Below are 57,671 nucleotides of genomic sequence, written 5' to 3' on the forward strand. Positions count from 1 at the left end.
AGCCATGATCCGCTGGGCCGCCATCGGCCTCATGACCCGCCGCCTGGCACGGGGTGGGCAGCCCGCCGTCCGCCAAGCCCCACGCCCTCTCGAATACCTATAACGAGACCCTTCTCAAACACGCACTAAGAGCGTGTCTCACGTGGGTTTCGGTAAGTGGTGCGGCATGATCGGGGATCGTGTCGTCGGATCTTGCGCTTCGGTTGGTGCCGGATGAGTTGTGGGCGATCGTCGAGCCGTTGGTCCCGGAGTTCAGGCCGCGTCGGCAGGGTGGCGGGACGGCGCCGGTGGACGATCGGGCGGTGTTCACCGCGATCGTGTACGTGCTGACGAGCGGGTGCGCGTGGCGGCATCTGCCAGGCGAGTTCGGGGTGAAGGTGCCGACGGCGCATCGGCGGTTCACCGCTTGGACGGCCGCGGGGTTGTGGCCGCGGCTGCACCATGCCGTGCTGGACGAACTCGGCGCGCGTGGGCAGGTGGACTGGGCGTCGGCGATCGTGGACGCCGCTGCCGTCCGGGCCAAAAGGGGGGCACGCTGACGGGCCCCAATCCGGTCGATCGGGGTAAGAAGGGCAGCAAACTCCATGTCCTGTCCGATGCCGCCGGGCTGCCGCTGGTGGTGGCGGTATCGGCCGCCAACGTCCACGACAGCCAGGCGCTCAAACCCTTGCTGATGGCGTTACCGCCCATCCGATCGCGGCGCGGACCACGCCGTCGGCGGCCGGCCAAGCTCCGCGCCGACAAGGCGTACAACTCCGCCGAGCATCTGGCCTGGCTGCGCAGACGCGGGGTCGTGCCGCGCATCGCCCGTGCCGGCATCGAGTCCAGCGAGCGACTGGGCCGCCACCGCTGGAAAATCGAACGCACGCTGGCCTGGCTGTTCGGCTATCGGCGCCTGACCGTCCGCTACGAACGCCACGACCACCTGTTCAACGCCTTCCTCGTCCTCGCAGCCGCCATCACCTGCTACAAGAAACTCGCCAAACCTTCCACATGAGACACGCTCTTAGACGTCATCTCATTTGGGTTGGCGCCGGTAGTCTGCGGCCGTGGAGATGGTCGAGCGCCTGGTGCCAGAGGAGTTGTGGGAGCTGTTCCAGCGGGTGGTACCGCCCGCTCCGACGAGGCCGCAGGGCGGTGGTCGGCGCCGGTACGGGGATCGCGAGGTGCTGGCGGCGATCATCTTCGTGGCCACCACTGGTGTACGTGGCAGCAGTTGCCGCCGGTGTTCGGGCCATCGGGCCCGACCGTACACCGGCGCTTCACCGAGTGGACGGCCGCGCGGGTGTGGGCCAAGCGCCGGCGGCGCCCGGCCAAGCTGCACGGCGACAAAGGCTACGACTACGCCGACCTGCGGCGCTGGCTACGCGGGCGGGGCATCACCCCGCGCATCGCACGCCGCGGCATCGAGTCCTCCGACCGGTTGGGGCGGCATCGCTGGGTGGTGGAACGGACAGTGTCCTGGCTGAGCGGCTGCCGCCGGCCTGCACCGCCGCTACGAACACAGCCCCGAACACTTCCTGGCCTTCGTCGGCATCGCCGCCACCCTCATCTGTCACCGCCGACTCGCCAAATGAGATGACATCTAAGGATGGCTACGCCGCACGCGACGTCCTCGAGCATGGGCGCCGTCTGTCGCCGCGGCAGGAGCGCCAACTCCAGGCACTACTCGATTCGTCGGGCCTTGGCCAAGGTTCAATGCCGACGGGCCTTCAAGTGCGGCTGGATGCAGCCGTCGCCACCGTCGAATCGGCACTGACTACGGTTGCGTTCGAGCGGCAGCACTACGCAGACACCAGCCGCCCTGGTCGACGGTCGGCTCGTACCTGCTCCGCCGACCTACCTCACGGCCAGCAGCGGTGAGGCAGGCGTGCCCGGCTGGCGGCCCCTCGTTGTCGGTGGGCGGCTATAGCATCTGTGCTCCGGTGCCCGTCAGGGCGCGGCGGTGAGGCGTAGATCTCGATGGGCGGGTTGAAGGATGCTCGAGGGTCGGTGGACGACGGTCACGGAGTCCCAGTTCGAGCATGAGCGGCGGGGGCTGGACGCGATCCGCGAGCGGCTGCCGGACGGCGGTCCGTGGCATGCCTGGTCGAACTTCACGTTCACCGCCAACACCGGCCACATCCGTGAAGTGGACCTGCTGGTCATCGCCCCCGGCGGGGTCCACATGATCGAGCTGAAGGACTGGCACGGTCGCCTCGCCACTGAGAACGGCACGTGGGTGCAGACGACCCCGTCCGGACGCCGCGTGTCGCACGGCAATCCACTGCACCTGGTGAACCAGAAGGCCAAGGAGCTCGCCGGGCTGTTGACCCAGAACGGCGAGCGCGTCTGGGTGGGTGCGGGTATCTGCTTCACCGACGCAGCGTTGCGGGTCCGGCTGCCGGTGGGCGAGCAGCGCAGCGTCTACACCATCGACGAACTCGCGACGATGCTGCGCCGGCCGCCGAGCGACGAGCGGCGGCGAATCGACGGTCCGCGCGCACGGGCGATCAAGACCGCGTTGGAGCGGGTCGGTATCCGCCGCAGCGAGGCCGAGTTCAAGGTGGGGCCGTACCTGCTGGACCGCAGCGCGTTCGACACCGGTCCGACCTGGGCCGACTACTTCGCCCGGCACAACGACCTGCGGGAGCCGGCGCGGGTGCGGATCTACCTGAGCGAGCGCGGTGCCGACGCGTCCATCCGGCGTTCAGTGGAGAACGCGGCGCGCCGGGAGGCCGCGGTGCTGCAGCGGTTCCGGCATCCGGGGGTCGTCCAGCTCAAGCAGTACGACCCGTCCGGTCATTCCGCCGGCCCCGCGCTGATCTTCGATTACCATCCCGACACGCTCCGGCTGGACGAGTACCTCGTCCGCTACGGCGACAAGCTCGGCATTCTCGACCGCATGGCGCTGGTCCGGCAGCTCGCCGAGACAGTGCGGTCCGCGCATTCCAGCCGGATCCATCACCGCGCCCTGGCCGCGCGTTCTATCCATGTGATTCCTCGTCCGCGCCGCCGCGATGATCCGTCCGGGGACGGGGACGCCCGCTGGCTGTCCCCGATGCTGCAGATCTCCGACTGGCAGATCGCGACCCAGCGGACCGGGTCGGCGGGGGCGACGCGGTTCGCGCCGACGAGGCTGTCGGCGATCCACCTGTCGGACGGTTCCGACGCCTATCTGGCGCCCGAGCTGACGGCGGTCAATCCTGACGCGGTGGCACTCGACGTCTACGGACTCGGTGTCCTGACGTATCTGCTGGCGACCGGCAGGCCTCCGGGCGGCTCGCAGGCGGAGGTGCTGGGGCGGCTGGAAACCGGGGACGGGCTGCGTCCGAGCGGGGTCGTCGACGGCTTGTTGCAGGACATCGACGACCTGGTGCAGGCCGCCACCGCATTCCGGCCGGAGCGGCGGCTGGCGACGGTGGATGAGTTTCTGGAGATGCTGGAGTGCGTCGAGGACGCGCTCACCACCCCGACCGGCAGCACGGATCCCGGCCTCACGCCCGTGGAGCCATCACCGGAAAAGGACCCGCTGGAGGCGGTTCCCGGCGATGTGCTGGCAGGCCGCTGGGAAGTGCGGCGGCGACTTGGCACCGGTTCGACGAGCCGCGCCTTCCTCGTACGCGATCTGAGTGCCGGCGCGGACGGGAAGGTCGGCCGCGTGCCGGTGGTGCTCAAGGTGGCGCTGTCAGACGCACGGGCCGCGATCCTGGTCCGCGAGGCCGAGGTGATGCGGCGGCTGCGCGCCGATTCGCGGGTGATCCGCCTGGTGGAGCCGGAACCGCTGACCATCGGCGGACGTACGGTGCTGGCCTTGGAGTACGTGGGTGATGAGCGCTTCAGCGACGAGCCGCCCGGCACGGTGTCGTCCCGGCACCGCCAGGAGACGGTGGCCCGCGAGCTGCGGGAGCGCGGACGTCTCCAGATCGACCAGTTGGAGGCCTACGGCGACTACCTGTTCGGCGCGGTCGACTTCCTGGAGGGCGAGGGCGTCTGGCACCGCGACATCAAGCCCGACAACATCGCGATCCGGATCCGCCCGAACCGCACCCGCGAACTCGTCCTGATCGACTTCTCGCTGGCCGGGTATCCGGTGCAGGAGGTCGACGCGGGCACCGACGGCTACCTGGACCCGTTCATCGGGGGCCTGACCCGTTCGGTGTACGACGCGCACGCCGAGCGGTATGCGGTCGCGGTCACGCTGCACCAGATGGCGTCCGGAGAGCTGCCCAAGTGGGGTGATGGGAAGGTGGCGCCGCGGCAGCTCGATCCGCAGGAATGGCCGTACCCGAACATCGCCGCCGACGCCTTCGACCCGAACATCCGCGACAGCTTGGTCGCGTTCTTCCGCAAGGCCCTGCACCGGGACGCTGAGAAACGGTTCCCCGAGCTGAAGCCGATGCGGGACGCCTGGAAGAAGATCTTCCTCGACCTCGCCGATCGCACGCCATCCACAATTCCCGGAAGCCGGCACCCGGTCGCCGCGAACGGCAAGGCCGGTGAGGCCGGCATCGCCGACGCGGAGCCGGCGACGGCGGAGCAGGAGCGCGACCGGCTCGCCGCGCAGGCCACCCGCGATACACACCTGTCAGCGGCCGGCCTCACACCGACCGCCGAGTCCTTCCTGTTCGGCCTCGGCGTCACGACCGTCGGCGAGCTGCTGGAGTACAGCCGCCGCAACCTGGTCAACGGCCCCGGACTCGGACCGAAGACCCGGGCCGAGATCCAGAAGCGGCAGCGCGAATGGGCCGAGCGGCTCGGCCGCACCCCGCAGTCCCCGTTGACGCCCGAAGGGCGCAAGGTCGCGGCGGGTGAGCTGAAGGAACTGAAGGAGCGCAGCGTCGCCGAGGCCGCGGTGGCCGATAGGGCGGTGACGAGCGAGCAGGCCGGGGCTCTGGCGGCTGAGGTGCTGCGCGCCGCCAGCCTCGACGCGCTGGCGGCGCTGCTGGTGCCGAAGCTGAAGCCCAACGGGTCAAACCGCAACGAGGTGGAGAGCATGCGGCTGCTGCTGCGGCTCCCCGACGAGGGCGGCACACTGCCAGACGTCCCGCTGTGGCCGACGCAGACGAAAGTGGCCGACGCTGTGGGGATTACGCCTGGCCGGGTCCCGCAGATGCTCCGGGAGCAGCGCAGGCGCTGGCGCCGGGAACCGGTGATGCAGGAGCTGCGCGCGGAAATCCTGGAGCTGCTGGCCGGATTCGGCCGGATCGCCTCCGCGATGGAGCTCGCCGAGGTGCTGACCGTCCGCCGCGGCACCCGCTTCCAGCACCCGGCGCTGCGGCGCGCGATGGGCCTCGCGGCGGTGCGGGCGGTGGTGGAGGCCGAGCAGTTCGTCCCTGAGGAAAGCGCGTTCCGCCACTTCGCGAAGCGAGACGATGACGGGAACGCGACGAACGGCGGCCTGCTGGCGCTGGAGGTCGGCGAGGACGACGGCCCCGACACACCGTCGGCTCCAGGCCTGCAGGACTACGCGTTCCGGCTGGGCCGGGTCGCCGACCGCCTGGCCGGTCTGAGCACGCTACCGACGGCGGGGACGGTCCTCACAGAGCTCGGCGCGATCAGCCCGCCGCCCGGCACGATCGACTGGGACGAGCGCCGCACGGTCGAGGTCGCGGTCGCCGCATCCAAGAACGCCGCCGTCACACCCCGGCTGGAGATCTACCCGCGGGATCTGTCGCTCGTGCGGGCCCTGCGTCTCACCCAGGCGGGTCTGGTCCCGCTGATCGCGGGCGTCCCGGAGGAGTACCAGCCGGGGCTGCCCGCCGGGGAGATCCACGAACGGGTCCTAACCCGCTTCCCCCGCTTCAACGACTCCGGCGACCGGCTGCCCACCGGCGGCGCGCTGACCCGGGCGTTGCAGGAGGCGGGCTTCGACCTCACGCTGTCCGAACGCAAGGACACCCGCACCCACCGTTACCTGCCCACGAACCTGGACCTCGTCTCCAGCTACGTCAGCGGACCGGGCCGCCGCCGCCAGACCCGGAAGGGCGGTGTCACGCGGTATGCCACCGACCCGCAGATGGCGGCGGCCGCCGAGGCCGAGGAACGCCTGGAGGCCTCGGTCCACCGGGACGGCTTCCGGGTGCTGACCGTTCGCGCCGGCCTCACCGAACAGGCCGTAGCGGAACTGTCGGGTCCCCGGTTCGGCGCCGAGCCGCTGTCGGTGACGACCCTGTTCCTGCGGACCCTGCACGACCTCGTCCCACCCGGCACCAAACCGACGTGGGAGACGATTCTGCGCGCTGACGTCGCCGAGCCCGGCAGCAAGGCCGCCGGGAAGTTCAGTGAGTACGCGCGCACCGCGTGGGGCCGCGTGGAGCCGGCCATCCGAGAGCGGATGGCGGCGGGCTCCGGTCCGCTGCTGCTGACCGAGACCGCGGTGTTCGCCCGTTACCAGGCGATGGGTGTGCTGTCGTCGCTGGCGGCCGCGGCGCGCATGGGCGGACGCGGCCTGTGGCTGCTGTGCCCGCAGGGCGACCCGTTCCGCGAGCCGCGCCTGGGCACCACGGCCGTCCCGTACCAGGACGCGCTCGGCGAGTGGATCAAGCTACCGGACCCCTGGGTCACCAACCTGCACCGCGCAGCGTGACCCGGCCGTTCAGGGTTGACACGAACCACTGGCCTGATCAGGACTGACGACCTCGTTCGCACCAGCCGTTTCTGTCAGCGGTCGCCGATACCCTGTGCTCTAACACACCCCTGAGATTCACAGTGGATCGGACGGCCCCCGTGATCGACCGCAAGGCCCTGCTCGCCAACCTGAAGAAGCAGGTCCAGGCACTCGAGAAGGACCTGGCCCAGCAGGTCAAGGAACTCCCCGAGACCAAGGCCCGCTTCGACAGCGAGTACGACCAGGCCTTCAAACTCGGCCGGACCGCCGCCACACGAAGCTCCTGGCTGGACGAACGCATCACGCAGGTCGCGGTGGCGTGGGTGCTCGGCAGCGTCTTCGTCCGCTTCTGCGAAGACAACCGCCTCATCCCCGAGCCCTACCTCGCCGCCCCGGAACCCGACCGCCACGACCTCGCCCGCGTCCGCTACGAGGCATACGTCGAAGCCGACGACGACCCCACCTACCGCGGCTGGCTGGAACACGCCTTCGCCGAACTCGGCGAAGGACAGGCCGGCAGGCTGCTGTTCGACCCGGACCACAACCCGCTGTACCAGATCCCGATCAGCCACGACGCCGCAGGCGCCCTCATCGACTTCTGGAAGACGCGCGACGAGGACGGCACCCTCGTCCACGACTTCACCGACCCCCTGAACGACGATGGCACGCAGGGGTGGGACACCCGCTTCCTCGGCGACCTCTACCAGGACCTCTCGAAGGCAGCGCGAGAGACGTACGCGCTCCTGCAGACCCCCGAGTTCGTCGAGGAATTCATCCTCGACCGCACCATGAACCCCGCGATCCGCGAGTTCGGCTTCGAAGAACTCAAGATGATCGACCCGACCTGCGGCTCGGGCCACTTCGTCCTGGGTGCCTTCCGCCGACTGATCCGCCTCTGGGACGAAAAGAAAGACATTAGCCTCGACGAGCGCGTCCGTAAAGCTCTCGACTCCGTCCACGGCGTGGACATAAACCCGTTCGCCATCGCCATCGCCCGTTTCCGTCTCCTGGTTGCGGCGATGGCCGCCGCCGACATCCGCACTCTGGCCGAGGCCGGGAAGTACGAATGGCCCCTCCACCTCGCCATCGGTGACTCGCTGATCAAGGCACGTCAGCTCGAGCTCACCCTTACCGGCGAACAGACCGGTGACCCCCTGGCCGAGTTCGCCTACGCCACCGAGGACGTCCACGAACATCCGCAAATCCTCCAGCCAGGCCGCTACCACGTCGTTGCCGGAAATCCTCCTTACATCACCGTCGCCGACGATAAACTTAAGCGACTTTATCAAGAGCTATATCGCGAAACTTGCTTCGGATCCTATGCGCTTTCAGTGCCTTTTATACAGCGCTTCTTTGAGCTGGCGCGTCGAAGCAATGGCGAGTCTGGCCATGGACGCGTTGGCCAGATTACAGCCAACTCGTTCATTAAGCGCGAGTTTGGCGCCAGGCTCATTGAAAAGTATTTTGGGAGCAAAGTTGAACTGACTGAGGTGATTGATACTTCTGGCGCATACATTCCGGGTCATGGAACGCCGACGATTATTCTTATTGGAACAACACGCTCAAGCAAGAATCGCTCGCCCCTCGTTCGCACTGTCCGTAGCATCCAAGGCGAGCCCGCTGTACCAACTGACGGTGACGCAGGCCTGGTATGGAACGCCATCGTCGATCAAATCGACAAGGTAGACTCAATAAGCAACTGGGTCTCTTGCGGTGACCTTGACCGCGAACGCTACTTCTCTCGTCAGCCGTGGATCCTAATTGATGACGGCCTCGAAATGGTCGAGAAGATGCAAGAGGCAAGTACAGAGACCCTGGGCGACAAAACATACAGGATCGGATTCTATGGAGATAGTCACGCAGACGAGGCCTTCTTTATTCCAAAGGGCGGCCCGATTTCGCAATATTCACTGGACCTCAGACTAAAGCCGAGTCATCGCGGCGACCAGGTTCGCGACTGGGCTGCTACAGACTTCGATCTCGCGATTTTTCCTTATGACGCCACACATTCCCTTCTCGCAGAGGAGGACTTGTCGGATATATTCAAGCGGCATTTTTGGATCATTCGCACTGCCCTTTGGAAGAGGCGACTCGGTTCAGGTAAAACTTATTCGACCGCCAGAAAGCCATGGTGGGCATGGCATCAACTCCCCAAAGATGAAGTAGCTCATCGATGGACCATATCTTTTGGATTTGTAGTAACCCACAACCATTTCACGCTTGATCGAGATCGGAGAATTTTCAATCGATCTGCTCCGGTGATCAAACTATACGAGTGGGCCACTGAAGAGGACCATCTGCGCCTACTCGGGGCGCTGAACAGCTCCACCGCCTGCTTCTGGCTCAAGATGGTCAGCCAAGCCAAAGGTGGGAGCGGGCTTGGGCGAGGCGTCCAAAGCGAACCCTGGGAAGAGCGTTACGAGTTCACTGGAACAAATCTGGAGGATTTCCCGCTTCCCGAAGATTCTCCCATGGACCTGGCTACCGAATTGGACAGCCTTGCCCAGGAGTCCTCTGCGGCGACACCTCCTGCAATTTTCGCTTCCGCTACTCCCAATCTCCCAATCCTTCGGGAGAAGAAGTCTGTATGGGAGTCGATCCGGGCGCGGATGATTGCCTTGCAGGAGGAGTTGGACTGGCAGGTTTACTCGATCTACGGGCTTCACCCGGAGGATCTGCGCGCGCCCGAGAACGATGTGCCGAAGCTTGCTCTCGGTGAGCGGGCGTTCGAGATCGTGCTCGCACGTCGGGTCGCCAAGGGTGAGGCGTCCGATGAGTGGTTCAAGCGGCATGGGTCCACGCCGATCACGGAGATTCCGGCGCACTGGCCGGAGTCCTACAAGACGGTCGTGCAGAAGCGGATCGATGCGATCGAGACGTCGCGGGCGATCAGGATGATCGAGCTTCCCGAGTACAAGCGGCGGTGGGCGACCGAGGGGTGGGACGCGCTGCAGGAGAAGGCGCTGCGGTCCTGGCTTCTCGACCGGATCGAGAACCGCGAGTACTGGTTCGACGCGAACGGGGCCCCGGTGATCGTGTCGCTGTCGCGGCTGATCAGCATGCTTGCGCAGGACGAGGACTTCGTGTCGGTGGCGGGCATCTACCGGCCCCGGGAAGAGCTCGCGAAGGTCGTGGCCGGTCTCATGGGCGACGAGCATGTCCCGTTCCTGCCGCAATTGCGGTACAAGCAGTCCGGGCTCAAGAAGCGTGCCAGCTGGGAAGAAGTCTGGGACAAGCAGCGGCAGGAGGACGCCGCGTCGGACGAGATGGCCAAGCGGAAGATCCGGGACTCGATCCCCACGCCGCCGAAGTACACCTCGGCCGATTTCCTGAAGCCGTCGTACTGGCGGGCGCGCGGCAAGCTGGATGTGCCTAAGGAGCGGTTCATCTCGTATCCGACTGCGCTCGGGGTGCAGCCGGAGCTGTTCGGCTGGGCCGGGTGGGACCACCGGGAGCAGGCACTGGCGCTCGCGACGTACTTCACCGGCCAGTCGATGACGCGCGAGGAGATCACGCCGTTCCTGGCGGGTCTGCTGGAGCTCCAGCCGTGGCTGAACCAGTGGCACGATGACTTCGACCCGGCGTACAGCGGTTCCCCGGCCGCGTACTTCGACGGCTACCGGCAGCAGGTCAGGGACGAGCACGGCTTGACTGACGACGATCTGCGCGCCTGGCGGCCGGAGGCCCCGCGGCGGGGCCGCAGGGCCAAGCAGTAGTCGCCCGTCCAGGCGAACCACGTCCGGGCGACAGACGCAGGACCGGGCAGTACCGGCAACGGCGGAAAGGCAGGGAAGAACAGATGGCACAGCGGCCGCCGCTGCTCCGCGACCTCATCCCGATCAAGGAGTCGATCTCCACCTCGGACTATGTGCTGAGCCTCGCCGAGGCCACCACGCCCGAGGGGGCCGAGCGCGCCCTCGACAGTTATGTGCTGACCGAGCGGCTGCGGGACAACTTCATCGAGGCCCTTGGCCTGATCAAGGCTGCGGTGGACGGGCACACCTCCAAGGCCGCCTACCTGCACGGCTCGTTCGGTTCCGGTAAGTCGCACTTCATGGCGGTGCTGTATGCGCTGCTGTCGCGCAATCAGAAGGTGTGGGGCAACCGCGACTTCGACAACGTCCTGACGCGGCACGAGTGGATCCAGAACGACGGCAAGAAGTTCCTGCTGGTGCCGTACCACATGCTGGGGGCGCGGTCACTTGAGCAGCGCGTCCTGGGCCGGTACGTCGAGTACGTCAAGAAGCTGCATCCGGACGCGCCCGTGCCGCAGGTGTACAAGACCGACGCGCTGTTCGACGACATCCGCGGGCTGCTCACCACGATGGGCACCGACGCCGTTCTGCGCGGCCTCAGCGGGGACGGTGGCGGCACCGATGAGGAGGAAGACGACTGGGGCGAGTCCTTCGGGTGGTCGGCGGAACTGCTCGACCAGGCCCTGGCCGCGCCCGAATCGCATGAGGAGGGCGTCTCACTCGACCTGGTGAATCCTTCGACGCCTGCGGAACTGCGGGCCAAGCTCGTCCAGGACGCCTCGACCCGCCTGCTGCCCGGCTTCGCCAGGAACGCCGCCGAGGACGAGCACGGCTTCATCTCCCTCGACGCCGGCCTTTCTGTGATCGCCGAGCACGCCAAGTCGCTCGGCTACGACGGGCTGATCCTGTTCCTGGACGAGTTGGTGCTGTGGCTGGCGACCCTGATCCACGACAGCAGGCTCGTCGCCCGCGAGGCCGGGAAGATCACCAATTTCGTGGAGGGGGGTGACGCGCGGCGCGCTATCCCTATCGTGTCGTTCATCGCCCGCCAGCGCGACCTGCGCGAGCTGGTCGGCGAGGAGGTGTCGGGGGCGGCCGAGGCCGCCATCCAGGACACCCTCAACCTGGCGTCCGGCCGCTTCGACAAGATCACGTTGGAGGACCGGAACCTGCCGCAGATCGCGCACGCGCGGCTGCTCACCCCCATTGGCGGTCCGGGCAGTTCTGCCGCGCAACAGATCAACGCGGAATTCGAGAAGACCAAGAGGCTCGGTCCGGGCATCTGGGACACCCTGCTCGGCTCCGACAAGAGCACCACCGGCGCCGACGAGGAGTCGTTCCGGCTGACGTATCCGTTCTCGCCGGCGTTCATGGACACGCTCGTGCACATCTCCTCGGCGCTGCAGCGGTCGCGGACCGGTCTGAAGCTGATGGGCGAGCTGCTGGCGGCCAACCGCGACCATCTGCGGCTCGGTGACCTGATCGCGGTCGGCGACCTGTATCCGGTGATCGCCGCCGGGGGCGACAAGCCGTTCGTCGACGACCTGAAGGTGGTGTTCGCCGCCGCCGACAAGCTCTACAAGACCAAGCTGCGCCCGTTCCTGCTGGACACCCATGATGTCGCCGAGGAGGACGTCCAGCGGTACCTGCGCGACCCCGACGGGGTTGCCGACCAGCGGCTCGCGCAGCGGTGCCGGTCGTTCGTCGGCGACAACCGGCTGATCTGCACGCTGCTGCTGTCGGCGCTCGCACCGAGCGTGCCCGCGCTGCACGACCTGACGTTCCGGCGGCTCGCCGCGCTCAACCACGGGTCGGTGTCCACGCCGATCCCGGGCAGCGAGGACGGCATTATCCGCAGCAAGGTCCAGGCGTGGGCCGCGCAGTTCCCCGAGATCAAGATGGTCGGCACCGGCGCCGCCCAAGGCGTCCGGCTGGAGCTGGCGGGGGTGGACGTCGACTCCGTTATCGCCAATGCCCGTGTCAACAACAACCCCGGCAACCGGGCCGCGTTGGCGCGCCGCCTGTTGACCGATGAGATGGGCATCGAGCGCACCGAAGGCCGGATCGGAGGCGCCGACGAACTGAACCTGGTCTGGAAGGGTTCGCAGCGCACCCTGGAGGTGGTGTTCGGCAACGTTGCCGACGAGGACCAGCTGCCCGATCACGACCTGGTGCCGCAGATCGACGGCCACTGGCGGATCGTGATCGACCTGCCGTTCGACGACAGCAACTACGGGCCCGTCGAGGACGTCAACCGCGTCCAGAAGCTCCGCGAGAAGGCGGGCGAGGCGCCCCGGACCCTCGCCTGGCTGCCCACGCACCTGTCCGCGCAGCGCTACGAAGACTTCCAGAAACTGGTCATCATCGACCGGGCGCTCGCCGACGACCAGCGGTTCGAGATCCAGTACGCCGGCCACCTCAACGCCGACAACCGCGACCGGGCCAAGCAGCTGCTGGAGAACCAGCACGAGGCGCTGCTCCAGCAGGTCAAGGACGCGTTCCGGCAGGCGTACGGGCTGAAGAGCAAGGACGCCGCGCACGTCCAGCTCGGCTTCGACCAGCATTTCCACCCGCTTCCCGACGGCCTTGAGCTGAAGGTGCAGTTCGGGCAGTCGATGCACGCCGCGGTCCGGCACATCGCGGGCCGGCTGCTCGAAGCGCAGTTCCCGCTGCGTCCCGACCTCGACCCGGCCGGCACCGGCACCGCGGTCAAGCCGTCGGAGGCCAGGACTGTCTTCGGCTACGTGCGGGCCGCGGCCGAGGCACGCGACCGACAGGCGGAGATCCCCGCCAAGGACCGCAAGCTGATGGCGCGGCTGGTGGAACCGCTGGGGCTCGGCACGCAGCGGGAGGCGTACTTCCGGCTGTCGCACGAGTGGTCCGACCACTTCATGCAGCAGGCCAAAAAGGACGGCGTCACCGGCGACCTCACCCTGATCCAGCTGATGGACTGGATCGACCGGCCGCAGCCGCGCGGGCTGGACCCGTTCCTGGCCCACCTGATCGTCGCGTCCTTCGCCGAGATGAACGACCGGGTCTGGGTGCGCGGCGGCGTCCCCCTCACCCCGCCGCCGGAGCTACACCAGATCAAGGACGGCGACGCGCTGCGCGCCCAGCCGCTACCGAGCGAGCAGGACTGGCAGGAGGCGTCCGACCGCTTCGCGGCGATCTTCGGCCGGCCCGCGCCGACGCTGCGACGCGGCCGGATGGTGGAGCATTTCGCACGGCAGATCACCGATCAGGCCGGCCTGTACCGCACCGCCGCCGAGGATCTCCTGCGGCAGTTGGAAGAGCACGCCGCCTTCCTCGGCCTAGACGAGACCGACGACGGCGGGCGGCTCCAGATCGCCCGCTGCTCGGTGGAACTGCTGAAGGAGCTGCAGTCGGCCGGGCAACGGGTCTCGGGTGCCAAGAAGACCGTCGAGACGTTCGCCCGGTTCGATCTGCACGGGGTGACGCCCGACCGGTACGGGACGTCCATCACGCGTGCGGGCGTCGTCGCCGAGGCACTCGCCGGGGCTGCCTGGGACGTCATCCGCCTCGCCGAGGGGCAGGGAGCCGAAGGCGAAGCCCTGCTGGAATCGCTTCGCGGCAAGGCCCGCGTCGACCAGCGGACCGCCGACCTCGTCGACGCCCTCAAAAAGGCCCGGACGGATGTCACCAAGCTGCTGCAGCGCACCCCGCCCCCTCCGCCGCCGGGTCCGGAGCCGGGGCAGGGGCCGGGGCCGCAGCCAGGGCCTGGCCCCGAGCCCGGCCCGGGCAAGCCTGAGGACGTCGACCTCGGAACCGAAACCAGCGACCCCCGCATCACCGGCGACGACGGGCAGAAGAAGACCGGCGCCGGAAACGGCGCGCCGCGGGCCGGTAGGAGGCGCACGGCTGCGTCCCGCGCGGCGAACGAGCTGCGTGACGAACTCGCCAAGCTGCCCGCCGACGCTACTGTCGAGATCACCTGGCAGGTCGTCGACTGATGTCCGCCACCACCACTGCAAGCTCCACTGGTAGTGCAGGCGCCACCGGCAGCGGCGCGATGCGGCTCACCGTGGCGGCCGTCACGCAGTATTTGGCCGCGCGCAAGAGCCTGAACGACAACCCCAAGCGGCGGGTCGTGCTGCTGCGCGCCGTTCCTGTGTGGGACGGGCCGGCCGAATTGTCGTGGGGCAGCGGGCAGCAGGCGCGGATCGTTCCCGCGCCCTCGCCGCTAGCAATCCACGAACTGGTTCTGAACCATTTCGCGCCGGGCGCAGAAGGCCCGGACCTTCTCGTGGTGCTGACCGACCGGGAGGAGCATGAGCTCGACCCCGCCATCCTCGCCCGCGTCCTTCGCCAGCGCGTCGAAATCGTCGACAACTGGAACCTGGTGCTGGAGACGTTCGGCGCGAAGGACCGCGATCCTCGGCTGAGCGAGGAGGGGTGGGCGGCCGAAGCGCTGCTGGACGCCGCCCCGCCCGGCGGCTGGCCCAGGCTAGCGGGCGGCACCCTGGACCGCCGCAAGGCGCTGTCACTGCTGGCGCAGCGGCGGCTGCGGATCGGCCGCTACGCCGCCGAAACGCCGCAGGTCGGCTCCGGTACCGCTCCGGCATCCGACGGTGTCGACGTCCGGCTGCTGCTGCGCTGGTCGCTCGATCCGGGCGGGCCGGAGCGGCTGCGGGCTCTGCGCGGCGCGGAACGCCGAGGGCTCACTGCCTTCCTCGGCGAGCCGGAACAGACAGGGGCGCCTGGTCGGATCCTGTTCGCGCTCGTCGAAGCCGACCACGGTGCCGACGCCGTCCAGTTCGGGCTGCTGTGTGCCGTCCTGTGGCTTGACGCGCCCAACGACACCGACACCTATCGCGCACGCGGACGGATCGAACGCTGGCTGGGCGACCCGCCACCTGCCACCGGGGAGGCCCTGGACGCCCTGCTGACCGCGTTCGGCCGGTCCTGCCAGAGGTTCGTCCATGCCCTGCTCCGCACCGGCGCCACCGGCGACCGAGAGACCGGGCGGGAAGCCAGGCGAGCCACGGACCGGATCCTTGGCCGTGCCTCGGAACTGTCCCGGCAGTTCGGCATCGAAGCGCAGGCCAGGCACAGCAGCGTGCTGCGCGAAGGACTGGACGAACGGCTCACCGGCCTCGGCCACGCGCTACTGGGAGACGATGTCGACGCGATCCGGTCGCAGTTGGATCGCGTCAAAGAACACGAGCTAGCCGAGACCCGCGATGCGGTGGTGCGGGTCGAACGGGCCTCGATGGCGGCGCGACTCGTCCGCTGGCTCGCCACCGAGCCGGACGCGGACGTGGCGACGGTCGCGGCGGGCATCGACCGGCACATGGCCGAGACCGGCTGGGTCGACCAGGCCCTCGACCACATCGAAGCCGGCGGCGACTCCGACCCGGTGCTCACAGCCGCTTATGACCGCACTGGCGAGCGGGTGCGCGAGGCCCGTCGGCGAATCGACCGTTCCTTCGCGCAAGCACTGGCGACCTGGACGGCCGCGGGCACCGATCCCGGCTGGATGCTGACCGTGGAGACGTTCCTGCCCCGGATCGTCAAACCGGTGGTGACGGGCAAGTCGCCGCGCCGCGTGCTGCTGCTGGTGCTGGACGGCATGAGCACCGCGATCGCGGCCGAGCTCGCCGAGGAGTTGCGGCGCGACTGGGCCGAATACGATCCGCTCCCGGACTCCTCCGGCGCGGCGCCCCGGCGGCGGGCCATGGCGGCCGCTCTGCCCACCGTGACCGCCGTTTCCCGGACGTCGCTGTTCGCCGCGGACCTGATGAAGGGCGGGCAGGCCGACGAGAAACGGCTGTTTCCCCAGCACCGGTTCTGGGGGAACGCCAAGGCCGCCGTGTTCCACAAGGACGACCTGCGCGGGCAGACCGCCGGAGCCCCGTTCGGCGAGGCGCTGAACGACGCCCTCGCCGACGACGGCACCCACATCGCGGTCGTGTTGAACACCATCGACGACCGTCTCGCCAAGGAGCACCGCCTCGGCGACGCCACCTGGCGCCTCGAGCACATCAGCGCGCTGCGTGAACTGCTGCGGGAGGCCGCCGAGCGAGGCATGGCGGTCCTGCTCACCAGTGACCACGGGCATGTCATCGAGCGCCGTGGAACCAAGGTCGACGGCGCCGGCGTCGCGTCCGCGCGGCACCGGCTGCCCGGAGACCCGCTCGCGGACGGCGAGGTGGCGCTGTCGGGGCCGCGCGTCGTACAGGACGTGCCGGTCGGGGAGATCGTCGCGCTGTGGGACCGCGACCTGCGTTACACCGCGCAGCACGCCGGCTACCACGGCGGCGCGGCGCTCGCCGAGGTCGCGATCCCCATTCTGGCGTTCCTGCCATTCCGGGCCGCACCACCGAAGGGGTGGCGGGAGCTCGGCGACCAGCACCCCGCCTGGTGGCGGCTGGAACACGAACAGCTCGAGACCGAAGGCGCTGACCGGACCGCGCAGGAATCGTCCGAGCCCGCCACGCAAACCGAGCAGTCCGCGCAGGCCGCACCGGCTCCGGCGCCGGTCACGGTGAAGGAATCGGTCGACGCTCTGTTCGAGTTGGAGACGGAGCAGAACGACGTCCCGGAGACGCAGGCCGCCCCCTCCGACGAACCGATTTCGGCTCCGAAGCCCGCACCGGCGCGTACCGACCTCGCGGCCGCGCTGGTGGCGTCGGAGATCTTCCAGGAGCAGTTGAGCCTGGTGGCGCGCAGACCGCCCCTCGACAAGATCGAGGCCGCGGTGCGAGCACTGCTGGAGTCCGGCGGCACGCTGCCCATCACCGCCCTCGCACAGCGCGCCGGATACCCCGCGGCCCGCGCCGACGGTTTCGCCGCCGTGCTCGGCCAGGTGCTCAACTACGACGGCGTCCAGGTGTTGGAGACCCTGCCCGACGGGCGCACGCTGCGGCTCAACCCCCTTCTGTTGCGCGAGCAGTTCAACGTGCGGCGCGACGGGTGATGGTGAGGTGATGGGACACTGGTGGGTGTGAGCACCGCACGATCCGCCCAGGTCAGTGCCGCACGCCGGCGCGCCGTCATCGATGCTCTGCGTCGCGGCGCGGTGCCGGAGACCGGATTGGACCTGCTCGCCACTGGGCTCGACCGGTTCGAGGCCGCTCTCGACGCGGAGTTGGACGCGGTCGCGTCCGGTGGCTCGGTGTTCAAGGCCGTCCGCGGCGAGTACGGATCCGGCAAGACGTTCTTCACCCGGTGGCTCGGTGAACGCGCCAAACGCCGCAACTTCGCGGTCGCCGAGATCCAGATCTCCGAGACTGAGACGCCCCTGCACAAGGTGGAGACCGTCTACCGGAGGCTCGCCGAACGACTCACCACCTCCAGCTTCCCCCCGAGCGCGCTACGCCCCGTCGTCGACGCCTGGTTCTACGCGCTGGAAGAAGACGCCTTGGCCGCCGGTGCCACGGAGGAGGAACTGCCCGGCGAAGTGGACCGACTGCTGACCGCGCGGCTCGCGGAGGTGTCCCGGCAGGCGTCGGCGTTTGCAGCCGCGCTGCGCGGCTACCGGACGGCCCTCGCCGCCGGCGACGAGGCCACTGCCGCCGCCGTCCTGGCCTGGCTCGGAGGGCAACCACATGTCGCCGCCGCCGTCCGCCACAGCGCGGGAGTGAAAGGAAACCTCGACCACTTCGGCGCGCTCGGATTCCTGCAGGGACTCCTGACCGTGCTGCGCGACAGCGGACATCCCGGCTTGCTGGTGGTTCTCGACGAGGTCGAGACGCTGCAGCGCGTTCGCACAGACGTCCGGGAGAAAGCGCTCAACGCGCTGCGGCAGCTCATCGATGAGGTCTATGCGGGCCGGTTCCCCGGCCTGTACCTGGTCATCACCGGAACGCCTGCGTTTTACGACGGGCGGCAGGGCGTGCAGCGCCTCGCGCCACTCGCGCAGCGCCTCGCCACCGACTTCAGCACCGACCCGCGTTTCGACAATCCCCGGGCCGTCCAGGTCCGACTGCCCGGCTTCACCCTGGAGTCGTTGACCGGGCTCGGCATCACCATCCGCGACCTGTACGCCGGCGGCGCCGACGCCCCCGACCGGATAACGACGCTCGCCGACGACGCCTACATCACCGACCTCGCCCGCGCCGTCGGCGGCGCACTCGGCGGACAGGTCGGCGTCGCGCCCCGACTGTTCCTCAAGAAACTGGTCGGTGACGTTCTCGACCGCATCGACCAGTTCCCCGACTTCGCCCCCCGCGTCCACTACAAGCTCACCGTCTCCGGCGGCGAACTCACCGACGTGGAACGTAACCTCACAGCCGACGACATCGAGCTGGACGTGTGATGGACCGGCTGCACCCGGTCCTGCTGCACCACATCGTCAACACGCTCGGATGGCCGGACCTGCGCCCGCTGCAACGCCGGTCCATCGGCCCGATCCTCGACGGGGACGACGCGCTGTTGCTGGCCCCGACCGCAGGAGGCAAGACCGAGGCGGCGGTGTTCCCCGTCCTGACCGCCATGGCCGAACACCAGTGGACCGGTATCTCGGTGCTCTACCTGTGTCCGCTCAAGGCACTGCTCAATAACCTCGCGCCCCGCGTCGACCAGTACGCGCAGTGGCTCGGTCGGCGCGCCGGGCTCTGGCACGGCGACACCCGCGAGGCTGAGCGGCGCCGTATCCGCTTGGACCCGCCGGACATCCTGCTGACCACACCCGAGTCGCTGGAGTCCATGCTCATCAGCTACAAGACCGACCACGCCACCGTTCTCGGCACCATTCGCGCCGTGATCGTCGACGAGGTCCACGCCTTCGCCGGAGACGACCGCGGCTGGCATCTGCTCGCCGTCCTGGAACGCCTCACCCGCGTCACCGGCCAGCCCATCCAGCGGATCGGCCTGTCGGCCACCGTCGGCAACCCGCACCAGCTGCTGGCCTGGCTCCAAGGCGCGGGAGCCGGCACCCGGCCCGCCCGTGTCGTCGCCCCGGAGACCGCTTCGGCCCCGGCCTCCGCATCGCCTGCCGCGCGGATCGAACTGGACTACGTCGGATCCATCGACAACGCCGCCAAGGTCATCGCGTCCCTACACCGCGGCGAGAAACGCCTGGTGTTCTGCGACTCGCGAAGCCAGGTCGAACAGCTCGGCGCCGCCCTGCGGGCCCGCGACGTCACCACCTTCCTCTCCCACGCCTCCCTGTCTGCCGCCGAACGGCACCGCTCGGAACAGGCGTTCGCCGAGGCACGCGACTGCGTGATCGTCTCCACCTCCACCCTTGAGCTCGGCATCGATGTCGGCGACCTCGACCGCGTCATCCAGATCGACTCACCCGCCACCGTGGCGTCCTTTCTGCAGCGTCTGGGACGCACCGGCCGCCGCGCCGGCGCCGAACGCTCCTGCCTGTTCCTGGCCACCAAGGAACCCGCGCTCCTGCAATCGGCGGGACTGCTTACGCTGTGGGGGCGAGGATGGGTCGAGGACGTCGCCGCCCCGCCGATGCCGCGCCACCTGGTCGCGCAGCAGATCCTCGCCGCCGTACTCCAGGAACACCGGCTCGGAGACAGACTCTGGTCGAAGCAGTGGAACGACCTGGCGCCGTTCGACCGCTCCGCCGAACCGATCGTGCGCCACCTCGTCACCGAAGGCTTCCTCGACCAGGACGGCGGCATGCTGTTCATCGGACCCGAAGCCGAGAAACGCTTCGGCCACCGCCACTTCATGGACCTCACTGCGTCCTTCACCGCACCGCCGCAGTTCACCGTCCTGTCCGGGCGTGCCGAGATCGGCCGCACCGACCCGTCCGTCCTCACCGAGGACCGCCCCGGCCCGCGCCGCCTCCTGCTCGCCGGCCGCACCTGGCAGGTCACCTACATCGACTGGAAACGGCGCCGCTGCTTCGTCGAACCCGCCGAAGGCGGTGGCATCGCCAAATGGACCGCCGGCGGCATCGCCGGCCTGTCCTACGCCCTCACCCGCGCCATGCGCGACGTCCTGCTCGGCACCGACCCACCCATCACCCTCACCCACAGAGCCACCACGCGGCTCCAACAGATGCGGACCGAGAACGCACCCACATCGGTCCACCCGGCCGGCCTGGTCATCACCCGCGCGGGCACCGACGTGCGCTGGTGGACATGGGCGGGCTACCGCGCCAACGCCACCCTGACCGCGACGCTCTCCTCCGTGACCGACCAGGCCCAGCGCCCCACCGACCTATACGTGCGGCTCCGCGAAGACCTCACCCCCGACATGTGGAAAGCAGCACGCGCAGAAGCACCACTGGTGCTGCCGGACGTCGACCCCCGAGCCGTCCGCGGCCTGAAGTTCTCCGCCGCCCTCCCCGCCCACCTGGCGGTCGCAACTGTGGCCGCCCGCCTCGCCGACCTCGACAGCGCAGAGAAGGTCCTCGGCGAAGCCACTTGCTTCACCGCTCTCCAGCGCTCCTGACCAGTCGCAAGACCATATTCAGGTCAAGCTCAGTTTCGGTAATATCCCAAGGTCGTCCGACATCGCGTAAACAGCTTCGTTACTACCCGTGCGCAAGCTTTAACGATGTCTGGAGAGTTGGAGGCTGAGTGGGCACCGTCGACCGTCGAGAAATCCTCAAGAAGGAGCAGGCCGCCGTCACGCACGTGTACGAGTGCCTGGACCTACAGATTTCGACTGCCGCCTCTCATGCCTCTCCGAAGCGCTGGGGACAGGACTGCCCAGAATCCGGCACGTCCTTCATCCCCGACGTCCCGCCGGAGTTGCAGCGAACCGCGATCGACAGCGGGGGTGGAGCGCTGGTTGTCATGCGCGTCGACGTCGAGGACGAAGCTGTAGCGGAACGAGAAACCTTCTACATCGGTCGGCGCACGGTCAAGGACCCGGCCGACGACCGGCGGCTGGTCATCAACTGGTCGAGTCCTGCTGCGATCCGCTGGCAGATGGCGCAGCCCAGCGATCCTGGCGAGGTCCGGCTACGGCGACGGCTCCGGTGCGCTGGCCGCATTGTGACCGACTACGCCGACGACATCGTCAGTGCACCATCTCGACCGCAAGAAACAGCAGACGTGACTGGCCCAGCCCCTGCACCGCTTGCGAGCGCCCCAGTAGAGACCACGGCTGGTTCGATGGAGGATTTCCTGCTCGCAGACCTCCTCCGGGCACGCGACGGTCGCATGCGCGACATCGTTGAGACGATCCAGCGTGAGCAGCTCGCCTTGGTCGCCAACGAACACGAAGGCGTCCTCGTGGTTCAGGGCGGTCCGGGTACCGGCAAGACCGCTGTAGGCCTACATCGTGTGGCGTGGCTGCTCAATCCCGACAACAAGCGCTACACCGCAGCTGAGGTTCTTGTCATCGGCCCGCACAAGGGCTTCCTCGACTACGTCGGCAACGTGCTGCCCCAGCTTGGCGTCGAGAAGGTCCGCAGCATCGTGCTCGACAAACTCTGGGACGAAGGCAGCGTCACCGACTCCCTCGAGGTTCGTCGAATCAAGTCTAGCGAGCGGATGGCCGAAGTCTTGCGTCGCGCGGTGCACAACACCGTCGATTTCGACGCGCTCAACTCATACGAGAGCGACGTCTTCGAGGTCCGCCGCCCGGGCGCTGTACTGCGGATCCCCTGCTCGCAGATCGAGGAAATCGTCCGGCAGGCGATCGACGGACCGGGCACATTCCGCGCCCAACGCCAACGCGCCATCGACAGCATCATCGACCAACTTATCGTTGCCGATCACCGGATCTCCGCAAACGTCGACAATAAAATCAGAGGAAGGCTCCGCAGCACTTCTGAAGTCAAGTCCTTGATGAAAAAGCTGTGGCCCGAACGATCGTCACGGCAGATCCTCAAGCAGCTGCTCACGAGCAAGAAAGTTCTCGACGCGGCAGCCGACCAGATTCTGACCGACGACGAGCGTGAACTTCTTATCGAGGCGCCGAACCGCGCCTGGTCGGCTGAGGACCATGTATGCCGCGAGGAGATCGAGTATCTACTCACGGGCGAGGTCCCCCGACGGTATCGCCACGTGGTCATCGACGAAGCACAGGACCTGACGCCTATGCAGGCGCGCTCCATCGCGCGCCGATGCCCGAGCGGCTCCATGACCGTACTCGGAGACCTCACTCAGGCCACGGGGCCGCACACTTATGCCTCATGGCAGGAGCTTGCACAGATTCTCGCTGCTCAACGAGGCTGGCTCCTCACCGAACTGAAGATCGGCTACCGAGTCCCTGGGGAGGTGATGGATCTGGTCGCCCCGTTGGCCGCGCACCTCTCTCCGAACACAGCCTTTCCTGCATCGTTCCGAGAGAAAGACGGGACCAGCGTCACGGTTATCCCATCCAACCCATGGCAACTCGTCGAAGATGCGGTCGAGCAGGCGATCAGCCTCGGCGAAACCGATGGAGACCGTCCACGCTCGATCGCCTTGATCGTGCCAGATGACGACAGCTGCCTCGACCAAGTCAAGCGTCGCATCGAGACTACACAAGTCGATGGAACCGAATCCGCCACAGGCATTACCGTGATTCCCGCCAGACTGGCTAAAGGCCTGGAATTCGATCACGTCGTCGTTCTGGAACCCGCCTCGATCGCGAACCTGGATCACGCGGGTCTGCACCGCCTCTACGTTGCCCTTACCCGATGCACCCAGTCACTCACCCTCGTCCATACCTCTCCGCTCCCCGCCGAACTAAGCCCTGAACCAGACACCCCAACCACAGACCATCAGGACACCGCTGAACGTCAGTGCAACCGCTTCCACGCCAACGGCAAACGGTGCAAGCACCGCACCTCCGAAGCTGACGGCTGGTGCCGCATCGACGGGTGTGAGGGTTTCCTCAGGCCCACACCGGTGAACCGATCGCCTCATTACCGGACGCTCCACCTTGCCCCTGACGCGGACCTGTCCGCCAAGCTGAACCTACCCGCAGACGCACACACATCAATCAACGTCACCTGGGCGGCACGCACTCAGTTCACGCAGTTGCACGGCGGCGACGAGCAGACGGCCGAAGCCGAGATCAGGAACATGCTGCGGGTATTCCTGAACACCGCCCGCCACGCCCGACAAGTCGATGGCTACTGGCTCCTGGACCTGGAGGGCTACCGACTGGTCCTCGCCCCCGAAGGAAATGCCGTCACTGCTTACCGGTCCGGACATCTCGACCGAACCTACTTTCAGTTCGCAGCCGGCGTGCCATCACGGGTCAGCAGGAAAGACAAAGCGGCCACGCGATCGGCGGTGGGCACGAGACCGCGCCCCGGGATGCCTCTCGATAATCCCGAATCCATCCGGAACAACGACGCCAGCACCCTCTTCTTTACCGCAAGGGCCTGCGAGTCCTTCGACAAACTCGTGCCGGAGAGTCGAACGCTTCTCGCCGACGAGTTTGATGCCGCGATCCGCGAGCGACTCAGCCTCGACCTTCAGCGCGGCCGCCTCCTCATGCGAGACCACGACATTCTCCTGACCGGAGAGGAATTTATCTGGAGTTTCTCTCTCGACGGCCGGGTCGTTACTTCCCTGCAGCCACTCAAGTGGGGCGATCTATCCACCGACATCCACGGTTCCACCGCCAACTCCACTCACATCCTGGGCGACCTCACAACGCTCCTCGGTGAATGGGTGGAAGGCCGAGCAGGAAAGGAGATTGCTCCGCACCATTTCGAGTTCGACCCGGCCACTCCCCTTCCCGCTCCTGCCGCATTGGTCCTGCGCCACGGGGATCCACGGCCCGCTCCAGGCGCTGAGGTTCGCGCCTGGGTCGTGCGAGGCAACTCCGACAAGTTGATCGTTTCACGGAACCCATTCGGACGTTTGCCGGTTTCCGATGCGATGCGCGGGCGTTACGCCGCAGCATTGACGGTCTTCGAAGAAGTAGGCGATGGCGGCAGCGTCGACATACCGGAGCGGCTGTCCGATCTGAAAGGGATGGCTAACCGCTGCCTGCGTGCCGACCAGAAAGACTGGCTAAGCGTATTCGAGCTACTGGGACGGCCTGAGCGCCCGCACCTGCAAACGCTAGCCCGTCTCGCACAATTCGCACGCGAGGCCCACAAGTCAGGAAACCAAGCCGAGCTGACCAAAATCCTTGCCGAGTTGAACGCTTCTGGATGGGCACGTCAACTCCCCATCGCTCACAAGCGACTTCAAGCAAAATATTCCCACGAAACAGAAGAGCGAAACGACGTCGAAGTCGACCTCAAGCCGAATACCCCGGCCGTCGACTCGACTAAGATGGCCAATGAATACCTCGATCTACTTAAATCGGAGGTGGGAGAGGACCGCGAGGACGACCTCCACGAACGCCTTCGCAACGAGCTTCTTGTTCGGCTCCTAAGAGCAGGGCACTCCCCGGACGAATCATCACCGATAGCTGACATCATCCTGCGAGGGCCTACTGAAACGGTGGTGTACGAAGTACTGGGAGTGAATGGCGAATCTTTCAGGTGCATGAGAGCCGGAGCCATGCGGCTTAAGGAAGTCGTGCATGCCCTCGACTCTAAAGTGGACAGCTCTGTGCTGGTCCTCCCGCGCCCTCCCGTCGAGGAATGGGCGGTCAGTGAACTATCCGCGATTTTCAACCTCACCGTCATCTGGCGAACGCCCCAAGGATGGAGCGATCAAGCTTCTCCCTCGTCCGGTAGGGATGTCGATGGGCTCGCAACATGATTCGGGACGGAGCGCTGCCCCTGCTGACAACTCCGACACGCCTGCGGCGTTCTCGCGAGTCGTAGTTCCGTGACCGACATGCTTCGTAGGGCTGACGCGTTACCACCATGGTGGGAAGGCGTCAGCCCTACCGCTTGGGTGCTCTGCGATCACCTCACCTCACTTGACGACGCACTCGAGGTACAGGACGCCTCGGCATACCTCCCCACACAGGCGCTTTTCGCCGCATTCGGCAGCACGCAGGATGCGGCGGGCACACGCTGAACGGGCTGAGCGACAATGGGTTGATGCTCCTGGTGCGCGCAACCAAGAAGCTCCTCAACCGTATCGGCCAGCCCGACCTCGACGACGAGGAGCCCGACACGCTGCTCGGGCAGTGGTACGCCACCGTCCTGTTCTGGCGCCCCCAGGTCGCCCTGTTCGTCAACGAGTCGACACTGCTGCCCATCCTGATCCCGCTGGCACCATCCGCCGACCTGCTGCGCAGGTTCCCCGCGCATGTCGCCGCCGTCCTCGCCGAGCACGGCGCGCCCCAGACAGTCATCGACGACGAGACGCAGCGAATGCGTGAGGTCCGCGTCGGTAAGACCGCCAACCGCAGTGTCACCGGCATCCTGAACGAGTTCACCCGGCTCGCCCCCTACTACCGGGACGGCGACCCGGAACTGCCGGAACTCGCCCATCGCCTAGCGGCCGTCCCCTGCAGCCCCCTCCACAAGCGCCACATCTGCCCCGACCGCGAATTCGCCGCCCTGCTGCGCTCCCTCACCTCCACGAGCGACTGAAGCAGCCACCGGCCTCCCGGCCGAACCACCCGCGTCGGCGTCCGGCGGCGCATCCGTCAAGCGATCACCATCTTCCGGTGTGTGAACGGCAGCATCGACGGGCGTCCGTCGAAGGGAGATCATTCCTCCCGGTGGGCAGGGACGATGGTGAAGGACCTCCCGCCGGTGACCGGATCACATGCACGTACCGAGTTCGACGAGACCTGGCTCCTCGCGCCGCGCCGTTGACACCGACGACGACGTCAGCGCGACAGCAAATGGAAGGCCGTGATCGTCATCTCGGTCGATCTCGTCGCCGGCAGCGTCACAGTGTTCGCGCTCGGCCGCTGGTCGAGAGAGGCCGAGCGTCCGCAGTTCCAAGCCGCGAAAACAGGGGCACCTCCTGGCTCTCTCTCCCGCGAACGGAGCCGACCCGCTCCCCCCGCGCGCGTCTCCTCAAGCCTCGCCTACCCCGGCGGACGATCGGAGATCACCCCCCGGCGGCGGGGCGCCTCGACCGATCTGCACCCCAAGACCGAGACAGGGAGTGCCACCGCCGGTTCCCTCACGACCCCACCCGCCAGGCGGCATGCAGCGCCGCCCTGCACAGCTACTTCGCTCAGTGATCCCGCGCTATCGGTGACCGTCACCGGCGCCTACCCACGGCGAACGGCCGGTGATGGACAGCTGTTGATCACTGGGCACGGCTGGAGGTTGCTCGCTTCAGCACAAAGCTGAAGTACATGTGCGCGAAACGCGTGCCATACTGAAGTCGCCGTCCTTGCCGAATCCGCGGCTCCGGACGCGGATTCAGGAGGTCCACGATGGTCTCGCTATCGCCCGCCGAAGCTCTCGGCTCGCATGCTCCCGGTGTCCGCGACCTGCTCGTCGAGGTCGTCCGGTCCAGGCACGACAGGGAGGCCGAGGCGCACTTGGCCAAGGGATCGCGCTACTCGATGGGATTCGGCAGCCAGTGGCGCGATCTTCTCGACGACGCGCTGGAGGCCCTGGCCGACCGGGGTTACCAGTCGCACAAGCTGGCACCCGCGGGCTATGAGCTCCCCGTGGTCAACGACAGTCTGATCTACGTTTGGCGGGTGCCGGGCACTCCCGACGCGGTGAGCCGGTTCGCGTCGAGCCCCACGCGGAAGAACGGCTTCTGTGCCCGGCCACCCGACCCGATGCTGTTCGAGCTGGGTTTTGGGAACGAGCCCGAGTCGGACGACGAGGCCTCGGGCGAGGCCGAGAAGGTGAAGGTCGAGCACCTGGTGAGGGTGGTCGGCGATTCGATGCCCGTCGTGCTCGTCATGGTCCACTCCTCGCCGCGGCAGCTGCAGTCGATCGAGTGGGCGGTCGCCGATCTTGACGACGAGGGCAAGGTCAAGCTGCACGGGCACGAGGCCATCTGGGAGCCGGAACTTATCGCGGCCGACGCGACGTCGGACGGCGGGTCGTTCGACAGCGGCACCCCGGTTCCGCCCGCCGTCGAGCCGCGGAAGCAGGAGGGCACGGATCCGGATGCGCGATGAAACCCCGGGCCTGTTCGACATCTCCGGCTCCGGGCAGAGGCACGGCCGTTTCGAGCCGGCGAGGCTGACGCAGGCCCGCGTCCGCCGCTCGGTGACCAAAACGGACCTGGCCACCGAGGTGGGCGTTTCCGCTGCCGCGATCGGCCAGTACGAGGCTGGTGTCAATTCGCCACGCGCCGACGTGCTCGAGCGCTTGGCAAAGGCGCTGGACGTCCGGCCGGGCTTCTTCAGCGTCGGACGACCCCTGGCCCGCATCGAAACCGTGAACGCGCACTTCCGGAGCCTGCGGTCGGCCCGCGTGAGTGATCGTCAGAAGGCGCTGGCCACGGCGACGCTGGTGTGGGAGCTGACGTTCGCACTCGAGCGACACGTCAGGCTCCCCGAGACCGACCTCCCAGAGATCCGCCCCCGCAGCTCACCCGCCGAGGCAGCTGCCCTCCTGCGTCGGCACTGGGGCCTACCCGACGGCCCGGTCAAACACCTTGCCGCCACGGCCGAGTCTCACGGCATCGTGTTGACAGTGCGACCTCTCGGCGAAATCGACGCCGTCGATGCTTTCTCCGTCATCATCGTCGACCGTCCGATCATCATCACGACGCCGCGGCGGACCGAGAACGTGTTCAAGCACCGGTTCTCGATCGCGCACGAGATCGGGCACTTGCTGCTGCACGCCGACTCCGGCGAGCACAGTGCGGCCATCGAGAAGGAGGCCGACGAGTTCGCCGCGGCTTTCCTCACCCCTGCCGCGTCCATGGACGCGGTCCTCCCGCAGCGGCTCGACCTGGCGGCACTGGACCGGCTCGGCCGCACGTGGGGCGTCTCGCCAACGTCGCTGGTCCGCCGAATGGTCGAGCGCGGTCGCACCACCGAGTCGTCGGCACGCCGGGCCTACCAGCGCCTGTCAATGGTTTACGACGCCAAGGCGGACCCGACCAGCGCCTACCCCGGCGAAGTGCCGACGCTGCTGAGGAAAGCCGCGGAGCTCGCCGGCGACCATGGCGCGCCGGTGCCCGTGCTCGCCGAGGCCCTGAAGATCAGCGCCGCGCAGGTGCGCGACCTGCTGGGCGAGGCCGACGAGCGCCCGGTGCTGCGTCTCGTCGACAGCGACTGACGACCTCGCTCCCTACAGCGCAGCGACCCACTGGCACCGCCCTGGCCACGGCGCTCACCATCGACAACCAGAAGGATCCTGACTCATGGCCTATCCCACCCTGGCGCTCCACTTGCTCATCTCGGCACCCGGGGACGTGCCCATCGAGGACATGGCGGTCATCCGAAAGACGATCAGCCAGTGGAACCTCAACCTTGGCCGCCATGTTGGTCTCACCGTGCTTCCCGTGTCCTGGACCGAGCACGCCGTCGCTGAGTTCGGCGAACGGCCGCAGGCCATCCTCAACCAGCAGATCGTCGAAGAAGCCGATCTTGCCGTGGCGCTCTTCTACGACCGCCTGGGAACGCCGACCGGCGAGGCCGAGTCGGGCACGGCCGAGGAGATCAAGGTCCTCGTCGATGCCGGGAAGTCGGTGGCCGTCCTCGTGAACTCGACCCCGCGTCCGCCCTTGAACGGCGCGGCGCTGGGCGAGCGGCAGCGGCTCAACTCCTATTTGGAGGAACTGCGCAAGTCCGCCCTCGTTTTCGAGTACGCGAACGAGGGAGTCCTCGTCGGCCACCTCAACAACTTCCTCAGCCGAGCAACTGCGCAGTTCCAGCAGTCTGTTGAGGCGTCGAAGGACGAGGAGCCTGAGGGACCGGACGCCTTCGAGGGAGTGTGGCCGCGTGCGGAGGTGCGCGAGAGCGTGAAGACCGATAGCAAGGGGCGCGTGAGGACCCAGCGGCACTGGTCTTTGGTGCTCCACAACACCTCTCGCGGTCCGGCCTCCAACGTCGACTTCTCGTTCGAGAACCTCCCGGACGACGCACTTTTCCGTGTGCACCGGGGGGCCGGACCGCTCGGCACCATCCCGCCCGGCCAGGAGGCACGGTTCCCCCTGCTACTCGCCATGGGATCGCCGAGCGCCGTTGACTGTGTGGTGACCTGGACCGACGCTGCAGGCAATGCTCGGCAGACGAGGGCGACCGTCCGCACGTGACCCTATGGGGTGCGGATACTCGGTTCGCCTGCTGAGCTTCGCTGGTCCGTCAAGCGCTCCGGCTCCCACCCTTCGTGCCCCAGGCGCTCTTGCCCCTCCCGTTTGCGCTTATCTCGTTGAGGCTCCCAGCGTTCGTGCGACTTCCGAACGGTCGCTTGGCCGCCCGAATCATCCTGTTGCGCGTGCGGAGGGGTTGTATGAGACAGGAGGCCAGAGGGCAACCCGATGTCGATGATCACGGCCAACTGGCATCTTCCTCGGCCTATCTCTTTCATCTTGCCCCTTCCGGTCATCCGTATCTCCGATCGTCGCCTTCTGGAGCCCAAATGTAATACCGCCGGCTCACACGGGTTGCAGGGATGGGTGATCCTTGAACTCGTTGGGTTGGCTCGGACAGGACGACAGGCAGCGCAAGAGCACCGCTGCACCACACCGTGATCGAGACTGGTTCCGGGGTGCTGGGGATGATCGACTTGGCCGTGCGACAGGGCAGGTCTGGGGCGAGCCTCCGGCACTACATGATCGCCAGGCAGGCGAGAGCCCGCGCGAGAAGGATTTCGGCGTCTCGAAGGTGGCTCACACATGCTCACCTCGGAGGCATGTGAGCGATTTGTCGAGTGGCATGTCGACGAGTTGGCGGTGCGCGAGCTGCGCTTCATCCGGCATGACGACGGCAGCCGAATCAAGCGACCACGGCGCCTCGGAGATCGACACCGAGTGAACCGATTTTCTGCGTTCGTCGCCTGCAAGTGTCTGTGTCTACCGGTACCGTCCCTCAGGAGAGGAGGAGACGCACATGGTCGATGCGACGAATAGGATCGACGGAAGGCCCCGCAGCGTTCGCGGACTACTCGAAGGCAACAAGTACAGGCTGGACTACTACCAACGCGAGTACGCGTGGGGACGTAAGCAGATCGCCGAGCTCATCGAGGACCTCGAAGCCAAGTTCCGAGGCAGCTACGATGAGTCCCACGAGCGCTCAGAGGTCGAAGACTACCCCCAGTACTTCCTCGGCTCGGTCATCATCAGCCACAGAGAGAAGAAGCGCTACATCGTCGACGGCCAGCAGCGACTCACGTCGCTGACCCTCCTCCTCGTCCATCTGTACCACCTGGCCAAGGACGTGGACGGGGTGACGCCGGTCACCAACCTGATCTTTTCCGAGAGGTTCGGCAAGCGCTCCTTCAATCTCGAGGTCGACGTCGTGGATCGCGAGCAGGCAATGGAAGCCCTGTTCAAGGGGGTCGCCTTCGAGACCCATAGCGACTCGCCGTCGGTCCGGACGCTGCTCGCCCGTTACGAGGACATCAAAGAACTCTTCCCCGATACCCTCACCGGCCATGCCTTGCCGTACTTCGTTGACTGGCTGCTCGACAACGTCTCGCTGATCGAGATCACCGCCTACAACGACGACGACGCCTACACGATCTTCGAGACCATGAACGACCGGGGCCTGTCCCTCACCCCGACCGACATGCTCAAGGGTTTCCTGCTAGCCCACATCAACGGCGACGACGCGAAGGCGAAGGCAGACGCGACCTGGAAGAAGACCGTCGAGCGGCTCGTCCAGCAGGGCGGCAAGGACACCGCCGCCGACTTCATCAAGGCTTGGCTGCGGGCCAAGTACGCCACCAGCATCCGTGAGCGCAAGAAGGACGCCGTCCCGCGCGACTGGGACCGGATCGGCACTGAGTTCCACAACTGGCTCCGCAACAACCGCGAGGCCGCGGGCTTGACGTCGTCGGCTCCCGCCGCCGAGTTCACCCAGCCATACGCCGAGTTCATCCACAGCCACTTCGCCGCCTACAGCAGACATTACCTGAGCATCCTAGACGCGACATTGAAGCCGGTCCCAGGCCGGGAGGCGATCTTTTACAACGCACACAACGACTTCACACTGCAGTTTCCGCTGATCCTGGCGCCGATCGAGATCATCGACAGCGCCACCGAAGTCGACATGAAGATGCGCCTGGTAGCGGACTTCCTCGACATCTACTGCGCTCGCCGCATAGTCAACTATCGCCAGATCGGCTATTCGGCGATGTCGTACACGATGTTCAACCTGCTCCGCGAGATCCGTGGACTGAGCGTCGAGCAGCTCGCCACGGTCCTCAAGAGGCGCCTGCAAGACCAGCCCGAGTCCTTCGCCGGGATCAGCGACTACCGGTTGCACCAGATGAACCGTCCGCAGGTCCGCTACATCCTCGCCCGGCTCACCGCACACATCGAGGCCGAATGCGGAGTCGAGTCCGACTTCGTCACCTACGTCTCCAGTAAAATCAAGAAGCCGTTCGAAATAGAACACATCTGGGCTGACGACTACCAAAGGTTCAAGGACGTGTTCGCCTCACCTCAGGACTTCTCGTTCACTCGCAACCGGCTCGGCGGCCTCATCCTGCTCCCCCGCGGATTCAATCAGTCCCTGGGAGCGAACGACTTCAAGGCCAAGGTCAGCCACTACTACGGTCAGAACCTGCTCGCGAAGACGCTGTCGCCGCAGTGCTACCAGAACAATCCCAGCTTCATCGCGTACGCCACTAGCAGTGGTCTGCCGTTCAAACCGTACGAGAACGAGTTCACCAAGGACGCTCTAGACGAGCGACAGGATCTCTACCGCCGCATCGCCGAACAGGTCTGGAGCCCGCGTAGGCTCGACGTATAGAAGATCCACGTCATCGCCCAGGTAGCGGGGCAGGCGCAGCCGTCCGGTCTCCGTTAGCGAGGGTTCTGTGGGGCATGAAGGCCTCTTGGGCGCCTACGCTTACCGAAAGCTTCGCCCTTACAGGTCGGCGGCGAGGAGCCCCCAGCGACGAGAAGTCATCGGGTCCCCGTGCCCATGTCGGCTCGTTGTCGGCTCGGCGGTTCCGAAACGAATCGATACGCGGCGACATCGAGCAACATGGAAATGGGGCTGGATGCGGACAGGCCAGCATAGAATGACACTGAAAGGACCGTGCTGATACAACATTTTCGGACTTTTAATCCGTAGGTTGTGGGTTCGAGTCCCACGCGACCCACCACCCCACCAGGGCAAACACGCTCTACGCCGCGCATGGTCGATCATGCCTGGGCCGGGCTGGGCCACCCTGGGGCCCGTCATACTCCCAGGCCGAGCCCAACACCCCCGTGTCCGCCCAATCCTCGCGGCGGGCAAGGCCATTCCCGCGCCGAGCTGCTCGCAGCCGCCGCGTCTCCGGTATGCGGTTAGTCCCTTCGTCGGTCGACGGTCGAGGCGGGGAGCGGATGCTCTCGATTACGCCGCAGACGCGTGTTGTCGCGCGAACCCGGACAGCAGGCCGAGCCGCATGCGGGGCCACGCCGGGTTCGGGGCGCGGGGCGGTCGACCGGCGCCGTACCAGGCCCGCCCGGGTACGACTCGCCGCCGGCCGTCGACGCCGGACCGGAGCACTGCCCCGGCGCCGGGCGGTGCCCAGCACCACACCAGCCGTGGGGAGCAGGTACGCGGCGGTCTTCTCCACGGCGGTGGGCGCGACCTCGGGTAGCACCGAGGTGTAAGTGTCGGCGGTCAGCACGATGCTGGAATGCCCCAACATCTCCTGCACCACCTTCAACTGGACCCCGGCCGCCACCCACAGCGTGGCCGTGCCGTGGCGTAGGTCGTGCAACCGGATCGGCGGCACGTCGTGCTCGGCGATCAGTTTCTGGAACACGTGGGTGAGCCGACCCGGGGCGACCGGGTCACTATTGAGGTTGGTGAACACATACCCGCTGTCGCGATAGCCGTCGCCGTCGGCGGCCGCTTCGGCATGCTGCTTTGAGCGGTGCGTGCGTAGCACCGCGATTGTCATGATCCAGCGCAATCACGCGGGTGCTGTGCACAGGCTTGGGCGGGCACACGATCAGCCGCCCATCTCTCCGTTGCAACTGCCGGCAGATCACTGCGGTGCCCTCGTCCAAGTCGACATCGCACCAACGCAGCCCGGCAGCCTCACCGCGGCGCAGCTCGCGGAACGCGATACGGCTTCAGATGCGCCTGACACGGTGTTGCCCTGGCACCGCGGCCTTCTCCGGTGTCGCCACGCTGCCGGGTCCGGGCCGAAGCGGACGGGTGCCGGGTCTGGTCCAGGGTCCGGTCTGGAAGGAGTGCGCCGCGGCGGGCGTTGTGGGTGATGTGGCCACTGCGATGGAACGCCTGATCGCCGATCGCGCCAAGACTCTGGAGGCTTGGCCGTGCCCCGTCCACGATCAGCCGGGAGGTGCGCCGCAACCGCGACCCGCGCACCGGCAGGCACCGGCCCTTCCACGCCCAGCGGCGCGCGGCCGTGCGGCGGGTGCGGTCCAATCAGGACGAGATCCGACGCGACGCGGAGCTGAAAGAGTTCATCCAGGACCACCTGGACCAGCGATGGTGCCCAGAGCAGATCAGGCAGGTCCTGCGCACCACCTTCCCCGACGAGCCAGACCGGCACCTGGCGCACGAGACCATCTACCAGGCGATCTACCTGCCCGCACCGCAGCGGCCTGAAAGCGCAGAGCCGACACGTTGCGCACCTTCCGGCAGGCCCGCGCGCCGACGCCGGCGCGTCGACCGGCGCGCCACCCGCTTCATCGACCCCGGCACGCTCATCGGGCAGCGACCCGCCGATGTCGACGACCGCCAAGTGCCCGGCCACTGGGAAAGGTGACCTCATCGTTGGCCGAGGTAACCGACCCGCGATCGGAACCTTGGTCGACCGCACCACCCGGTGCGTCAAACTGCTGCACCTGCCCGCCGGACGCACCGCCGAACACGTCCGCGACGCACTCCTGCACGCCTCCGCTGACCTGCCCACGGCCTCGCCCGCTCGCTGACGGGGGTCAGGGCGGCGAGATGTGCCGTCACGACGAATCACCCGCGCCGGCAGTATCCCGGTCTGCTCCTGCGGACCGGCCAGCCCCTGGCAGTGCGGCTCGAACGAGAACACGAACGGACTACTGCGCCAGTACTTCCGATGGGCACCGACCTGTCCGTCTACACAGACGAGGACCTCGCCGCCGTCGCCACCGAACTCAACAACCGGCCGCGCAAGATCCTCGGCTGGCAAACCCCCACCGAGTTCTTCGCTAAGCTCCTCGCAACAGTCGAATGATCGCGTGTGGCGACAGATTCTGGAATCCGCCGGATGATTCTTTGCCCCACTTGGTAATTCCGGCGTGCTTGATCACGAATGACCTCTGCCCTCAACCGAGTCGAGAGACAGTCCTTGTTCGAGGATCGGGTTATCCCTGGTAGAGGTCGATGTGGTTGCCGCCCGGGTCCATGACGATTGATGATCGCGGCTTCCAGGGCGTGTCGATCGGTGACTCGATCTCGACGGCGCCCGCGGCGAGCGCCCGTGCGTGTGCGGCGTCGAGGTCGTCGACGAGCAGTCCGAATTTGGTCGGGCCGCCGGACCAGGGGTGCCGCTCGGCGTTGGCGATGGTCAAGAGAAAGAAGTCGTCGTCGGGGTAGGTGCCGAACTGCAGTGAGTTGATCTCTTGGTGGTAGGAGGCGTCGAACGCGTTGCGATAGAAGGCGATCGAGGTCTGTGGCTCATCGGCCACGATGGTGACCTGGGTGATGCGTTTGGTGTTCACTGGTATCCCTTTCTCGAGGTAGTGATCGACGGTTTCGATGAGCTGTGTCAGCGAGTCGGCCTGGGCCTGTAGGTGTTCACGGTGCTCGGCGAGCACGGTGTCGAGGCCGCGTTCGTGAACCGCTCGCATCGCATCAACGGGCATTCGGAGGCGGCGCAGTGCGGCGTAGAGGCGCGCCTGGCTGATCTGGTCCTGCCCGTAGCGGCGGTATCCGGTGTCAGGGTCGACATAGGCCGGTGGGAGAAGCCCGACGTCATCGTAGTGCCGCAAGGCAGTGATCGACAGACCGGTAACGAGTGAGAAGCTCCCGATGCTCAGCACGAGACCATTCTGCGAGTCTCAGGCCACCCGAGAGTCAAGCCGCCGACTGCTGACCATGACACAACTGGCTCCACCGGCCTCGGTGGGCGGGCCATCGGCGCTCCCTCGCTCGGAGCGCGCTCAGCTTCCCGCCACAATTCTCATGTGTGAAGCACCCCGGGTCGGGAGAGGCTCGATTCCCTGAGCAGGATCGAGTCATGGCACGTCAGTCCCCTTATCCGCCTGAGCTGCGCGGGCGGGCTGTCCGGATGGTCGTCGAGGTGCGTCCGGACTGTCCCAGCGAATGGTCGGCGATGAAGGCCGTCGCGACCAGACTGGGTGTCGAGCATGCCGAGACGGTGCGGTCCTAGGTGCGTCAAGCCGAGCATGACGAACGGCTCAAAACCGAGATCATCCGGGTCTATGTCGAAAAATACCGGGTGTATGGCACATGCAAGGTTTGGCGGCAGCGTTGGCGCCGCCGCGCTGCTGGAGCAGGCGTTGCACGGCGGGCACCGGCTGGGCTCCTATGTGGCGGTGGGACTGGTGACGGGCCTGCGCACCGAGGAACTACGGGTTCTGCGCTGGCGTCAGGTCGATCTGGACGCCGGGACGGTGCTGGTCACGCGGGCGGACCGATTCGGCGGCGACACCAAAACCACCGGCAGCCGGAGCGGGCTGCGGCTGGCCGACCTCGCTGTGCGCGCTCCTGCTCACCGCTCAGACCGTCCAGGCCGCCGACAAACGCGCACAAGTCCGCCCGCACCCGCGGCAAGACCGCGACCATGATGCGCGTGTTGCGCGAGCACGACACCGGTACTGCCGCAACGACCGTTTGATCGCCGGACGTCGCAACTCGGCGATACGCCCGCCGATCCGCTACTGGTGGTTCTGCGCTTCCTCGCGAGTCGGCCCGGTGAGGCGGGCGCGGCGGTGGGCCGCGACGCGTTCGCGGGTGGCGCATCGTCGGGAGCAGTAGCGGCGTTCAGGTCCGCTGCCTTGGGCGATGAACACGTTCTGGCAGCTGGGCGATGAGCAGATCCGGCCGGGTGGCCGCTGCCGGTCCCAGACCAGGACGGTCAGGGCCATGCAGGACGAGGCGAGGAGCCACTGGCCCCAGGGAGCGTCGTCGTCGTGATCGAGGTGCGGATGCCAGGGCGTGCCGGCGTTGTGCGAGGTCAGGCGGAGCGGCCCGGTGTGTTCCCGCAGGAGGCGGTTGAGGGCGGTGGCGGCAGCGTCGACATGCTCGGCGGCGAAGACGTCGCGCAGCAGGACGGCGGCCGCGCGCATCTCGGTGACATCGGCGGCGGTGAGCCCGCCCGGCACGGATTCGCCGTAGGTGCCGAGTACGTCGGCGACGGCCGCCGGGTCAGGGCGGTCGCCGGTCAGGGCGTTGATCAGGGCGACGGCCCGCCGGGCCATGGTCAGCACGGAATGGCGGGTGGACCAGTCGCCGGTATCGGGTTCCACGTACCCAATGTAACGCATATTGATGTTTTTTGAGTTACATCCGTATCGTTGCGCCGGTGAAGCGGCGCTACTCGTTGTACTCGTACCTCGCCGGAGCGGTGGCCGCCCGTCTCGGGGACGACATGTCTGGGCCGGCGCTGATGCTGGCGGGATTCGCCTTGACCGGGTCGACCACGGCCGCGTCGTCGCTCCTCGCGGGCATCACGGTCTCCGCCGCGGTCGGGGGGCCGGTACTCGGCGCACTTCTGGACCGAGCGGGACGGCCGGGCCGCATGCTGGCCGCAGCGATCGCGCTGTACGCGGCGGGCCTGGTCCTGATCCCGCTGGGGCTCGGTCATGCCCCGTTCACGGTCATCATCGTGATCGCCGTGGTGACCGGGCTGCTGGGACCGGCCCTGTCGGGTGGGTGGACCGCCCAGCTTCCCCGCGTGGTGACCGGCGACCGCCTGCCCCGAGCGAACGCGCTCGATGCCATGACCTTCAGCGCGGCAAGCCTGGTCGGCCCGGCTCTCACCGGCGTCGCGGCGGAAGCGCTGGGAGCGCCGACGGCCGTAGTGGTCTGCGCCGTGCTCATCGCCTCGGCCCTGCCCGCCGCGTGGAGAGTCCCCGCCCACCCCGCTCGGGCGCCGGACGTCCGGCCGGCCCCACTGATCAGAGACCTTGCTGCGGGAATGCGCGTCATCGCCGAGAAACGCCCTCTGGCGCGAGCGACCCTCGTCTCGGTGGTGTGCTGCACCGCGCAGGGCATGCTGACCGCCTGCCTCCCTTTGCTCGGTGAGCGTGTCCTGGGCGGAGCGAGCCAGGGAGTGATGCTCCTGTCCTGCTCGGCGATCTCCGCCCTGGCGGCCAACGCCCTGCTGGCGCGGTTTCCGCGCGCCATCGCCCCCGACACGATCCTCTGGGTCAGCGCGCTGGTCCAGGCCGCCGCGTTGGCCTTGGCCACTGCGGGACGACCGGCCGCGCTGATCGTGGCCCTCGTCGCCACCGGGATCGGCCAGGGCCCCCAGTTGGTCGCCCTGTTCGCCGTCCGTCACCGAGAGGCCCCGGAGAACCTGCGCGGCCAGATCTTCACCACCGGCGCCAGCTTGAAGATCACCGGATTCGCCGTGGGAGCCGCGATCGCCGGGCCGCTCGCGGCCTGGTCCCTGCCCGGCGCCCTGACACTCGCATCAGTCCTCGCGGTCGTGGCAGTCCTGGCATCTCTCGCCATTCCCCTCGGAGACGTCGATACCTGGACGGAGAGGCCAGCGGACGTGTTCGACGCTGAGGATGATCTCGCCCGGCGTTCCGACCGGCGGCCCGACAGCCGCCGGGCGGGTCGATGGGGCCGTTGACCGGAAATGAGAACGCGTTACAGTTTCTGCCATGACCGCAGTCACTTGGGACGCGCCCGACGGTGACCACCCTGCGCGCCGGGCGGTACGCGCGGCGATGGCCGCGGCCGCCGGCGGGCGCAAGCGGGAGTGGCTCGCGCTGTTCGGTCCGGACGCCGTCATCGAGGATCCCGTCGGCCCTTCGATGCTCGATCCCGAAGGCAAGGGGCACCGGGGGCCGGACGGGATCGAGCGGTTCTGGGACGAGAACATCGCCCGGGTGCGCGAGTTCCGCTTCCGGGTGAGCGACTCGTTCGCCAACGGACCCGCCTGCGCCAACGTCGTCACCATCACCGCGACGCTGGACGGCGGGACCACCATGACGATCGACTGCCTGACCGTCTACACGGTCGATGAGGACGGCCTGATCACCTCGTTCCGCGCCCACTGGGAACCGGATCGAGTGATGGCCACCCTGACCTCGCCGTAGGGATGCGGAGGGCGAGGAGCGCGACGTCGTCCTCGCCGCTGGGCTCTATGCGCTCCAGGAGCTGGTCGCACAGATCGGGCAGGGGAAGCTGGGCCAGGTGGGAACCGTGGCGGCGGAGGCTGGTGAGGCGGTCGGACAGGTCGCTGTCGTGGGTCTCGATGAGGCCGTCGGTGTAGAGCAGCAGGGTGGACAGGGCCGGCAGGATACGGGCGCCGTCGGGGCGGGTCCCGGTGAGGTCGGGGTCGCCCAGGAGCATTCCGTGCTCGTCCAGGAAATGCGTGCCGCCGTCACCGGTGATCAGGAGCGGGGGCGGGTGGCCGGCGTTGCACCAGCGCAGCCGCCACCGCCCGCCGGGGGCCTCTTCGACGCGGCCGAACACACCGGTGGCCAGGTCGGCGTCACTGACGCCGGCCATGACACCGTCCAGACGGGCCAGCACGGTGCTCGGCGACGCGGTCGTGTCCCAGGCCAGGGCTCGGAGCATGTTGCGGACCTGGGCCATGCGGGCCGCAGCCTGCAGGTCGTGGCCCACGATGTCCCCGATGACCACTCCGAGGGCGCCATCGGGCAGCGTGAAGGCGTCGTACCAGTCGCCGCCGATCCAGCTGACTCGGGCCGCGGGCACGTACCGGGCCTCCAGCCGCAGCTCGCCCGGCTGCGGCAGAGGGGTGAGGAGGTTGCGCTGCATCGCCTCGGCGGTGTTGCGCTGCTCGGCGTACAGGCGGGCGTTGGCCAGGACCAGGCCGGTGCGGCGCGCGACGTCCTCGACGACGAGCCGGTCGTCCGGCCCGTAGCCGTGCCCTGGGCGGGAGTAGCCGAGTGTCAGCGCGCCGTAGGTCTCACCTCGGGCGGCCAGCGGAGCGATGATCGCGCTTTGGGCGTCCATGACCTGGAAGAGTTCGCGCTGGGCGGCGTCCAGCGGTTCGTCGGAGCGCACGTCGGCTTCGCCTCTGACCACGACCGCCGTGCCACCGCGCAACACCTGGGCCAGCGGTCCCCGGGGCACGCGCGGGAGCGGCGGAAGCGGCCCCTCGAGCCCGGCGATATCGGCGGCGGACAGTTCGTGGTGCGTCGCGGCCACCCGCTCCACACGGCCGTCGGGAACCAGCAGATCGACCTCGGCCCAATCCCCCAACGCGGGAACCACGAGCCGGACCAGCCGCCGTAGTGCCTCCTGCTCGTTCAGTGTGGACGACAGCACCGTCGTGATCTCGGCGACCAGCCGCAACCGGGAGTTGGCCCGCCGCACTCGCGCCATCTGCTCGCGCCGCTCGCGCTCGGCCTCGACCCGGTCGGCGGCGTCCTGGAAGACGATGACCAGCCCGGCCACCGCCCCGCCCGCGGGCCGGGCACGGCCCGGGTCCCCGGTGTAGATCGGCGCCGACGACCAGGAGCACGTCATCAGCCGCCCGTCCCGGTGGGCGAAACGCTGGCCGTCCCCGTGATCGGGAACGCCGGTGCGCAAGCCGCGCAGGAGACGGCAGTCCCGTTCGGGCGGGACGCGCCCGTCGGCGTCCCGGTGCAGAAGCCGGTGCATCGGCCTGCCCAGCACCTCGTCGCGGGTGTAGCCGAGCAGTTCCCCGGCCCGCGGGTTCCACGCCGTGATCCGGCCATGCTCGTCGGTCGCCAGGACCCCGGAGTTCATCGCCTCCACCAAGCGATCATGAATGGCGCCCAGCCGATCGTCCACCTGCCCGGTCATGCACATCCCTCCGATCGGACTCCAGCCCCATTCCCCCCGGCACACCCCGGACACTCCGCGCGCGAGCCGTCCATCAGACAGGCGCCCTGGTCAAGGCCCGAAAGGGAGGCACCGCCCGGACGGCCCCCGCCGCCGGCGTCTTCCTGCTCGTCTGGGTCTTCCGGACCGGCGGGCCGCGCGGCGGCCGAAGCCGGCGCCATCAGAGCGATTCGCCGCCCCTAGGCCGTCCATCGTTCCAGTACCGGACGCGGAGGAAGGGCGCCGAACGGAGTCCGCGAGCGTCCAGGCTCGCCTCTGCGGCCGAGGCCCGGCGATGCCTCACGCACAGCGCGATGGCAAGGCGGGCGCGTAGACTCGTCGGTGACGAGGGTCTTCTCGATGCGGGCGGCCAAGCCCGCATCCCCTGGTTTCTCCACACTCGGGCGCTTCAGCCCAGACAGGTCCGGCGCCATGACGCCGCAACACCACCTCGTCCAAACGGCCGGCCACTCCGCCGAACCCATCGGCCTGACCCTTGGACGGCTCGACGACCGAACCGTCATCGCCATCAGCGGCGATCTCGACGCCACCTCCACCCCGTACCTGCGGGAACGCCTGTACGCCGCGCTGCGGGACTGCGGCGCCCACGTGACCGTCGACCTGTCGGACGTGACAGCCTGCGACGCGTCCGGACTGGCGATGCTCGTCGGCGCGCACCGACGGGCCGAAGCGACCGGCACCACCCTGACCCTCGCCCGCCTTCGCCCACAGCCGGCTCATCTGCTGCTGGCCACCGGGCTGCACCGCGTGTTCATGGTCGGTTCCTCCGCCACCGACCCCCAGGACGCGACTCCGGACATCCGGTCGACCGCGGCCTGACCGCGCGCAGGCGCGCACACGCACCGAACCGGGCCACGGCCAGAGCGGATCCGCGGCCCGCGACCCTCAAGGCCCGGCCACCACCCGGCCGCAGAAGAGAGCGGGGATGACGACATGACCGGCGACGAACTACCGGCGACCGTCTGGGGCCCGGCGGGCATGTCCCGGGGCGCGGCCGACCAGCGGCGGCTGACCGCCTCGTTCGACCTGATGGCGGCGGTCCTGAACGGGGCCGCCCTGCCCAGTCTGCTGAAGCTCGTGACCGAGCGGGCCCGCTCCATGGCAGGCGTTCCACTGGCGTTCATCGCCCTGCCCGCGGAAGAGGCCCACACCCTGCGGATCGATGTCGCGGTCGGCGCCGGCAGCGACCGGATACGCGGGCTGACGGTCCGGCGCGGGCGCTCCATGCTCGGCCGGGCGTTCAGTTCCCGCCGGGCCCTGTCGGCGCGAATCGTCAACGATCAGACGCTCAGCACCCTGCCGGCCGGGCCGATCCTGATCCTGCCGCTGGACAACGGCGAGGCCACCCGCGGAGTCCTCGCCGTCCTCGCACGGCCCAACGCCGAGCCGTTCAGCCCGTCCACCGCCCGCCAACTACTGCTGTTCGCCGACACCGCCGCCCGCCTGGTCCAACTCGCCGAAGACCGGCGCACAAGCACGCCGCCGGACAGCCCGTGCGCACCCATCATCGCCCTCCGCCCCCCACCCACACGAAGTTGACACGACCGGGCGGAAACCAAAGCGCGTGACCTGCTGCGGATCCTGGCCCGGTACTCCCCCAGTCCATCCCCGCATCCTGCTGGACGGCCCGAACCAACTTCAGGAGTTGGGAAGCCGCGCCGCCGCTGCCGTAGGCAACCCTCGGCAAGCTCGCCGCCTACACCGTGATCACCCTGGACACCGAGACCGTCGCCGTGCACCGTGCTGGCTGAATCCAACGTAAAGCTGATGATGTTCCCGCAGGCGTTGACCGGTACATGCACCGGAGCCTGAACGGTTCTTCCGCTGAGGACGCCTGGCGCCTTGACCCCCTCCCGTCTCACTGGTCGATCAGGCCGAGGCCGTGGTCGCCGTATCGGGCTCCTTGGGCTCCGGTGGCGGGGACGGCGGCGTCGATGGCCTTGAGGTCGGACGCGGTCAGGTGCAGGTCGAGGGCGGCCAGGTTGTCGCGCAGGTGGGGGCGGCGCGAGCTACCGGGGATGGGGATGACGTCGCCGCCGCGGGTGAGGAGCCAGGCGAGGGCGACTTGGGCGGGGGTGGCGTTCTTGGTGGCGGCGAGGCCGGTGATGGCGTCGACGATGGCCAGGTTGGCCTTGAGGTCGTCGCCGTTGTAGCGGGGGGCGGTGGCGCGGAAGTCGCCGCTGTCATAGCGCGTGGCGGCGCGGACGGCTCCGGTGAGCAGGCCGCGACCGAGTGGGCTGTAGGCGACCAGTGCGGCGCCGAGGTCCCGGAGCGTGGGCAGGATGTCGTCCTCGACATGGCGTTCCCACAGTGAGTACTCAGTCTGGACGGCGCTGATCGGGTGGACGGCATGGGCGCGGCGGAGCGTGCCGGCCGCGACCTCGGACAGGCCGATGGAGCCCACCTTGCCTTGGGCGACCAGTTCGGCCAGGGCGCCGACCGATTCCTCGACGGGGACGGCGGGGTCGACGCGGGCGAGGTAGTACAGGTCGATGCGGTCGGTGCGGAGCCGGCGCAGGGACGCTTCGCAGGCGCGGCGCAGATCGTCGGGTGAGCCGGCGGGGACCAGCCCTCGGGCGGTGCGCCGGACGCCCGTCTTGGTGGCCAGCACGGCGCGGTCGCGGTGCGGGGCGAGCACCCGGCCGAGCAGTTCCTCGTTCGCGCCGTCGCCGTAGAAGTCGCCGGTGTCGACGAGGGTGACGCCGGAGTCGAGGGCTTCCAGCAGGGTGGCCGCGGCCTCCTGCGGATCGGCCGGGCCGTAGGCGCCGGTCATGCTCATGCAGCCCAGACCGAGCCGGGAGACGTCGGGGCCGCCGGTCCCGAGAGTGGTGGTGTGCATCGTTCCTCCGTCACATTTCCAGCGCGGAGCGGAGGAACTCGAAGATCTCCGCTCGGGCGGCCGGGGCCTGCGGTTCCACCCCTGGCAGGGTCAGGAACGCGTGCCGCGCTCCCGGGTACTCGGTGAGTCGCACGGACGTCCCGGCCGTCCGCAGCCGCTCGGCACGCCTCCGTGGACATGGACGACCAGTGGCAGATCGGTCGCGGCCTCGCTGGCGCCCGCCGGCACCGGCCGGTACACCCGCACCGGAAGGTCGCGGCCCGGCAGCGCGACGTCCCGCCACTCGATCGCGGCCCCGGGGTCCGGCTCCCCAAGGACCGCCCGTGCCGCGCTGGACGCCCGCCAGCCGTTCTCCGCCTCGCGGTAGGAGATCAGTTCCTCGGTCGTCATCGCCGAGAAATCCGGCTCCGGCGGCCGTTCCACGGCAGTGACGTCACTCATGTCTCCCTCTCTCCCATCTCCTCGCCCGTCCCCTCAGCGGGCAGGCGTCCTCATTATGCACGCGGTGCGTGCAACAGCAAGTGCATAGGCTAGGCTGGACGCCGCTGGGAGGGGTGAGATGGCAGGCCGAAGGCGTTGGTCGACAGAGCAGATCCTGGACACGGCGGCGGAGCTGCTGCGCACCGGCGATGCCGAGTCGTTCAGCGTGCGCAAGCTCGCCGCGGCGCTCGGGACCGACTCCTCCAGCCTCTACCGGCACTTCCGCAACAAGACCGAACTGCTGCGCGCGGTCGCCGACCGGATCCTGGCGTCCGCGATGGACGGCTACCGTCCCGAGGGCGACTGGAAGCAGCGCATCACCGCCACAGCACTGCGCTTGCGCGAGGCCTTCGACCGGCACCCGCAACTCGCCGCGATCTGGGGACGCTACGGGTCCGGCGGGACCGGTTCCCGGCTGGTCATGGAGGAGCTGCTCCAGGCTTTGTGGGCCTCAGGCATGCCCGAGGAGGAGATTCCGCCCCGCTACCACCGGATCGTGGTCCTCCTCGCCGCGCTGATCGCCGCCGAGGGCGGCATCAGCACCCTCACCCCCGGCGAGTACGAACAGGGCGTGGAGCAGTTCCGTGTCGCGGTCCTCGGCGCCGACCCCGACCGCTTCCCCGCCCTGGCCCACTTCGCCCGTGAGATCCGCCCCCTCGGGGACGGCCGCCGCATCGCGTTCGATGAGATCCTCGCCGCCCACCTCGCCCAGATCGAGGCCGCGTTTCCCTGACGCGCCGCCCTCTCGGCCTCCTGAAGGCGCCGCGAGCGCACCGGCATGGCCGCACGAACCCGGGTGCGCGCATGCCTGGGGCCGGGACGAGCGCCCGGCCGTCAGCGCCCGAGTCGCCGCGCTATGGCGCAGGTCGCGCAGCCGGATCGGCGGCACATCGTGCTCAGGGCCCGATCGGTGGTGGTCAGACCAGCGAGGTGTAGTCGATGAGGTGGGCCTGCGTTGCGAGCCGGGGGGGCGGCGGTGCGTGCGGTCAGGGGCGGGTCAGGCCTTGGCGCGCTGCTGCTTGAGGCGGAGTTCCTCCTTGCGGACTTCGGCTCGGACGGCTTGCTCGCGTTCCAGCCAGTCGGGCCTTTCGGCCTTCAGGTTCTCGATCTCGACCGTGGTGAGGGGGTCCGTGATGCCGGCACGGGCCAGACCTGAAATGGACACGCGGAGCTTGGCGGCGACGACCTGGCGGGGGTGCGGGCCCTCACGGCGCAGGTTCGCCAGCCATGAGGGCGGGTCGGCTTGGAGCGCGTTCAATTCGTCCCGGGAGACGGGACCTTCCTGGAACTCGGCGGGTGCTGCCGACAGCAGGATCCCCAGCTTCTTGGCCGCGGTCGCGGGCTTCATGGTCTGCGGGGTCTTTGCTTTGGACGTGCCCATGGCCACAAGGGTAGCCAGCGGGAGGGAACTGTCCGGCCGTGACTAGGGTGGCGGAGTGACCGATGGTGAGTTCCGGCTGGCCTACGTGCCGGGCGTGACGCCCGCGAAGTGGGCCGGGGTGTGGGCCGAGCGGGTCCGGGAGGTGCCGCTTCGCCTGCTGCAGACGCCGGCGGCCGAGGTCGTCCCCCTGCTGCGGAACGGTGGCGTGGACGCGGCGTTCGTACGCCTGCCCGTCGACCGCGAGGGCCTCCATGTGATCCCGCTGTACGTGGAGACGACCGTGGTCGTCGTGCCCAAGGATCACGTGGTGGCCGCGGTGGAGGAGGTCGAACTCGCCGATCTCGCCGACGAGGACGTGTTCGAGCCCCTCGACGATGTCTTGATCTGGGACGACCGCCCTGGGCAACCTGCCTTCACCCGTCCTGAGAGCACCGCCGGCGCGATCGAGTTGGTGGCGTCGGGAGCCGGCGTCCTGCTGATCCCGCAATCTCTGGCCCGCCTCCACCATCGCAAGGACCTCACCTACCGAGCCGTGACCGACGCTCCTCAGTCGCAGATCGGCCTGGCCTGGCTCGATGCCGAGACGACCGACCTCATGGAAGAACTGATCGGCATCGTCCGCGGCCGCACCCCCAACAGCTCCCGTGGCCGCAATCCCCGGCAGCAGCCCAGCCCTAAGAAGCCACCGCAACAGCGTCCCGCCTCCAAGCACCGCCGCCAGAAGCGCCGTCGGAGGTAGCGCGAGTCGCGCGGCTTCTCACTTGCTCGGCTGTGGAACCTTGCAGTTGGCGGTGGGGTTGAGACCGATGTAGTTGAGCGGACCGGAGGCCCAGGTGATTCCGATCGTGGCGATTTTGGCGCAGCTGCCGTCGAACTGGGCGTAGTAGTGGCGCTGTCCCGCGGCGAGTGCTCCTATGACCAGCCAGGCGACGAGCATCCACCGTCCGGACCTCATCGCTACCTCCGGTGACCGCTCCGCCCGACCCTGGGGTACGACAGTAACGACAAGATCGTCCATAGTTAAGCAAGTCGGGCCGGGTGTGTCATGTCACCAACGTCCCGTGCGGCCGCCAACGTGCTCGGACCCCCACGCGCCAACGCGCCCCAGAGGGGGTCGTCCTCCGTATCGACCTGTGCGAACCGCCCCGGACCTTGATGCTCCACGTACGGATCAGGACCGGGCGGGGCTCCATGCGAAAGCCCTTTCCCGGAGCCGGAGGGAGCGGGTTGGGTGAATCGGCGGTGGCCGGTCGCCTCGTCCGGTGAGTTTCTCGGGGACGGCGGCGACCGGCCTTTGTCCGGTCGTGTCAGCGGCTTACGCGGGTGTCCGCGAGGTCACAGCGCGGATGCCGCGGTGCGTATGGCGGGGAGTTCGGCGTAGAGAGCCTCGCCCGGGCACTCGGTGGCGTAGCCGTCGCGGTGGCCGGAGATGGTGTTGAGAGTGACCTTGGTGCCGTAGGCGTACTTGCCGGTGCCGGTGGGGGCCAGGGAGGTCAGGGTGACCTTGCCCGCCGGGTTCTGGCCGGTGAGGCCGAGCTTCCACGCGGCGACCTTGGCGATGGTGTTCTGCACGGCTTGGGTGGGTGTCACGCTGATGTAGGTGCCCAGGACGGCGACGCCGGTGGTGTCGGTGTTGAAGCCGTAGGTGTGGGCGCCGTGCACGGGGCGGTCGACGCCCCCGGCGCGTCCTTCGAACAGGGTGCCGCACTTGTCGATCAGGAAGTTGTAGCCGATGTCGTTCCAGCCGAGGCTGGTGACGTGGTAGGTGAAGATCGACCGGATCACCTGGGCCGACTGGTCGCAGGTGTAGTCGTTGCCGGTGTCGGTGTGGTGGACGAACACCGCCTTGACCGCCTGGTCGTAGTCGGGTGCCGCCTTCACCAGTGACTCGTCCGCGCCCCACTGGGCTCGGGCGGCGATCGCCGGGCGCGGGGCGGGGCCGGTGGTGGTCGGGGCGGTGGGCGACGGGGTTCCCGGCGCGCTCGGGGACGCCGGGGCGGTCGCCGACTGTGATGCCGTGGGGCCGGCCGAGGCGGATGGCTCGGAGACGGTCGGCGTCGGAGCGGGCGGCTGGCTCGGGGGCGGGCTCGCCGAGGTGGTCGGCGTCGCTGAGGTGGTCGCCTCGGGGACGGTCGGCGTGGGCGTCGCGCTCGGGGCGGACGGGCTGGAGGTCGGGCTCGCCGAGGCGGTGGTGGGTGGCGGAGAGTTGGTGGGCTGCGGGTCGCCCGGTGCCGTGGTGGGCGACGTCGTGGGCGTCGCGGTCTGCTTGGGATTATGCGGGTTTCTGGTGGGTGTCTTCTTCGGGCCCGCGTGCGAGGGGCGGCCGCGGCCGTTGTCTCCCGGGTCGACCAGGTCGACTCGCAGTTCGCCGGGCAGCTTGCCGCCCCGGGCGCGGCCCAGGACCCGGACCTCGACGCCGTCGGACGGGCCGACCCACAGTGGCGCGGTGCCGCCGCGCGAGCCGGACCGTTCCGGGGAGCGGGAGTCGGGGGCGTCACCGCCGAGTTCCAGTTTCCGCCAGGGCGACCACGCGCCCGTGGACGTCGAGCGGGTCCGCACCGCGACGGCCCCCTTCAGTGGGTCGCGGGCGGTGCCCCAAGTGACGCCGAGCATGCTGAACGGCTCGGTCCCGGAACGCGCGACCCCTGCGGCCGGGCGACCCTTGGCCCATGCCGCCCTTTCCTGCCCGGACAGCGCGAGAGTGTGCACCTCGCTCTTGACCGGCTGCATATCCGATGCGGACGAGGCCGGCTTCTCGGCCGGACGCGTCACCCCGTAGGCCACTGTCCCGGCCACGGCCACCGCCCCCACGGTGGACACCACGGCCACACGGCCACGGTTACTTCTGAACACGACGAACTCCCCTGACGGTCAATCGACTATCTGCGCCTTCCCCCGAAAGCGCACGAAAGCATGGACGTTAACAGATTCACCGGACCAAGATCGGCTCGTCGCAAGATTGGCCGGGACCATTTCACTGCACTCTTCGAGCGCATTGGATTGGACAGTTTTCCCAGGTCACGGGCCTTGATTGCGGAGGGTGTGACACATCGGCGGCCGGCGGCGCTGTGAGAACAGGGAGCGTGTACCTGTTTGCACCAAGAGATGACCCTTGGCGATCATGCGATCCGGCAAAGTGATCGACATTCGTCCAGAACAACCTTTTCGGCCGACGAAGGCGTGGGGCGGTGGTCTCGAAAGGGTGGACGACCGACCCCGGTCTAGTGGGCCACCGAATGGCGTGGGTCGGCGGGGCATAGGCGGGCGGCAGTGGGGCGGTACCCGTGAAGGTGTTCTCGCGGTCGAGGACGCGGGGTGACGCACGACGTCAATGCGGGATTACCGGGAGTTCGGGGGCGGCGGTGTCCAACGGGACGATCGGGGATCGCACCAGGCCGAGCTGGACGCTCTGGCGGTGCAGGAGCGCGTTCTGGAGCCAGTCCATGGCGACCCGCGAGCGGTTCCTCGGCAGTGACAGCAGGTGGTAGCCGCGTGTGACGACCTTGGCGGGCAAGCCCGAAAGCGGCACCCCCAGCGGATTTGCGGGTCGGGCTGTACCCCCACGCACCAGATGAGCGACCTGCTCGGCACGAAGCCGCCGGCGGTGAGCCATGCGCCGTCCAAGGTCGCTTCCTTGACCGAGACCCCGGTCAGGACTTCGACGCCGCGTCGGCGCAGCACTCGCTCCGCCGTACGTGACAGCCGGCCACCTCGACTCCCGTGTAGCCCGCGCCGACGACGATGAACGTGCAGCGCGCCTCGCGTTCGGCAAGATCGTCGGTGGCGTCGGCCAACTCGATCTGGCGGACAACGTGGTCCCGGAGATAGAGGGCCTCCGGGATGCCGCGGAACCCGTGCGCGTGCTCGGCCACGCCCGGGATCGGCAGCAGTTTGTTCACGCTGCCGACGGCCAGCACAAGCCGGTCATAACCGACTTCGCCGTGCCCCTCCTCCGGATCGGTGTAGCCGACCTTCCTGGCGTCGGTGTCGATCCCGTCCACCGCGCCGAGGACCGTCCGCACCCCGGGCAGCGCCGCGGGCAGCGATACCGCCACCCGGCGCGGGTCCAGCAGCCCCGCCGCCACCTCCGGCAGCAGCGGTACGTACAGGAAGTAGTCGGTCGGGTTGATCATCACGATCTCCGCCCGGCCCCGGGCGAGCCGCGCCAGCGTACGAGCGGCGGCGAAGCCGGCGAAGCCGGCCCCGACGATCACAATCCTGGCAGGTCTCATCGCTTCCCCATCGCTTCCCACTGGTTCGTGTCCTGTCGCCTTCGGCACGCTGGGCGCGGTCTCCCCCAAATGCCGCCGTCGTCCTGCGCGTCAGCCGCTGACGGTGTAGCGGCTGGAGATCGCGACGCGGTTGAAGGCGTTCATCACCGTCGTCAGCCAGATGACCGCCGAGATCTGGTCCGGGGAGAGGACGTCCGCGGCGGCGTTGTAGTCCTGGTCGGCGACGTGCCCCTCCGAGACGCGCGTGACCGCTTCGGCCAAGCGGAGGGCGGCGCGGTCGGTGTCGGAGAAGTAGCCGGTCTCCTCCCATGCGGGCAGCACGGCGATCCGGTCGGGGTCCTCGCCCTTCTTCAGCGCGTCCCGGGTGTGCATGCGCAGGCAGAACGCGCAGCCGTTGATCTGCGAGGTGCGGATCTTCAGCAGTTCGACCAGGAGCGGGTCGAGGCCCGCCGCGGCGGCGGCCTCCTGCACCTCGCCCGACAGGGCGATGAGGGCCTTGTAGGCGCTCGGGTGCTGCTTGTCGATGAAGACGCGGTGGGCGTTGGTCACGGTTCCTCCGGTTCTGGCGTGTCCGGCCGTTCATTGGGGGACGGTCGATCCGGCCGGGGCGAGTCGTCCGTCCCTTGTGGTCGTCGTCAGGGAGACGAGGTAGCCCACCGAGGTGTGACGGCTCAGAGGTGAGAAAGCTTGTCCGGGTTGATGACCCGGCGGTATGCGCTGATCAGGCCGTCGCCGGTGATCTGCACCGTGTCCACGGAGTAGACGCGCCCCTCCCGGTAGAACACCAGGGCCAGTTCTCCGCCGATCTCGGCCAGGTCGATGCGGTCCGCGCGCCACTGGCGGCCCACGCGCGCCATCACCCCGGCCACGCGCTCACCGCCGTGGATGGGCTTGCGCGCCGCGGCGGCCCTGCCGCCGCCGTCGGTGACGTAGACGGCGTCCGGGTGCAGCAGCCTGACCAGTCCGGCCAGATCGCCGGCCTCGTAGGCGGCCCGGAAGGCCAGCAGCACGCGCTCACGCTCCGCCTTCGACGCCTGCGGGGTGGACCCCTTCGCCCCGGCCACCCGCCGGCGCGCCCGGGAGGCCAACTGCCGGGCGTTCGGGACGGAGACGTCCAGCACTTCGGCGATCCGGCCGAACTCGAGACCGAAGACGTCGTGCAGGACGAAGGCCACGCGCTCCGGCGGGCTCAACTCCTCCATGATCAGCAGCATTGCGGAGCCGACGGACTCGTCGACGAGGACCGGCTCGGACGCGTCCGGCCCCGTCCGCAGCGGCTCCGGCAGCCACGGGCCGACATAGGTCTCCCGGCGGAAACGGGCGCTCTTGAGGATGTCGTACGACCGCCGCGCGGCCACCGTCACCAGCCAGGCCCGGAGATCATCGACGTCCCGCAGATCCGTTCCGGCCGCCCGGAGCCACACGTCCTGGGTCACGTCCTCGGCATCGGCCACCCCGCCCAGCAGCCGGTAGGCCACCCCGAAGACCGCGGGCCGGTGCCTCTCCCATCCGTCTCCGAGCACGTCCTCCTGCTCAGAGCGTCCGGGCGCGTCCCCGTCGCCCATACAGATCGCAACCCCCTCCAGCGTGCGGATCCAGGGTAAGCATCCGGGCAGAGGTTCGTCGCGACACCACGCACCTGGGCAGGTCCTTGCGGGAGGCGTGGTCGGCGCCGTGAAGATCGGTCCAGGTGCAGAACGACCTCGTCGGGGACCAGTGCGCCATCGGCTCCAAGGACGCCCCGATCACGCTCGACCTCACGTTCGGGACCACCAGCCCGCCGGCCCCCAACCAGCCGATCTCCGGCGAGATCCCCACGCCGGTCTCCTTCGACCCGCTGGTCATCGGCGCGACGATGGTCGACAACGCGTTCGCGGTCCCCAAGTCGAGCGGCTGCGGCTTCGGCGGCCTGCTGAACGGCTTCGTCGACTGGCGCGCCGGTCTTCCGTCCCCGGCCGGCGCCAACACGGCCATCGTGAAGTCCTACGCGATGTGGAAGACGTACGCGCAGCTATAACCACAGCAATGGCCACAGCCATGGCCACAGCGATAGGCGGCACACGAAGCGCAATACGGGGCCCGGTCCGGCATCTGCCCGGACCGGGCCCCGCCCGCGCTCCGCATCTCAATGACAGGTGCGGAGATACGTCATCGGCGCGTGCTCTCTCTCCGAACGATGGACCATGATGCGCTTCGGGAATCGGGTTCCTCACCCAATGCGGCGCGCGCGCAGGCCGCGCCTTGTTCACGCAGGGATTGCGCGACCGTCGTCAGTCCGAGTCGCGCCGCCACCGCCGCGTCGTCCCATCCGGTCACCGCCAGATCGTCGGGAACGGCACGGCGTGCGGCGCGGGCCGCGTGGACGACCCCGGCCGCTTGCCGGTCGCTCATCGCGGCGATCGCGTCGGGCGGCTCGGCGGAGGCGAGCAAGGTCGCCGCGATCCGCTCGGCTTCGGCTGCGTCATTGCGTGCGCATACCGCGATGGTCACGTCCCGCCAGGCGATTCCGGCGTCCTCGGCGGCCCGCCGATAGCCGTCCAGTCGCTCCCGCGTCACCGGGAACAGGACGTCGGTGATGTCCGCGCCGCTGACGACCGCGCTGGCCCGCTCTCGGGAAAGCGGAAAGCTCACTATCGCCGGACGTTCCGCGCCCGCGAACGCGATCGCGCCCACGGCGCGTGCCGCCGCGCGATTGTCGATGCTCACCAGGCCCATTCCGCGCATCTTCGGCCCGCCGTGGACGACCGCTGGACGTTTCATTGCCTGGACGGCCGCCAATACCGGGTCATCGTCGGATGTGGTCCAGACGATGAATCCGTCGACGGCCGTATCGGTGATCCGGGGGACGTCGTCGGCGGCGCCGGTGATCGGCAGGATGGTCATGCCGTAACCGCGGTCGGCGCACACATCGGCGATCCCGGCGAGGAAGGAGACCGCCTCCGGGTCGTCGAACGCGTAGCTCAGGTGCTCCCCCATCACGACGCCGAGCGTGCGGGTCGTGCCGCGGCGCAGCGACCGGGCGCTCGGGTCGGGCCCGGCGTAGCCGAGCCGGGCCGCCGCCGCGTGCACCTTCGCCCGCGCCTGATCCGACACGCGGTCGGGCCGGTTGTAGGTGTACGAGGCGGTCATGACCGATACGCCGGCCATCTCGGCGACCTGCGCCAGAGTCACCCGCTTCGGGCCTGCGGACGATTCCACGAGAGCCACTGTAGCGTGGCTTGTGTATCGTTACACATATGGCGAAAGCTCCCGGTCCGCCGCCGCGCCACGTGATCGTCCGGGCGTACGTGCCCTTTGCCGCGTTCGGCTCGTTCTGGGGTGTGTGGGGCGCCTCCGTGCCGAGGATCCAGCAGCAGGCCGGCATCGGGGACGGCCGGCTCGGTCTCGCGCTGCTCTTCGTGGGCGCGGGCGCCCTTCCCGCGATGCTGCCGGCCGGCCGGGCGCTCGACCGCTGGGGGCCGCCGGTCGCGGCCGCGGCCATCGCCGCCCTCGGCCTCGCCGGTGCCGTGCTGTCGCTGACCGCGGTGAACACCGCGACCCTGTGCGCCGGGCTCGCCCTGGTCGGCGCCGCCAGCGGAGCCGCGGACGTGACCATGAACGCGCTGGCCGGGCGAGCGGAGAAGATCATCGGCCGGCCCGTCCTCACCCGTGCGCACGGCGTCTTCTCCGGCATGGTCGTCCTCGCCAGTCTTGCCACCGGGCTGGCTTCGGCCGCGTCCCTGCCGCTCGCTGTCCCTTTCGTGGCCGTGGCCGTCCTCTGCCTGCTGGCCGGCGCCTCCCTGCGCAAGGCACCGGCTTCCGGCGTCGCCGTGCAGGGACACGACTGCGTCCCCGCCGCGGCTCTGGCGCCGCTCGGCAGGCGTGAGGCCGTCCCATTGCTGCTCATCGGAGCCCTGGGCGCGCTCGCGTTCGCCAGCGAGAACGCGCACCAGAGTTGGAGCGCGGTCTTCGCCCACGTGGAGCTTCACTCAGGTGAAGGGCTGAGCGCCGTCGCACCCGCCGTGTTCGCCGGCACGGTCGCGATCGCGCGGTTCTCCACGGGCGGTCTCAAAGCCGCCCATGCCCGCACCGTTCTCCTCGCCGGCGCGTCGGCCGCCGCATTCGGGGCGCTCGTCATCGCCGCCGCGCCCACGCTGGTCATCGCCGCGCTGGGCCTCGCGGCGGCGGCCGCCGGTACCGCGGTGCTGTTCCCGACCCTGCTCGGCGTCGTCTCGGCGAACGTCGACGAGTCCCGCCGGGGGCGCGCGACATCGGTCGTCACGGCCGTGTCCTACCTCGGCTTCCTCCTCGGCCCCGTCTACGTCGGACTGTGGGCCGAGGCCGTGGGACTCCGCGGAGCCATGGTCGCGGTCGCCGCCCTCGCCGTCCTCCTGTTCGCCTTCACCCCGGCGCTGCTCCAGCAAAGTTCCCCCGCCCACCGGCGCCTCCGCCGCAAGACGGCCGAAAAGGACGAAGTGTCACCTCAGGGCTCGAGTTCTGCTCCGCGATATTGACTTCGGAGTCGACGAGCTTTCCGGCCGCCGGGGTCTGGCGGACGACGACCCAGTTCCGGTCCCACAACAGCAATCGGTTCTGCCCGGTCGCGTCCATCTCCACAAGGAAGTACAGGCCGTGTGCCTGCATTTGGTCCTGGGCCTTCTGGTGATTGTGGCCGACACTCGGGCGTCGCCGTCATGGTCTTGCTCGGGGTGGGCGTGATGGTGATGGCCTTCGCCGGCTCTGCGGTGGTGCCTGCCAGCTCGCAGGCCACTGCTCGGCGACCCGGCCGGGGCGGCACCCTCTCGGGCTCGGGGGCCGCCGTCCTGGCCCGGTTCGTCGGCGGGCAGGGCCTCCCACGTGCGGCGACGCCGTCCAGAGCTCCCGCCTGCGTTCCCGAATGTTAACTAGGGGGAGACATTTATCAACTTTGACGTTATTTTAACGTCGAGATCGCAGGTGATCCTGATATCGGCACAGTCCTGGGTGGGGGCTGCGGACGGGAAGGGAAGCGTGCAGGTGAGCGAAGACGTAGACCCCGGGCCTGCTCTGAGGGATCCGGGCAGGCGGCGTTTCCTGGCGTACTCCGGGATCGGGGCGTTGGCGCTGGCCTTCGGGCCGCTGCGGGCGGAGCCGTCGACCCTGACCCGGGAACCGTCCCGGTTCACGGGCGATCCGTTCAGCCTCGGCATCGCGTCCGGCGATCCGCTGCCCGACTCGGTCGTCCTGTGGACGCGGCTGGCGCCGGAACCGCTGGCCTCGCTCGGCGGCATGGAGCCCTACCGCGTCCCCGTCCGCTGGCAGGTCGCCGAGGACGCGGGGTTCCGCCGGGTGGTCCGGGACGGGACGGCGACCGCCAGGCCGGAGTACGCGCACTCGGTGCACGTCGACGTGCGCGGCCTGCGTCCGGGGCGGGAGTACTTCTACCGGTTCAAGGCGGGCAACGAGATCTCACCGACCGGACGGACCAAGACCGCCCCCGCGCCCGGGGCGGCGGCGAGCGCGTTCGCCTTCGGGATGGTGTCGTGCCAGGCGTGGTTCGACGGCTACTACACCGCGTACAGCCACCTGGCCAGGGAGGACCTCGACCTCGTCGTCCACTTGGGCGACTACCTGTACGAGTTCGGCGTGCAGACCAACGGCGGCAGGCCGGACACACCGGTACCGGACAAGTTCCACACCCCCACCGTCCACCTGTCGGAGTACCGCGACCGGTACGCGCTCTACAAGCTCGACCCGGAACTGCAGGCCGCGCACGCCATGGCACCGTGGATCGTCACCTGGGACGACCACGAGGTCGTCGACAACTACGCCGACCTCGCCCACCCTTCGGCGCCGCCGGAGGACTTCCTCGTCCGCCGCGCCAACGCGTACCGGGCGTACTGGGAGCACATGCCGCTGCGGGTCCCGGAGCCGGCCGGTCAGGACATGCCGCTGTACCGCCGGTTCGCCTTCGGCCGGCTGCTGGAGTTCAACGTCCTGGACACCCGCCAGTACCGCAGTGACCAGGCGTGCGGCGACGGCCTGAAGACCGACTGCGACCAGCGGCTCGACCCGTCCCGGACGATGCTCGGCGACGCCCAGGAGGCGTGGCTGCTGGACGGCCTCGGACGCTCGCAGGCGAAGTGGAACGTTCTGGCGCAGCAGCTGATGCTGTCGCAGGTCGACTTCACCACCGATCCCGGGCAGGCGTTCGGGATGGACTTGTGGGACGGCTACAAGCCGTCGCGCGACCGGCTGCTGAACGGGATCGTCGAGCGGAAGGTCCGCAACCCGGTCGTGCTGTCGGGCGACTTCCACCGCAGCATGGCCGCGGACGTCAAACGGGACTTCGACGACCCCGCCTCCCCCGCGATCGCGACGGAGTTCCTCGGCTCGTCCATCTCGTCCGGCATGGACGGTGCCGACATGGACGAGTACGGCGCGCAGTTCCTCGCGGCGAACGACCACATCCGCTTCTACAACGGGCAGCGCGGATACATGACGTTCAACGTCACGCCCGACACGCTGAACGCGTCCTACCGCGTCGTGCCGTACGTCCGGGAACGCGGCGCGCCCGTGTTCACCCGCGCGAGCTTCGCCGTCGAGGACGGCAGGCCCGGTCTGCAGACCGACTCCACCGGTACGGCGCGCGGCAAGGGCTACCTGGCCGCGTCCGAAGTCGACCCTCCCGAGCCGCTGAAGGGAAAACGCACGTGAGCATTCGCAAGATCATCGCGTTGGTGGCCGCGTCGCTCACGGCGGTCGCGGGTGCGGCCGCGTACGGCGCCACCGCCTCCGCCGCCGCGGAGGGGCGCGGGTCGGTCACGATGACCGTGCAGTCCGGGACGCTGGACGTGCTCGCCGCGCCGTGCGGAGGCAGGCCGCTGGTGATCGACCTCGCCAACTCCGGTTCCGAGGGCGAGTACGTCGACGTGTTCATCACGCCGGAGCGTCCGCTCCTCACCTCGCATGACGTCATCTCGACCTACGTGCCGCCGAACCGCGGCATCGCCGTCCGGGCGCGGGTCTCCGCGCCGCTCGGCTCCGCCGGAGGGACGCACGACGTGTCCCTGCGGCTCGGGCCGCGCGGACCTGCGCAGCGGACGGCCGTCACGGTCACGCCGAAGCCGTCCGGGCCGGGCGCCAACCTCGCCCTCGGCGGTCCCGTCAGCGCCTCGTCCACGCACGGCAACTTCAACGCCTGCGGCGGGGTCGACGCCAACACCGACTCCGAGGACTGGTCCACGCGGACCGGCTGGAACGACGGCACGCGGGCGGTGTTCCCCGACACCTACACGGTCGAGTTCGGCGGCCCGCAGCCGATCGACCGGGTCGTCCTGCACACCCTGGACTCCGCGCGCTACCCGGCCGCCCGCTACGGCCTGCGGGACTTCGACGTCCAGACGCTCGGCAGCGGCGGCGCGTGGACGACGGTGTCGAGCATTCGCGGCAACACCGCCGGCCGGGTGGAGATCCCGCTCGATCCGGTGGTCTCCACGACGTCCGTGCGCGTCGTCGCGCTGGCGTCCAACAGCGGCGACTACTCCCGCATCGTCGAACTGGAGGTCTACCAGCACGCGTAATCACCCGCGCCCCTGCGCCACATTGCCGGCGTGGTCATGACCGCCACCTGGGCCGACGCCGACCAGAACCTTCCCGGCCTCGCCGCCTCGGCCTGAGCGGACGGTCAGAGGGGCGGCCTCGGGGGTGGGACGAGGAGGCGGTGCAGGCGGAGTGTCTGTTCGCCGCGTTCGCGGTCGTCCGGGCCGAGAGGCGGGAGCCTGAACCGGTTGTCGCGGATGTGCCGGAGCAGGGCCTGCTCGGGCGGGATGCCGTGGTGGTCGAGGTGGTGGACGGTGCCGCCGCGCCAGACCCAGGTGCCGTCGGTGTGGTAGCTGTCCGGAACGCGTTGGGGGCGTGCGGGGTCGAAGCCGTCCGCGAAGAACCGGCCGCTGTCGTAGAGGGTGAGGCCATGGCGCAGGTAGTTCAGGACGGCGTCGCGTTCTTGCGGGTCCAGGGCGGGGCGGCGGGCGACGTCCGGGGCGCCGGGGACGGGGTTCTCGGAGAAGCGGAGCGACTGGCCGTAGACGGACGCGTGCCGCCGCAGGTCGTCCAGGCTCGCCGATTCCTGCGCGGGCGCGTCCGGGCGGACGTGCCCGGCGGCCGGATCGGCGGGGAACGTCCGGCAGCGTTCGAGCGCCTCGATCGCCGGGACGCCCCCGGCGCGCAGTTCGCGGAGGCGCAGGATCCACGGGCTCATCGCGGCGTTGCCGACGGCGGCGGCGTCGGCGCGAGGGAGGAACTGGGCGGCGTCGTCGTGGAGACCGGCCCACAGGTAGCCGAGGACGAGGCCGTCGTCGCGGACGACCGGCAGGTGCCGGACGGGTCCGGTGGTGGTCAGGTCGTAGGACGGCGGCAGTGTGAAGGACAGCGGCCCCCAGCCTTTCGAGCGGTCCATGGGTGAACCGTCCGGAAGCTCGCCGTAGAGGATCGAGTCGGTGGGGGACGGCTGGTAGCCGGGGTCGTCGAGCCGGCGGAGCTCGGTGTAGCCGGCGGCGGTCCGCTCGGT

General features: G+C 68.7%; 40 protein-coding genes, 1 tRNA gene and 3 pseudogenes (1 of these 44 running past the window's edge). 28 read left to right on the top strand and 16 right to left on the bottom strand.

All coding sequences use genetic code 11. The features are described 5' to 3' along the window. The first annotated feature begins 179 nt into the window (after positions 1 to 179). The 15 genes and pseudogenes from ABFX46_RS37675 to ABFX46_RS37745 all read left to right on the top strand — a co-directional run bounded on the left by ABFX46_RS37675 (position 180) and on the right by ABFX46_RS37745 (position 32,341). Positions 180 to 997 (top strand): IS5 family transposase gene (locus ABFX46_RS37675; RefSeq protein WP_346048784.1). Its coding sequence is split into 2 segments (ribosomal slippage): positions 180 to 527 and positions 530 to 997, totalling 816 coding nucleotides; the frame shifts between segments, so codons are not numbered across the junction. Between the two features lie 58 nt (positions 998 to 1,055). Beyond that, positions 1,056 to 1,577, top strand: a pseudogene (locus ABFX46_RS37680) (transposase). A 401-nt stretch (positions 1,578 to 1,978) separates the two neighbouring features. After that, positions 1,979 to 6,568 (top strand): BREX system serine/threonine kinase PglW, encoded by a 4,590-nt coding sequence (pglW, locus tag ABFX46_RS37685; RefSeq protein WP_346048785.1) that lies wholly within the window; start codon positions 1,979 to 1,981, stop codon positions 6,566 to 6,568. 140 nt (positions 6,569 to 6,708) lie between these two features. After that, positions 6,709 to 10,305, top strand: coding sequence for a BREX-2 system adenine-specific DNA-methyltransferase PglX (gene pglX / locus ABFX46_RS37690; protein ID WP_346048786.1), 3,597 nt, complete (start codon positions 6,709 to 6,711; stop codon positions 10,303 to 10,305). Between the two features lie 83 nt (positions 10,306 to 10,388). Beyond that, on the top strand, positions 10,389 to 14,315 hold the full coding sequence (gene pglY, locus ABFX46_RS37695; protein ID WP_346048787.1) for a BREX-2 system ATPase PglY: 3,927 nt from the start codon (positions 10,389 to 10,391) through the stop codon (positions 14,313 to 14,315). Continuing rightward, complete coding sequence (gene pglZ / locus ABFX46_RS37700; RefSeq protein ID WP_346048788.1) at positions 14,315 to 17,281, top strand: BREX-2 system phosphatase PglZ; 2,967 nt, start codon at positions 14,315 to 14,317, stop codon at positions 17,279 to 17,281. The genes pglY and pglZ overlap by 1 nt, the downstream gene beginning before the upstream one ends. A 27-nt stretch (positions 17,282 to 17,308) precedes the next feature. Further along, a complete protein-coding gene (brxD, locus tag ABFX46_RS37705) occupies positions 17,309 to 18,622 on the top strand; it encodes a BREX system ATP-binding protein BrxD (RefSeq protein WP_346048789.1) in 1,314 nt (437 codons plus the stop codon). Further along, on the top strand, positions 18,622 to 20,724 hold the full coding sequence (locus ABFX46_RS37710; protein WP_346048790.1) for a DEAD/DEAH box helicase: 2,103 nt from the start codon (positions 18,622 to 18,624) through the stop codon (positions 20,722 to 20,724). The genes brxD and ABFX46_RS37710 overlap by 1 nt, the downstream gene beginning before the upstream one ends. A gap of 128 nt (positions 20,725 to 20,852) precedes the next feature. After that, positions 20,853 to 24,938, top strand: a complete 4,086-nt coding sequence (locus tag ABFX46_RS37715; RefSeq protein ID WP_346048791.1) for a HelD family protein — start codon at positions 20,853 to 20,855, stop codon at positions 24,936 to 24,938. A gap of 287 nt (positions 24,939 to 25,225) precedes the next feature. Beyond that, positions 25,226 to 25,723: a DUF6933 domain-containing protein gene (locus ABFX46_RS37720; RefSeq protein WP_346048792.1), complete on the top strand. Its 498-nt coding sequence runs from the start codon at positions 25,226 to 25,228 to the stop codon at positions 25,721 to 25,723. Positions 25,724 to 26,526: 803 nt separating this feature from the next. Further along, entirely contained in the window at positions 26,527 to 27,231 is a 705-nt protein-coding gene (locus tag ABFX46_RS37725) for a hypothetical protein (protein WP_346048793.1), read from the top strand. After that, positions 27,221 to 28,342 (top strand): helix-turn-helix domain-containing protein, encoded by a 1,122-nt coding sequence (locus ABFX46_RS37730; protein ID WP_346048794.1) that lies wholly within the window; start codon positions 27,221 to 27,223, stop codon positions 28,340 to 28,342. Before ABFX46_RS37725 ends, ABFX46_RS37730 begins: the two co-directional genes overlap by 11 nt. A gap of 85 nt (positions 28,343 to 28,427) precedes the next feature. Beyond that, complete coding sequence (locus ABFX46_RS37735; protein ID WP_346048795.1) at positions 28,428 to 29,321, top strand: hypothetical protein; 894 nt, start codon at positions 28,428 to 28,430, stop codon at positions 29,319 to 29,321. Between the two features lie 796 nt (positions 29,322 to 30,117). Continuing rightward, positions 30,118 to 31,983 (top strand): DUF262 domain-containing protein, encoded by a 1,866-nt coding sequence (locus ABFX46_RS37740; protein WP_346048796.1) that lies wholly within the window; start codon positions 30,118 to 30,120, stop codon positions 31,981 to 31,983. 246 nt (positions 31,984 to 32,229) lie between these two features. Beyond that, positions 32,230 to 32,341 (top strand) — tRNA-Lys (locus ABFX46_RS37745). Between the two features lie 21 nt (positions 32,342 to 32,362). On the opposite strand, the gene ABFX46_RS37750 is transcribed toward ABFX46_RS37745, so the two are convergent. Next, on the bottom strand, positions 32,363 to 33,130 hold the full coding sequence (locus tag ABFX46_RS37750; protein ID WP_346048797.1) for a tyrosine-type recombinase/integrase: 768 nt from the start codon (positions 33,128 to 33,130) through the stop codon (positions 32,363 to 32,365). 396 nt (positions 33,131 to 33,526) lie between these two features. On the opposite strand from ABFX46_RS37750, the gene ABFX46_RS37755 reads away from it, so the two are divergent. Next, entirely contained in the window at positions 33,527 to 33,967 is a 441-nt protein-coding gene (locus tag ABFX46_RS37755; RefSeq protein ID WP_346048844.1) for an IS30 family transposase, read from the top strand. Between the two features lie 306 nt (positions 33,968 to 34,273). Then, complete coding sequence (locus ABFX46_RS37760) at positions 34,274 to 34,411, top strand: hypothetical protein (RefSeq protein WP_346048798.1); 138 nt, start codon at positions 34,274 to 34,276, stop codon at positions 34,409 to 34,411. 130 nt (positions 34,412 to 34,541) lie between these two features. Here ABFX46_RS37760 and ABFX46_RS37765 read toward each other — a convergent pair whose 3' ends face one another. Then, entirely contained in the window at positions 34,542 to 35,219 is a 678-nt protein-coding gene (locus ABFX46_RS37765; RefSeq protein WP_346048799.1) for a VOC family protein, read from the bottom strand. 197 nt (positions 35,220 to 35,416) lie between these two features. Between ABFX46_RS37765 and ABFX46_RS37770 the strand changes: the two are divergent. Continuing rightward, positions 35,417 to 35,563: pseudogene (locus ABFX46_RS37770) on the top strand (IS3-like element ISMyma3 family transposase); the annotation flags it as partial. Between the two features lie 514 nt (positions 35,564 to 36,077). On the opposite strand, the gene ABFX46_RS37775 reads toward ABFX46_RS37770, so the two are convergent. Further along, complete coding sequence (locus ABFX46_RS37775) at positions 36,078 to 36,668, bottom strand: CGNR zinc finger domain-containing protein (protein ID WP_346048800.1); 591 nt, start codon at positions 36,666 to 36,668, stop codon at positions 36,078 to 36,080. Positions 36,669 to 36,724: 56 nt separating this feature from the next. Here ABFX46_RS37775 and ABFX46_RS37780 point away from each other — a divergent pair, with 56 nt between their 5' ends. After that, positions 36,725 to 38,002 (top strand): MFS transporter, encoded by a 1,278-nt coding sequence (locus tag ABFX46_RS37780; protein WP_346048801.1) that lies wholly within the window; start codon positions 36,725 to 36,727, stop codon positions 38,000 to 38,002. Between the two features lie 31 nt (positions 38,003 to 38,033). Beyond that, a complete protein-coding gene (locus ABFX46_RS37785) occupies positions 38,034 to 38,471 on the top strand; it encodes a nuclear transport factor 2 family protein (protein WP_346048802.1) in 438 nt (145 codons plus the stop codon). Here ABFX46_RS37785 and ABFX46_RS37790 read toward each other — a convergent pair. Continuing rightward, positions 38,410 to 40,173 carry a SpoIIE family protein phosphatase gene (locus ABFX46_RS37790; protein ID WP_346048803.1) on the bottom strand — a complete coding sequence of 588 codons (1,764 nt, stop codon included), beginning with the start codon at positions 40,171 to 40,173 and terminating at the stop codon, positions 38,410 to 38,412. The two genes, ABFX46_RS37785 and ABFX46_RS37790, sit on opposite strands and share 62 nt — an antisense overlap. Before the next feature lie 450 nt (positions 40,174 to 40,623). Between ABFX46_RS37790 and ABFX46_RS37795 the strand changes: the two genes are divergently transcribed. Next, complete coding sequence (locus ABFX46_RS37795) at positions 40,624 to 41,031, top strand: STAS domain-containing protein (protein WP_346048804.1); 408 nt, start codon at positions 40,624 to 40,626, stop codon at positions 41,029 to 41,031. A gap of 114 nt (positions 41,032 to 41,145) precedes the next feature. Further along, positions 41,146 to 41,751 (top strand): GAF domain-containing protein, encoded by a 606-nt coding sequence (locus ABFX46_RS37800; RefSeq protein WP_346048805.1) that lies wholly within the window; start codon positions 41,146 to 41,148, stop codon positions 41,749 to 41,751. A 236-nt stretch (positions 41,752 to 41,987) separates the two neighbouring features. Here ABFX46_RS37800 and ABFX46_RS37805 read toward each other — a convergent pair. From ABFX46_RS37805 to ABFX46_RS37815, 3 genes and pseudogenes are all read right to left on the bottom strand, one after another. Next, positions 41,988 to 42,074 (bottom strand): annotated as a pseudogene (locus tag ABFX46_RS37805) (chaplin family protein); the annotation flags it as partial. Further along, on the bottom strand, positions 42,071 to 43,051 hold the full coding sequence (locus ABFX46_RS37810; RefSeq protein ID WP_346048806.1) for an aldo/keto reductase: 981 nt from the start codon (positions 43,049 to 43,051) through the stop codon (positions 42,071 to 42,073). The pseudogene ABFX46_RS37805 and the gene ABFX46_RS37810, both read right to left, overlap by 4 nt. A gap of 90 nt (positions 43,052 to 43,141) precedes the next feature. After that, positions 43,142 to 43,492 carry a hypothetical protein gene (locus ABFX46_RS37815; RefSeq protein ID WP_346048807.1) on the bottom strand — a complete coding sequence of 117 codons (351 nt, stop codon included), beginning with the start codon at positions 43,490 to 43,492 and terminating at the stop codon, positions 43,142 to 43,144. A 118-nt stretch (positions 43,493 to 43,610) separates the two neighbouring features. Between ABFX46_RS37815 and ABFX46_RS37820 the strand changes: the two genes are divergently transcribed. Beyond that, on the top strand, positions 43,611 to 44,264 hold the full coding sequence (locus ABFX46_RS37820; protein WP_346048808.1) for a TetR/AcrR family transcriptional regulator: 654 nt from the start codon (positions 43,611 to 43,613) through the stop codon (positions 44,262 to 44,264). 264 nt (positions 44,265 to 44,528) lie between these two features. Here ABFX46_RS37820 and ABFX46_RS37825 read toward each other — a convergent pair whose 3' ends face one another. Beyond that, complete coding sequence (locus ABFX46_RS37825) at positions 44,529 to 44,912, bottom strand: DUF5997 family protein (protein WP_346048809.1); 384 nt, start codon at positions 44,910 to 44,912, stop codon at positions 44,529 to 44,531. A 55-nt stretch (positions 44,913 to 44,967) separates the two neighbouring features. Between ABFX46_RS37825 and ABFX46_RS37830 the strand changes: the two genes are divergently transcribed. Then, the gene (locus ABFX46_RS37830) at positions 44,968 to 45,651 is read left to right on the top strand and encodes a LysR substrate-binding domain-containing protein (protein WP_346048810.1); all 684 of its coding nucleotides are present in this window, start codon (positions 44,968 to 44,970) and stop codon (positions 45,649 to 45,651) included. 18 nt (positions 45,652 to 45,669) lie between these two features. Here the strand turns inward: ABFX46_RS37830 and ABFX46_RS37835 are convergent, their stop codons facing one another. The 6 genes from ABFX46_RS37835 to sigJ form a co-directional block, all read right to left on the bottom strand. Next, positions 45,670 to 45,867 carry a hypothetical protein gene (locus tag ABFX46_RS37835; protein ID WP_346048811.1) on the bottom strand — a complete coding sequence of 66 codons (198 nt, stop codon included), beginning with the start codon at positions 45,865 to 45,867 and terminating at the stop codon, positions 45,670 to 45,672. A gap of 380 nt (positions 45,868 to 46,247) precedes the next feature. After that, positions 46,248 to 47,708 carry a peptidoglycan recognition protein family protein gene (locus tag ABFX46_RS37840; protein ID WP_346048812.1) on the bottom strand — a complete coding sequence of 487 codons (1,461 nt, stop codon included), beginning with the start codon at positions 47,706 to 47,708 and terminating at the stop codon, positions 46,248 to 46,250. Between the two features lie 532 nt (positions 47,709 to 48,240). After that, positions 48,241 to 48,426, bottom strand: coding sequence for a hypothetical protein (locus ABFX46_RS37845; RefSeq protein ID WP_346048813.1), 186 nt, complete (start codon positions 48,424 to 48,426; stop codon positions 48,241 to 48,243). A 136-nt stretch (positions 48,427 to 48,562) separates the two neighbouring features. Further along, a complete protein-coding gene (locus ABFX46_RS37850; protein ID WP_346048814.1) occupies positions 48,563 to 49,144 on the bottom strand; it encodes an NAD(P)/FAD-dependent oxidoreductase in 582 nt (193 codons plus the stop codon). Between the two features lie 90 nt (positions 49,145 to 49,234). Next, positions 49,235 to 49,693 (bottom strand): carboxymuconolactone decarboxylase family protein, encoded by a 459-nt coding sequence (locus ABFX46_RS37855; protein WP_346048815.1) that lies wholly within the window; start codon positions 49,691 to 49,693, stop codon positions 49,235 to 49,237. Between the two features lie 122 nt (positions 49,694 to 49,815). Continuing rightward, positions 49,816 to 50,667 (bottom strand): RNA polymerase sigma factor SigJ, encoded by an 852-nt coding sequence (gene sigJ, locus ABFX46_RS37860; protein ID WP_346048816.1) that lies wholly within the window; start codon positions 50,665 to 50,667, stop codon positions 49,816 to 49,818. 167 nt (positions 50,668 to 50,834) lie between these two features. Between sigJ and ABFX46_RS37865 the strand changes: the two genes are divergently transcribed. Continuing rightward, positions 50,835 to 51,161 carry a hypothetical protein gene (locus tag ABFX46_RS37865; protein WP_346048817.1) on the top strand — a complete coding sequence of 109 codons (327 nt, stop codon included), beginning with the start codon at positions 50,835 to 50,837 and terminating at the stop codon, positions 51,159 to 51,161. A gap of 131 nt (positions 51,162 to 51,292) precedes the next feature. On the opposite strand, the gene ABFX46_RS37870 is transcribed toward ABFX46_RS37865, so the two are convergent. Beyond that, a complete protein-coding gene (locus tag ABFX46_RS37870) occupies positions 51,293 to 52,342 on the bottom strand; it encodes a LacI family DNA-binding transcriptional regulator (protein ID WP_346048818.1) in 1,050 nt (349 codons plus the stop codon). A gap of 38 nt (positions 52,343 to 52,380) precedes the next feature. Here ABFX46_RS37870 and ABFX46_RS37875 point away from each other — a divergent pair, with 38 nt between their 5' ends. The 3 genes from ABFX46_RS37875 (at position 52,381) to ABFX46_RS37885 (ending at position 56,685) form a co-directional block, all read left to right on the top strand. Beyond that, complete coding sequence (locus tag ABFX46_RS37875; protein ID WP_346048819.1) at positions 52,381 to 53,637, top strand: MFS transporter; 1,257 nt, start codon at positions 52,381 to 52,383, stop codon at positions 53,635 to 53,637. 502 nt (positions 53,638 to 54,139) lie between these two features. Beyond that, positions 54,140 to 55,819 (top strand): alkaline phosphatase D family protein, encoded by a 1,680-nt coding sequence (locus ABFX46_RS37880; protein WP_346048820.1) that lies wholly within the window; start codon positions 54,140 to 54,142, stop codon positions 55,817 to 55,819. Beyond that, a complete protein-coding gene (locus ABFX46_RS37885) occupies positions 55,816 to 56,685 on the top strand; it encodes a discoidin domain-containing protein (RefSeq protein WP_346048821.1) in 870 nt (289 codons plus the stop codon). Before ABFX46_RS37880 ends, ABFX46_RS37885 begins: the two co-directional genes overlap by 4 nt. A gap of 104 nt (positions 56,686 to 56,789) precedes the next feature. Here the strand turns inward: ABFX46_RS37885 and ABFX46_RS37890 are convergent, their stop codons facing one another. After that, positions 56,790 to 57,671, bottom strand: partial view of a hypothetical protein gene (locus ABFX46_RS37890; protein WP_346048822.1) — the 3' portion only. It continues 381 nt past the right edge of the window; only the last 882 of its 1,263 coding nucleotides appear in the window; the start codon falls outside the window, past its right edge; its stop codon occupies positions 56,790 to 56,792.

Source organism: Actinomadura chokoriensis (assembly GCF_039529475.1).
Classification (GTDB): Bacteria; Actinomycetota; Actinomycetes; order Streptosporangiales; family Streptosporangiaceae; genus Spirillospora; species Spirillospora bangladeshensis.

Bases quoted from the DNA above. Each gene is read 5' to 3' on its own strand.
- pglW (WP_346048785.1), top strand. From the start codon at position 1,979: ATGCTCGAGGGTCGGTGGACGACGGTCACGGAGTCCCAGTTCGAGCAT.
- pglY (WP_346048787.1), top strand. From the start codon at position 10,389: ATGGCACAGCGGCCGCCGCTGCTCCGCGACCTCATCCCGATCAAGGAG.
- pglZ (WP_346048788.1), top strand. From the start codon at position 14,315: ATGTCCGCCACCACCACTGCAAGCTCCACTGGTAGTGCAGGCGCCACC.
- ABFX46_RS37710 (WP_346048790.1), top strand. From the start codon at position 18,622: ATGGACCGGCTGCACCCGGTCCTGCTGCACCACATCGTCAACACGCTC.
- ABFX46_RS37720 (WP_346048792.1), top strand. From the start codon at position 25,226: ATGCTCCTGGTGCGCGCAACCAAGAAGCTCCTCAACCGTATCGGCCAG.
- ABFX46_RS37725 (WP_346048793.1), top strand. From the start codon at position 26,527: ATGGTCTCGCTATCGCCCGCCGAAGCTCTCGGCTCGCATGCTCCCGGT.
- ABFX46_RS37730 (WP_346048794.1), top strand. From the start codon at position 27,221: ATGCGCGATGAAACCCCGGGCCTGTTCGACATCTCCGGCTCCGGGCAG.
- ABFX46_RS37735 (WP_346048795.1), top strand. From the start codon at position 28,428: ATGGCCTATCCCACCCTGGCGCTCCACTTGCTCATCTCGGCACCCGGG.
- ABFX46_RS37740 (WP_346048796.1), top strand. From the start codon at position 30,118: ATGGTCGATGCGACGAATAGGATCGACGGAAGGCCCCGCAGCGTTCGC.
- ABFX46_RS37750 (WP_346048797.1), bottom strand. From the start codon at position 33,130: ATGACAATCGCGGTGCTACGCACGCACCGCTCAAAGCAGCATGCCGAA.
- ABFX46_RS37760 (WP_346048798.1), top strand. From the start codon at position 34,274: ATGGGCACCGACCTGTCCGTCTACACAGACGAGGACCTCGCCGCCGTC.
- ABFX46_RS37785 (WP_346048802.1), top strand. From the start codon at position 38,034: ATGACCGCAGTCACTTGGGACGCGCCCGACGGTGACCACCCTGCGCGC.
- ABFX46_RS37790 (WP_346048803.1), bottom strand. From the start codon at position 40,173: ATGACCGGGCAGGTGGACGATCGGCTGGGCGCCATTCATGATCGCTTG.
- ABFX46_RS37795 (WP_346048804.1), top strand. From the start codon at position 40,624: ATGACGCCGCAACACCACCTCGTCCAAACGGCCGGCCACTCCGCCGAA.
- ABFX46_RS37800 (WP_346048805.1), top strand. From the start codon at position 41,146: ATGACCGGCGACGAACTACCGGCGACCGTCTGGGGCCCGGCGGGCATG.
- ABFX46_RS37810 (WP_346048806.1), bottom strand. From the start codon at position 43,051: ATGCACACCACCACTCTCGGGACCGGCGGCCCCGACGTCTCCCGGCTC.
- ABFX46_RS37815 (WP_346048807.1), bottom strand. From the start codon at position 43,492: ATGAGTGACGTCACTGCCGTGGAACGGCCGCCGGAGCCGGATTTCTCG.
- ABFX46_RS37820 (WP_346048808.1), top strand. From the start codon at position 43,611: ATGGCAGGCCGAAGGCGTTGGTCGACAGAGCAGATCCTGGACACGGCG.
- ABFX46_RS37825 (WP_346048809.1), bottom strand. From the start codon at position 44,912: ATGGGCACGTCCAAAGCAAAGACCCCGCAGACCATGAAGCCCGCGACC.
- ABFX46_RS37835 (WP_346048811.1), bottom strand. From the start codon at position 45,867: ATGAGGTCCGGACGGTGGATGCTCGTCGCCTGGCTGGTCATAGGAGCA.
- ABFX46_RS37850 (WP_346048814.1), bottom strand. From the start codon at position 49,144: ATGAGACCTGCCAGGATTGTGATCGTCGGGGCCGGCTTCGCCGGCTTC.
- ABFX46_RS37875 (WP_346048819.1), top strand. From the start codon at position 52,381: ATGGCGAAAGCTCCCGGTCCGCCGCCGCGCCACGTGATCGTCCGGGCG.